Source organism: Pantoea sp. RSPAM1, from assembly GCF_038816185.1.
In the GTDB taxonomy this organism is placed as follows: Bacteria; Pseudomonadota; Gammaproteobacteria; order Enterobacterales; family Enterobacteriaceae; genus Pantoea; species Pantoea ananatis.
Genome location: NZ_CP046137.1, coordinates 4253841 through 4311511, shown reverse-complemented (window position 1 = coordinate 4311511; position 57671 = coordinate 4253841). Strand labels below are relative to the sequence as shown.

Sequence of the window (57671 nt, the reverse complement as noted above, 5' to 3'; positions counted from 1 at the left end):
GCAACTGGTGGAAAAAGGCCTGGTTACTGACCTGGGTGAAGCCGGTGCGCCCTGGCTGCCCACCACCTCATCGCGTTCGCTGTACTGCGCCACCAGCCGCGACATGATCAAGTTTTCCCTGAGCGTGCGGCTGACAAACTCCGTCCGCACCCTGTCGGTCAAAGAGGTCAAACGCGGCATGCGACTGGCGCGTCTGGCGCAGACCGAACGCTGGCAGGACATGCAGGCACGCTTCCCGGCATTTCGCGTGATGCAGGAAGATGGCTGGGCCGGACTGCGCGATGCGCAGGGCACGATTATGGAAGAGAGCCTGTTCGCACTGCGTGAAAACCTGATTGTCGACAGGCCGCAGAGCCAGACCAACGTGCTGGTCTCTCTGACGCAGTCCGCGCCGGACGGCGGCGACTCACTGCTGTCTGCCGCAGTAAAACGCCTGAGCCAGCGTCTGCACATCAGCGAAAAACAGGCCGCACATGCCTGGGTCGACGCCTATTGTCAGCAGGTGCTGAAACCCCTGTTCACCGCCGAAGCGGATTACGGCCTGGTGCTGTTAGCTCATCAGCAAAATATCCTGGTGGAAATGGAGCAGGATTTGCCGGTTGGTCTGATTTATCGCGACTGTCAGGGCAGCGCCTTTATGCCCCACGCCGCAGGTTGGCTGGACATGATTGGCGAAGCGCAGGCGGAAAACGTCTTTAGTCGCGAGCAGCTGCTGCGCTACTTCCCCTATTACCTGTTAGTGAATTCGACCTTTGCCGTCACGGCGGCACTGGGGGCGGCGGGCATGGACAGTGAAACCCATTTGATGGCGCGGGTACGCGATGCGTTAAGTGCGCTACGCAACGAGGTTACGCACAAGGGCTGCCTGGATTACGTGCTGGAAAGCCCGCACTGGAACGTCAAGGGTAACTTCTTCTGTTACCTGCACGATCACAATGAAAACACCATCGTCGATCCGTCGGTGATCTACTTCAACTTCATCAATCCACTGCTGTCTCAGGAGCGCTAAATGTCTCAGGCAACGATTGTTCACAGCGGCCACGGCCTGCGTTGCGAAAAGTCAGGAAAAACCCTGAATCTGGGTTGGGGACAGGACAACAGTGCGGTGCTGCATTTTACCGGTCCACTGCCCGAAGGCTGGCTGCGTGATGCGCTGGATCAGATGTTTATCGCTGCCCCGCAGCTTTCTGCCGTGGTGCTGCCCTTCGCAGAGTGGCGTGAAGAGCCACAGGCGCTGGCGCTGTTTGCGGCACTGAAAAGCGATATCGTCCACCGCGAGACGTTCTGGCAACTGCCGCTGTGGTTGTCAGCTCCCCATCAGCAGGCCTCCGGCGAGATGGTATTTGATGACGAACGTGAGATCTATTTTCCCCAGCGCCCAGCGCGACCTGATGGCGAAGTGTATCGCCGTTACGATCCGCGCGTACGGCGAACGCTGAGCTTCCGCGTGGCCGATCCTGCCCGGGATGCCGAAGCGTTTACCCGCTGGATGAACGATCCGCGCGTGGATTACTTCTGGGAGCAGAGCGGATCGCTGGCCACTCAGACCGCCTATCTTGAACGCCAGCTCACCAGCAGCTATGCCTTTCCGCTGATTGGCTGTTTTGATGACGAGCCCTTCAGCTACTTTGAAATTTACTGGGCGGCGGAAGATCGTATCGGACGTCACTACAGCTGGCAGCCGTACGATCGCGGTTTGCATCTGCTGGTGGGTGAGCCACAGTGGCGCGGGCCGCACTTTGTGCAGAGCTGGCTGCGCGGCATCAGCCACTGTCTCTTACTGGATAATCCGCAAACCCAGCGCCTGGTGCTGGAACCGCGGGCGGATAATCAGCGCCTGTTTCGTCACCTTGAACCTGCGGGCTATACCACCGTGAAAGAATTCGATTTTCCGCACAAGCGCTCTCGCCTGGTGATGACCCAGCGCGCCCGTTTCTTCAGCGAGGTGGGACTGTGATGAATTCGCACGCCTGGGAAACGGTTAACCGTCAGCTGGTGGCAAAAATGCTGGCCGAGCTGGAGTACGAGCAGGTCTTTCAGGCCCAGCCGCAGGACGACAACCGTTACTGCATCAGCCTGCCGGGTGCCGAATGGCAGTTCACCGCCGAGCGGGGCATCTGGGGCTGGTTATGGATTGATGCACAAAGCCTGCGCTGTGCGGATGAGCCGGTACTGGCGCAGACGCTGCTGTGCCAGTTACAGCCGGTGCTGTCGATGAGCGATGCCACGGTGGCGGAACATATGCAGGATCTTTACGCCACGCTGCGCGGCGATCTTCAGCTTATGCAGGCACGTCAGGGCATGAGTGCCGATGCGCTGATTAATATGGATGCCGACCGCCTGCAGTGCCTGCTCAGCGGGCACCCCAAGTTTGCCTTTAATAAAGGCCGTCGCGGATGGGGACAAGAGGCGCTGGTGCGCTATGCACCGGAATACATGAATACCTTCCGCCTGCACTGGCTGGCGGTAAAGCGCGATCATATGGTCTGGCGCTGCGACAGCGAGCTGGACATCCAGCAGTTGTTGCAGGCTGCGATGGACAGCGCCGAATATACGCGGTTCACCGAGGTCTGGCAGGCGCAGGGGCTGGACGACAGCTGGCTGCCTTTGCCGGTACATCCCTGGCAGTGGCAGCAAAAAATCGCGCTCGATTTTGTTGCGGATCTGGCCACGGGCAATATGCTGTCGCTGGGTGAATTCGGCGATAGCTGGCTGGCGCAACAGTCACTGCGCACGCTCACCAACGCCAGCCGTCAGGGCGGGCTGGATATCAAACTGCCGCTTACCATTTACAACACCTCCTGCTATCGCGGTATTCCGGGCAAATATATCGCGGCGGGCCCGCTGGCCTCCCGCTGGCTACAAAACGTCTTTGCCACGGACAGTACGCTGCAGCAGAGCGGGGCGGTGATCCTGGGCGAACCGGCCGCCGGTTATGTTTCCCATCGCGGCTACGCCGCGTTGCCCGAAGCCCCCTATCGCTACCAGGAAATGCTGGGCGTGATCTGGCGTGAAAATCCTTCGCGCTGGCTGCACGCGGACGAAACGCCAATTCTGATGGCCACGCTGATGGAGTGCGATGAAAACAACCAGCCGCTTATCGGCGCCTACATTGCCCGCTCGGGCCTGAGCGCCGAGGCCTGGCTAAGTCAGATGTTCCGCGTGGCGGTGGTGCCGCTGTATCACCTGTTATGCCGTTACGGCGTGGCGCTGATCGCACACGGGCAAAATATTACGCTGGCGATGAAAGACGGCGTACCCCAGCGCGTATTGCTGAAAGATTTTCAGGGCGATATGCGTCTGGTAAAGGACGATTTTCCGGAGATGGACTCTCTGCCTCAGGACGTCCGCGATGTGACGGCACGCCTGAGTGCTGACTATTTGATTCATGATTTGCAGACTGGCCACTTTGTCACGGTCCTGCGTTTTATTTCGCCGTTAATGGCGCGCCTTGGCGTTCCGGAACGACGCTTTTACCAACTGCTTGCCGCAGTGTTGAGCGACTATATGCAGGACCATCCGCAACTGTCGGCGCGTTTTGCGCTTTTCTCACTCTTCAAGCCACAAATCATTCGTGTCGTGCTGAACCCGGTAAAACTCACCTGGCCCGATCAGGACGGCGGAAGCCGTATGTTGCCCAATTACCTGGAAAATCTGCAAAACCCGCTGTGGCTGGTTACCAAGGACTGAATCATGACAAACACTGTTGATTTTATTGGCGTTGGCATTGGCCCGTTTAACCTGAGTATCGCGGCGCTGGCACACGAAGCGGAAGGCTTTACCAGCCAGTTTTTAGACAGCCGGCCGGATTTTGCCTGGCATCCCGGTATGCTGGTGCCTGACTGCCATATGCAGACCTCGTTTTTAAAAGATCTGGTCTCCGCGGTCGCGCCCACCAGCCCGTTCAGCTTTGTGAACTATCTGGTGAAGCGTAAAAAGTTTTACCGCTTCATGACCACCGAGTTACGTACCGTCTCGCGCGATGAGTTTTCCGACTATCTGCGTTGGGCCGCCGAGGGCATGCAGAACCTGCGCTTTAATCACAGGGTGGAACGCATTGATTTTGATGAGGCCAATAAACGCTTTGTGATTCACAGCAACGGTGAGGAAAGCTATGCCCGCAACATCTGTCTGGGCATTGGCAAGCAGCCCTACCTGCCGCCCTGCGTCAACCGCATCAGCGCCACCTGCTTCCACGCCAGCGAAATGAGCCTGCGTAAACCCGACCTGCGCGGCAAGCGCGTGGCGGTGATTGGCGGCGGTCAGAGTGGCGCCGATCTGTTCCTCAACGCCTTCCGGGGTGAATGGGGTGAACCGGCTGAGGTCAGCTGGGTATCGCGCCGTAATAATTTCAACGCCCTGGATGAGGCGGCTTTCGCCAACGAATACTTCACGCCAGAGTACGTTTCCAGCTTTGTCGGTCTGAACGAGGCTGCCCGACAGAAAATGCTGGCTGAACAGAAGATGACCTCGGACGGCATCACGGCAGATTCCCTGCTGACGATTTATCGCGAGCTGTATCATCGCTTTGAAGTGCAGCGTCAGCCGCGCAATGCGCACCTGCTGCCGAGCCGCTCGGTCATTGAACTCAACAGTCATCACCAGGGCTGGCAGCTTCAGTTGCAGCACCAGCTTGACCAGGGCTACGACCTTATCGAATGCGATGTGGTGATTTTCGCCACCGGCTACCGGCCTGCGCTGCCAGAACTGCTCTCACCCCTGATGAGCCGCCTGACCATGAAAGATGAGTGCACGTTCAGCGTGCGTGAGGACTTCACGCTTGAGTGGAGCGGGCCAAAAGAAAATAACATCTTTGCGGTGAACGCCAGTATGCAAACCCACGGTATCGCAGAGCCTCAGCTCAGCCTGATGGCGTGGCGATCCGCCCGTATTCTGAATCGCGCACTGGGGCGTGATTTGTTCGATCTCAGCACGCCGCCCGCCCTGATCCAGTGGCGCAGCGTCAGCCGGGAAAAACCGCAGCACGGCGCTGCGTCCATTAAAAACTATACCGAGTCCTTGGGGTAAGCCTTAACCTCGCACGCAGGAACGAAAATGAAAACTAAAAACAAGAATATCTGGCTGCTTAATCCGCTGCTGTTAGCCATGATGGCACCCGCGGTCGCACAGCAAACCAGTGAAAATGACATGGTGGTTTCGGCCAGCCGTACGCACCGTACGGTGGCAGAAATGGCCCAAACCACCTGGGTGATTGAGGGGGCCGAACTGGAGCAACAAGTCCAGGGCGGCAAAGAGTTTAAAGATGCGCTGGCGCAGCTGGTGCCGGGCCTGGACGTCAGTAGCCAGGGCCGAACCAACTACGGCATGAACATGCGCGGCCGCGCGATAGTGGTGCTGGTGGACGGCGTTCGCCTGAATTCTTCGCGCACAGACAGCCGCCAACTGGATTCGATCGATCCCTTTAACATCGATCACATTGAGGTGATCTCGGGTTCGACCTCACTGTACGGCGGGGGCAGCACCGGTGGCCTGATCAATATCGTCACCAAAAAAGGCCAGCCGGGCACCCAGTTTGAGTTTGAAACCGGCACCAAAACCGGGTTTAACAACAGTAAAGATCACGATGAGCGCGTCGCGGGCGCGATCTCGGGCGGCAATGACCGCGCCTCGGGAAGGTTGTCGGTGGCCTACCAGAAGTTTGGTGGCTGGTATGACGGCAACGGCGATTCTGTTCTGCTCGATAACACCCAGACGGGCCTGCAATACTCCGATCGTCTGGATGTGATGGGCACCGGCACGCTTGAGATTGACGATCACCAGCAGTTGCAGCTGGTGACGCAATACTACAAGAGCCAGGGCGATGACGATTATGGCCTCTTTCTTGGCCGAAACTTTTCGGCGGTGACCGGAAACGGTAACGCCTACACCAGTAAAGGACTGAACTCAGACCGTATTCCCGGCACCGAGCGCCACCTGGTCAGTCTGCAGTACTCAAATACCGATTTCCTGGGGCAGGAGTTGGTGGGCCAGGTCTACTATCGTGATGAGTCTCTGGCGTTTTATCCCTTCCCAACGGTGTCCGGCGGGCGGGTGACCAGCCTCTCTTCCTCTAAACAGGACACTGACCAGTACGGCGGCAAGCTGGCAATCACCAGTAAACCGCTCGACAACCTGCAGTTGACCTACGGTGTTGATGCCGATCATGAACGCTTTAGTTCCAATCAGATGTTCTTTGATCTGGCACAGTCGGCCGCCTCGGGTGGCCTGAACAACCAGAGCATTTACACCACCGGACGCTATCCGGGTTATGACATTACTAACCTGGCGGCTTTCCTGCAGTCCAGCTACGACATCAACGATACCTTCACCTTGAGTGGCGGCGTACGTTATCAGTACACCGAAAACAAGGTGGACGACTTTGTCGGCTATGCCCAGCAGCAGGCGATTGCTAATGGCACGGCGCGTTCGGCCGATGCGATTCCAGGCGGCTCAACGGATTACGACAACGCCCTGTACAACGCCGGTATCCTGATGCATATCACCGAGCGCCAGCAGGCATGGTTCAACTTCTCGCAAGGCGTTGAACTGCCAGATCCGGGCAAGTATTACGGCAACGGCACCTATCGTCTGCAAAACGGCAACTACCAGTTGTTGAACAGCGTTAATGTCGATCAGTCGAAGCTTCAGGGCATCAAAGTCGATTCTTACGAGCTGGGCTGGCGTTACACCGGTAATGACCTGCGCACGCAGTTAGCCGCCTACTATTCGCTGTCAGACAAATCGATTTCGGTCAACCGCAGCGATATGACCATTAACGTGGACGATGACAAGCGCCGTATTTATGGCGTGGAAGGTGCGGTGGATTACTTCATCCCCGATACCAACTGGAGCACCGGCGTCAACTTCAACCTGGTGAAGTCTGAAACCAAAAAAGAGGGCGGCTGGAAGAAGTGGGATGTCATTTATGCCAGTCCATCGAAAGCCACTGCCTATGTTGGCTGGTCACCGGATCCCTGGAGCCTGCGCCTGCAAAGCACGCAGTCGTTTGACCTGACCGATAACGGCGGCAACAAAATTGACGGTTATACCACCGTTGATTTTATCGGCAGCTACCAGTTGCCGGTGGGCAAGCTGAGCTTTAGCGTCGAGAACCTGCTGGATCGCGACTACACCACGGTGTGGGGACAACGTGCGCCGCTGTTTTACAGCCCGACCTATGGCTCGCCGTCGTTGTATCAGTACAAAGGCCGGGGACGCACCTTTGGGCTGAACTATTCGGTACTGTTTTAAGTCTTCATTCTTGCCCGGTTGACGCCGGGCAAGCCTCTCTCAATCTCACTTTTTCCTCCTGTCGCCGCTAAACAGGCTGTGCCGTTACATAATGTAAACAATACCTAAACGAATACGCTCAGTTTTGTCAGGTACATGCCGATAGTCTTTATGTGCGTACATTTAATGCACAAAGCATTTTCGTTTTAACGACCAGGCGGAACAAACAATGACCATTACACAGCGACTTTTCCTGACCTTCTCCCTCCTTGCCGCATCACTGGCTGTTCTGGCTGTGGTGGCGATCACGGTGGTAACAGGATTTCAATCACGCTTCGATTACGTGCAGAGAAATACGATTCCTTCCATTACCGATCTTAATAAGCTTGTCGATAGCAGCAATGCCCTGACGCTGCTGCTTTATCGCCATCAAAGTGCGACCGATCAACGTAAGCAGGCGCAGTTTGAGAAAGATATCGCTGGCGTAATTGCGGATCTGAAAAAGCAAAACCAGTATTACTTTGATCACGACATTTCCAGTGCTGAAGACAAGGCCCTGAGCGAAAAAGCCTTTGGGGAGATAAAAGAAGCGGAAGCCAGGCTGCCGACCTTTTTTGCCGGGTCACGGGCACAAAATGATGCCATCGCGTTGGGCGAGATCCAGGGAGACAGTGGTGTGGGTCAGTCTGTTCGCGATTTGATAGCGGGGTTAAAGCGACAGTTGCAGCTGAATGTGGACATTGGTGACACGTACAGCCAGCAAAACAATCAGGTTTATCAACAAACCTTGTGGGGCATGTCCGGCGGTTCGCTGCTGATTATCCTGCTGCTTGGCGCGTTTTCGGTGAAAACCATTTTCAGCATCCGTCGTCAGCTTAATGCTATCCGCAGCACCATGGAAAACGCCAGTGAACGCCTCGATCTGACGCTGCGGGCGGATGAAACCCGTCGGGATGAAATTGGCTTAACGGCCAGCGCTTATAATCATCTGGTCAGCAATGTGGCGCAGTCGTTGTCATCCGTTGAGCAGGCTTCGCATTCGGTCAGTTCGGCCTCGTCGCAGATTGCCGCGGGTAATGAGGATCTCTCGGCGCGGACCGAAGAGCAGGCAGCGTCGCTGGAGCAAACGGCGGCCAGTATGTCTGAACTGAGCGAAACCGTGCGCCAGACGGCTGAAAATACCCGCCTTGCCAGTCAGCTGTCCAAAAATGCGCGTGAAATCTCGGAAGACAGCGCCGGCAAAGTCAAAACCATGCTGAGCACCATGTCCGATATCAAAAGCAGTTCAGCGAAAATCAACGATATCATTGCGTTGATTGAAGGCGTTGCCTTCCAGACCAACATTCTGGCGCTGAATGCGGCCGTTGAAGCAGCCCGTGCCGGAGAGCAGGGACGGGGCTTTGCCGTGGTCGCCGGTGAGGTGCGTAATCTGGCGCAGCGCTCTTCTTCTTCTGCCCGTGAGATCAAAGAACTGATCGAGTCCTCCATGCGCTACGTTGCAACCGGCGCTGCTCAGGCTGAAGACGTCGGACAGAATATGAACCGGATGAACGATGCCGTGCGTCAGGTAAACGATCTGGTCGATGAGATTGCGGTGGCGGCGAGCGAACAGTCGCAGGGCATTGGTCAGGTCCATGAAGCGGTCAATCAGATGGACAGCGTAACCCAACAAAACGCCGCACTGGTGGAGCAGGCTTCTGCCGCTGCGCGTTCGTTAACGGAGCAGTCCAGTACGCTGCAACAGCTGGTGGCCGCCTTTACCATCCGGTCAGCTCAGGTTGTCGCCGCTCAGCCGCCTTTAGCCGCCGTGACGGCCGCGCCCGTGCTGAAGCGTCCCCAGCTTGCGGCGGCAGGTGCAGGTGCGCAGGAAGATAACTGGCAGAGCTTCTGATCGTGGCGAAGCAGTGGCCCAGGCGGCCGCTGCTTTTAAAGGGTTACGAACGCCTGTGCAGCGTCAACGGCGTTGATAACCAGTGAGCAACGCGTTTGCCCGCCTTAATGGCGGGTTTTTCAATCCAGAAAAACATCACGGAGGCCAGCGCCACGCTGATGCTAATGGAGAGGATGAAAATCATCAGATTGTCTGTCCAGGCTTTATCCGCCAGGCTGTTCATCAGCAGTATCATCAGCGGATAGTGGATGAGATAGAGCGAATACGAGATATCGCCAAAGAAAATTAGCGTGCGGTTATGACCACTTTCCTTGCGGTAACCCAGCATCACCGTGATGCTCATAATGGCCGCCGCCAGCCAGAAACCGCCATACAGGCCAAACGGCTGCGGCCCAATCATCAGCGCTGTCGCAAACGCCAGTACCAGCCCCACCTGCAGTATTCTGCGCATCTGAGGATTCAGCTCAGGAAGCTTCTGCCTGACGATTAATTCAGCCAGCATCATCCCTAAGATAAACTCCATGCAGATGGTATTGCTGATAAGTTTGATCCACGCCTGCCACCAGTGCGTCACTGCCATATCAGGCGAAACCTGAGAGGAAAAGGTAAAACTGCCGTTGTAATACAGCTGAAAGCCCACGCTGGAGGCGAGGAAAATCAGTGCACACAGGAAGCTACGGTAGCGATAGTTTATGCACATCGCCACGGTGAACACGGCGTAGAACAGGATCTCATAGGAAAGCGTCCACGGCGGACCTAATGCGCTGAATCCAAAGGTCGGCCCGGGGCTGCTGTAATCCTGCAGGCAGAAGTAGAGCGCACAGGACATCTCCTGAAGCGAACGATCGTGATAAACCACCACGAACGAAAGCAGCCACACCACAAAGAAGACCGGCCAGATGCGGAAAAAGCGTTTCACCATGAACGACGTCGGCGCTTCGTTAAACTGATGCGTAATAAACGTCATGATGAAGCCGCTGATAATAAAGAATACGTCCACGCCCAGCGCGCCGGGAATGTGCCGGGTCCAGTGACTTTCTAACAGCGATGAGTTGTGCGCCAGCACCACAAGTAGCGCAGCCAGGCCGCGCAGATACTGGATTGAGACGATTTTCATGAGCGTTACAGGCCTGTCAGTTTACTCAATCACGGCGTTCGCCTTAACGAGCCGGTCAGGGTTAAGCGTAGGCCGTATTGTAAAAATGCCTTAACGATTATCAACCGCCATTTAGTAGCCAGGAAAAAAGAGTTTTGCCTGATAGCCGGATTTTGCAGAAAAAATGGCGATGATCGACGAAGTTGGGCGCACAGGTTCAGAAGTGCGCCGTTGGGATTTCAGAGGGTTCTTAAACAAATATGATGACTTGAGGGGATACAGGCACTACGCGGGCGCGCGCGAACTGACGCTCCCGCCCATGGCGCGCCGGAAGATCTCGATCGTCCACATCCACAGAATATGCCCCAACGTCTCCGAGGCGATTTCCGCTAACGGCAGGTGCCACAAGGGCGGTGCCCAGCCGTTCATCGGCAAAATCACGCCGTGAAAGCCCAGGGTAATGAGCAGGGCGAACGCTACGCCCTGGCCCAGCGTCACGACCGGGAGGATCTCGGCCAGGGCGCAGTAGAGCAGGGCGAAGACGATTGAGAACAGGTGGTGAACCCCGGCAACGCCCCAGTTCACCACGTGACCAGAATAATGATAGACCAGGTTGCTGACGTTGATCCCCATATCCTGCAGCATCTCCGCAGGGGGAATCGCCCTGTCAGGCGTTCTGGGCGGAAATGGATTCTCCGTTCCCCATTTTACAAAGCTGGCAACGTTGCCGCCCCAAAACCCTGCCCAAAGCGCCGGACCATAATGCCGGTCGGCAGGGGATGTCAGACGAAACGACCTGTTCATAGTTAACCGCTCCTGCTGAGTAAGATAACCACCGTGGATTACTGCCCGTAATAGGCATTTGCTCCGTGCTTTCTGAGAAAGTGCTTGTCCAGTAAGGGCTGTTGCATGTGGGTAATACCGGGCGTTAGCTGGCGGGAGAAAATCCCTATATAGGCGATCTCTTCCAGCACCACCGCATTGTGGACCGCGTTATCGGCGTCTTTTCCCCAGGCAAAGGGCCCGTGCGCGTTAACCAGCACGGCAGGAATCGCGGTCGGGCTGATGCCGCGCGTACGGAAGGTTTCAATAATCACTTCACCGGTATTGTGTTCATAGTCGTGGGCTATTTCGGCCTCCGTCATCAGCCGGGTGCAGGGAATGGCCCCATAAAAGTAGTCGGCATGGGTTGTGCCCCAGGCGGGCAGATCCTGGCCAGCCTGCGCCCAGATGGTGGCATGGCGTGAATGGGTATGCACAATGCCGCCGATATCCGCAAAGGCGCGATAGAGCGCCAGGTGCGTCGCGGTGTCCGACGAGGGTTTTTTACTGCCTTCCACCACCCGGCCGCTTTCCAGTTCCACGACCACGATGTCGTCCACCGTCATGCCGTCGTACGCCACGCCGGAGGGTTTGATGGCCATCAGCCCCTGCGCGCGATCGACGGCGCTGACGTTGCCCCAGGTAAAGGTCACCAGCTGATGGCGCGGCAGCGCCAGGTTGGCGGCCAGCACCTGCTCTTTCATGGCGGCTATGCTCATACTAAACCTCCTTCCTGCATTTTCTGTTCAATCCAGCGCCGGGCCTGAACGATCTCGGCAACCGGCTCCTCGGCTTTCTCTGTCCACATTTCAATCAGGAACGACCCGCGATAGTTCAGCGCCTTAAGCGTGCGGAATACGCCGACAAAGTCCACGCAGCCCTGACCAAAGGGGACATCCCGAAACTGGCCCGGCGAGCTTGCGGTCACGGGTTGGGTATCCTTCAAATGAATCGCGGCGATGCGATCAATACCCAGGGTCAGTTCGGCGGTGACATCATTGCCCCAGGCGCTGAGATTGCCCACGTCCGGATAAACGGAAAACCAGGGAGAAGCCTGCTGCTGCTCCCAGACTTTCCACTTGCTGATGGCGTTCATAAACTCGGTATCCATGATCTCAACCGCCAGCATCACCTGCGCCGCGGCGGCGCGTTGCACCGCGCGTGACAAACCTTCGGCAAAGCGCGCGACGGTGCCATCATCGTGGGGTTCGTAATAGACGTCGTAACCGGCAAGCTGAATCGTGCGGATCCCCACGTCCTTTGCCAGTTGGATGGCGCGATCAATCAGATCGTCTGCCCGCTGGCGGATCGCCGGATCGTGACTGCCAAACGGAAAGCGGCGATGCGCCGACAGGCACATGGAGGGAATGGTCACGCCGGTTTCAATCATGGCGTTGACCAGCGACAGGCGCTGCTCTTTGCTCCAGTTCAGGCGCGCCAGCCGCACGTCGGTTTCGTCTACCGACATTTCCACAAAATCAAAGCCACAGGCTTTTGCCAGCGCCAGTCGTTCAGGCCAGGTGAGGTTAGCGGGCAGGGCTTTCTCGTAAATACCTAACGGATGCTGGCGTTTCATACTGTTCCCCAAATGCTGGCAATGGCCTGATGGAATTCCGCTGCGCGTTGAATGCCGCTGGCGGGATCGCTGAGGGCGCGTCCGGCGATAAACGCTTTCACGTCAATGTCTTTAAATTGCGCAAGATCCTGAGGCGTAATGCCGCCCGTGATGGAGAGCGCAAAACCTAAGTCCGACAGGGCTTTCATGGTATCCAGGTCATGCTGATTCCATTGCTGCCCGCTGGCCTGGGCATCCCGCCCCCGATGGTAAATGGCCTGTTTCAGCCCCAGTTGCCGCCAGCGGCGGGCATCGTCCAGCGTCCAGTGACCAAACAGTTCGATTTGAATATCGCCCTGGTGCTGCTGCGCTACGTCCAGCGCGCTGGCAAACGTTGCCAACGGTGCGGCACAGATGACCGTCATCCAGCTTGCGCCCGCCGAGAAGGCCATGTCTGCCAACGTGCCGCCGGCATCCGCCACTTTATAGTCAGCCACCAGGGTTTTTTGCGGATGCTGCTGGCGTAGACGGCGCACGGCTTCGACTCCGCAGCTCAGGCACAGCAACGTACCGGCTTCGATGATATCGACATGCTGATGCAGCTGCTGTGCGGTATCCAGCGCCGCATCCAGCGCGGTATGATCCAGCGCCAGCTGGAGTAAAGGCAGGCTCATAAGGGGGCTCCTTGTGCGTCACTGAGGACGCGGATCAGATGCTGATAACGCTGATACTTCTGCTGATAACGGGCATGCCGTGTGCTGTCTGGTAGCCAGGTGACGATATCTGGCGCCAGGGCCTGCTGGGCCTGCTGCAGCGAGGCGTAAGCACCGGTGCCGGTCAACGCCACCAGTGCCGCGCCCAGACAGCCGCTTTCGCTGATCTGCGGCACTTCAACGCGCAGACCGCTGGCATCGGCAAACATCTGCATCCAGGGCGCGGAGCGCGTAGGGCCGCCGCTCAGACGCAGGGCAGTGACCTGAGGAAAGCGTTGCAGAATGCGGTTAAGATGCGTCAGGTGGGAAAACACCACGCCTTCGTAGATGGCCTGAACCAGATGCGCGCGCGTGTGACCCGCCTGCAGACCAAAGAAACTGCCGTGCAGGTCGGCCCCGGCGTTGGTACCGTAGAGAAAAGGCAGAAACAGCAGCGCGCTGCTGGCAGGTTCCAGCTCCCCGACCCACTGATTTAATTGTTGGTAGTCGCGGATGCCCCACTGTTCACAGAACCACTCCAGGTTTGCCGCCGATGTCGGGCTGGCTTCGTGGATAAGATACTGGCCTTCAATGGCATAGCGACCGTAAACGTAGGGATAGTCTGCTTCATCGCTAATGCAGTCGGTAATGCCGCTGGTCACCGACCAGGTGCCCATTACCGCGTTCAGGCGCGTTGCGTCATTCAGTCCCGCACACAGCGCGGTGGACATGACGTCAAACAGGCCCCCGACAACAGGCGTGCCGGGCAGCAACCCGCATGCGGCAGCAGCCTGCGCGGTGACATAGCCGGCAATCTGCGTTGATGCCACAATCGGGGGCAACGCCGGCACGATCTCGCTGATATCCAGCATCTCAGCCAGCGCGGGCGACCAGTCTGCCGCCTGCATATCGTACAGATTGGATTCAGAGATGTTCGTTTCTTCACAGGCCAGCTCGCCGGTCAGACAGAAACGCAGGTAGTCGTGGGCCATCAGTACGCTGCCGATTGCGGCGTAGCGCTGGGGCTGATGCTGCTTTAGCCAGCGCAGGAGCGACACCGGATGGCCGGTCCAGAGCGTCTGTCGGGTGAGAGGATAGAGTTTTTGCGGCATGCCTTCCCGCTGCCACTGCTGCACCAGGCTCAGAGCGCGACGATCGGAGGATAAGATGCCATTTCCCAGCGGATTGCGATCTTTATCCAGCAGAAACAGCCCTTTACCCTGAGCTGAGATGCCTAATCCAGCGACGTCGGCGGCATTCTGACCGCTGCGGGTCAGTACTTCGCGAATGACCGCTGCCGCCTGCTGCCAGAGCAGCGTCATATCGCGTTCGGCATAACCCGGCTCTGGTACCTGTACCGGCAGGTTTTGCCGCGCAACGGCCAGCTCGCGGCCCTGCCCGTCGTAGAGTCCGGCTTTAATAAAGGTGCCGCCGCAGTCCAGTCCCAGCCAGCGTTTCATAATGCCTCCCGTTTGGCAGAGTCACAGCGGGCAGGCAGGGTCATTGCCAGCAGCGCAGCCAGCGCCAGCGAAATGGCAAGGCTGTAAACCCCGGCATCTTTGCTGTAAAACGCAATCAGCACGCCGACCATATAAGGTCCACAGAAGCCGCCAAGGTTGCCCAGTGCGTTGATCAGGCCACGTGCCCCGCCCGCGACCTCGGCATTGAACAGGCGCGGCGGAATACTCCAGAACACGCCCGCTGCAGACTGAATAAACACGCCACAGCCCACCAGCGCCGCGTAGGACCACCAGATATGCGCTTTTAGCAACACCGACAGCGCCATGCACAGCGCAAAACCTGCCAGTGGCAGCGCCACAAACAGCTTGCGCCGCCCGGTTGCATCCGAAAGGACAGAAAACAGAAACATGCCGAAGATCGCCCCGACGTAGGGCAATATGGCCAGCATACCAACCTGCTCGACATTGCCGTGGGTCAGCTCTTTCAGAATGGTGGGCAACCACAGGGTGTAGCCGTAAATGCCGGTCTGATAAAAGAAATTGACCAGAATCAGCCGCCACATTACAGGCTCGCGCATGACCTTAAGCAGAGAAGCGTTGCGTACGTTCTGTCCTTTGATCATCAGTTGCTCGTTGTGCAGGGTCGTAATCAGATACTGCTTTTCAGCCGGAGAAATCCACTTCGCCTCCTGCGGCCGGTTGCTGATGGTGAAATGCCACAGCACCATGACGACCAGCGATAACGCGCCTTCCACGTAAAACAGCATGCGCCAGTCCCAGCCGGTGATGATCCAGCCGGAGAGCGGCGCGGTAATGATCCCGGCGATCGGTACAAACATGATCACAATGGCATTGGCGCGGCCACGCTCGGCATCCGGGAACCAGTTGCCGATCATCGTCAGCACCACCGGCAGCATGCCACCTTCGGCGATCCCTAACGCAAAGCGCAGTGCCAGCAGCTGGTACTGACTGGTTGCCATGCCGGTCAGTATCGAAATGACTGCCCAGGCCAGCAGCGACCAGCCAATAAAGCGTTTGCCGTTACCGTAGACGGCCAGCTTGCCGCCCGGCACCTGCAAAAACAGGTAACCAATGAAGAAAATGCCGCCCGCCAGACCAGCCATTGAGGCGCTGATGCCCAGTTCGGCGTCCATTCCGCCCGGCATAGCAAAGGCAATATTGACCCGATCCATATAGGAAATGATGCAGGTGATCAGGACAGGCGGAATGATCCGTAACCAGCGCAGGGCAGGGATCTTTTCACGGTTAACGGCAGTTGATGTCAGACTCATGACCTTTCTCCTTGCTTACGCCAGATCGCGGGTGGGGATCTTGATCACCACTTTGCGAATCGGTCCTGGCGTGCCCACCGCGCAATTTGGGCGGTGGATATCCTGCGGAAAAAACACGGCAAAGGTGCCCGGCAGCATGCGCACCTGGGTCTCATGCGGCACGTGCTGGTAAAAAATAATGTCGCGCTCGTGGTCGTAAGGCTGATGCACCGCGAAATCCACAGGCTGCGTTGCGACGCCGATGACTTCTTCGCCCGTAACCAGGTACTGCACATCAATGTGCAGGCGGTGCGCTTCCGGGTAGTTCTCCTCGGCCGGAACGGTGTGCAGATCCAGTACCTGCATAATCCAGCCGGTTTCACTGTCCTGATACCGTCCCGCCGCCAGGGTGTGCAGGTCGTAGCGGGTCAGGCAGGCGATCGCGTTGGCGATCGCCGGAGGATAGTGACGCGGGTCGGTATTCGCGATGTGTCCGGTGATCATGATTTCCTCCCTACAGCGCCTGGATACGCGCCCAGACGCGCTCATCTACCGGAATGCCAAGTCGCTGATTTTCAGCCCGCAGCGGCGGAAACTTATCGCCGGGCAGGCGGATCGCCTGCGCGCTGTCGGCCCGTTCAGCATGGATAACCGAGTTACGGATGCGGTCGAGTTTGTGCTGGCGGGTTTCACCGTCGATAAGGCGGTCGACATCAATGGCGATAAAGACCTGTGAAATACCAAACTCATCGCCGTTATCGTGTGTGACCTCGGTGACGGAGGCGCCGTTGGAGAGCAGGGTGGCCAGCATGTCCAGTACCACCGACAGCGCGGAGCCTTTCCAGTAACCCATGGGTAAGATGCGACGGTTTTGCTCAAGGGTGGCCGGATCGCGCGTGTAATTGCCTTCATCATCAAATCCGCCATCGACCGGCAGGCGCTTACCGGCCAGACGATTCACTTCCAGCATGCCGTAGGAGAACATCGACATCGACATATCCACCATGGTGATTGGCTCGCCTGGCACGGCGATGATCAGTGGGTTGGTGCCGATAGCGCCGCTTTTCGCGCCCCAGGGCGGCATCACGGCAATGGAGTTCGTCCAGCAAATGCCCACATAGCCTTTTTCCGCTGCCTGCCAGCCATAACTGCCGCCGCGCATCCAGTGATTGGCATTACGCAGTGCCACCAGCCCAATACCGTGATCCGATGCCAGGGCCATGGCACGATCCATCATCCCGTGCGCGGTGATATTGCCGATGGCGCGTTGCGCGTCCCACTGCTCGATCGCGCCCAGCGACAGGACTTTTTGTGGCTCCGCCTCGGGCACGATATGGCCAGCATCCAGCTGCTGAATAAACCGCGGGAAGCGGTTTACGCCGTGGGAATACACGCCGTTGAGACTGGTTTCGGTAAACATGCGCGCGCAGGCTTCGGCTTTATCCTGAGGCACGTTGCGACCTGTAAGTACGCGGAGAAACTCCTCATACAACTGCTGATAGCTGATTCTCATACGACTGATACTCCCAGCGTTGCCGCTTTATTTCATAATGTGGAATGTCATTTCAATTAAATGCTATGAGGAAAATACGGGCCAGTCAAAGAAATGACCGAAAAATTAATCAATAAAAATCAAAGGATTATTTTTATTGTCAACTTTTGTGATCTCTGGCTTATTCGCCAGGTTTTGCCCAGAGACGGGCCGGTCAGCCCAACAGAGGCTGACCTGATTGACGCGTGCGGCATCCCTGCCTGAGCAGAAGGCTTAGCGCAGCCTTACCCGGTAGAGCGACGTGTTTGCGGTGATATAGAGTTCATTATTATCCGGTCCACCCAATGTGCAGTTGGATACCGTTTCAGGGATCGGGATTTTGCCTTTGCGCTCTCCGTCAGGGTTAAAAATAATCACGCCGTCCGCGCAGCTACAGTAAATGTCGCCGTGAGAATCGACACAGAATCCGTCCGGAAAGCCCGGCGTGACATCGGCAAAAAACTGGCCGGGCGACAGCTCGCGTCCGTTAACCTGATAGACCCGGAGCTGGTGGCGTCCCAGGGTTGGAAAGTCCACCACCGACATATCAGCAACATACAGCAGGCTTTCATCGGGCGAGAACGCCAGCCCGTTAGGCCGTTGCAGATCGCTGGCCGCTATGCTGAGCTGCCCGGTGGCGGGATCGAAGCAGTAGAGATAGCAGCCAATCACCTGACTCGGGGCCAGATAGCCTTCGTGATCGTTAACGATCCCGTAAGGCGGATCGGTAAACCAGATGGTGCCATCGGCGCGGATCGCCAGATCGTTGGGCGAGTTAAAGCGCTTGCCCTCAACTTTGTCGATCAACACGTTGACCGTGCCATCCAGTTCGGTCCGGCTGATAGCCCGGCGGCCGTGTTCGCAGCTGACTACGCGTCCCTGCCCATCCCGGGCATTGCCGTTGGCATAGTTAGCGTGATGACGCCAGATGCTGAGCTCACCGTTGCGCTGCCAGCAGTACATGCGGTTGCCTTTGACATCGCTGAATACCACCGCATCGTGCTGCGGCAGCCATACCGGGCCTTCGGCCCAGATGGCAGGGGAACACAGTTTTTCTACCTGCATGCTGCTGGCCTCCGTTACTTCACGCCCCAAATGGTTTTATAGTGCTGCTGATAACCGTTTTCGGGGTCATAGTTATTTTGCGGTCCGCCATCCCGGCTAATATTTTCCTGAGTAATTAAGTGCGCAGGCGTGACATAGCCAGAAGGCGGCTGGCCAGCGAAGGCGCGGTTGAACTCATCCAGCAACTGCCAGCCGTGCAGTTTTAAGGGTTCCGCCACGGTTGCCGACTGGCTTTCGCCATTGCGAATACGCTGGAAGGCCGAGACAGAGCCATCGCCCGCAGAGATATTGTATGGTGCGTTTTTGCCCCCCTTGCCTGCGGTTTTCAGCGCCGGTGCCATGAAGTCAAAATAGAGATCGTTAATCGCCAGCGAGTACTGCCAGCGGTCGCCGTATTTCTGTAACAAGCTGAAGGTGAGCGACGGCATACGGTTAGAGGTATCGGCCAGCGGCGTGTCAATAAAGTCGATCACCTTACACTCACTGCACTTTTCAATTTCCTGCTTCATCGCATTGGCTTTATCCAGCGCGATTTTGTACAGCGAGTCGGTAAAGATGATGACCTGAGCTTTACCGCCTGATTTCACCACCGCGTACTGTGCCGCCAGGCGGGCAACCTCATTTGAGTCAGAGGTAATGTTATCCGTAATGCCGTACTGCTTAATCGGGCCAGGCTGTGGCTCTGCATGCCAGGCCATCAGCACTATCTTTTGCTGGACCGCTTTTTTGAGCGGCATTTTGGCGACGTTGGGGTTCCAGCCGCCAATAATGATGCCGTCAGGGCGCTGGGCAATAGCCTGATTTAGCGCGGCCAGTTGATCTTTCACCGACCCCGCACCGTCCAGCGTATCCAGCTTCCAGCCCGCCACTTTCGCCGCTTCGCTCAGCCCCTGCTGAACCCCCTGCACGCCGCCATTTTTCATATCTGAGGCGATAAAAATCAGTTTCTTGTTCGCCTGGAGTTTCGGCCCTGTGGTAGGGCCGTCCCAGGTGGTAGCGCTGGACGTGGCTTTGGCGACGGCCGCGGTGGCCTGTTCCAGGTAGCTGTCTGCATGAGCGGGCAGAGAGGCGACCAGCATGGCAACGAGAGAAAGACCAAATACCGGATTTTTCATAATGAGTTCCCTGGTGTGATGGTTTTTTGCTGTGGGTCAGGTGTTGTTGCTGGCGTGCTCTGACTGCGCACGACAGCTTTTTGGTTCAACATACGGCGACGCTGGGCGTAGCCGGCAAGCGTAATCGACAACAACAGCGTGGCACCGTTAAATAAGGGTTCAACCCAGAAGGCGCCGCCAAACTGCTGAATACCGGCGATACCAATAGCCAGAATCGCGATGCCCACTACGGTGCCCCAAACGTTAACCCGTCCCGGACGAATGGTGGTGCTGCCCAGAAAGGCGCCGACTAAGGCAGGCAGCAGGTAATCCATCCCGACGCTGGCCTGGCCAACGCCCTGTTCAGCAGCAATCAGTACGCCGCTGAAGCCGGTGATGAAACTGGAGGCGATAAAGGATCCAATGACGTACTTATTAACGGCGATGCCGTTGAGGCGTGCCGCGACGGGGTTGCCCCCCACGGCATACATGCATCTTCCCAGCGGCGTATGCTCGGTGACCAGCCATAGCGCCAGCGCCAGGCCCAGCACATAGAATGCGCCAATCGGAATGCCAAGGATTTCCGTGCTGTGCAGGGCGCTGAACGCGTCCGGTAAATCGCCCACAATTTGTCGGCCGCCGGAGTGCCACAGCGCAATCGCATACAGCACCGTGCCGGAGCCCAGCGTGGCGACAAAGCTGTCAATGTCTGCCAGCGCGACCAGAATGCCGTTAAGCAGGCCATACAGGGCCGACAGCACCAGCACCGTCAGCACCGCCATCTGCCAGGAAAAGCCATATTCCACCTGCAACGTAATAGCCAGAATGTGCCACAGCACGATGCCAAAACCGACGTTGAGGTCGATTTTGCCAACGATCATTGGCAGTGTGGCCGCCAGCGCCAGCAGCGCAATTTTTGCCTTACTGGACAGAATCGCCTGTACGGTCAACATCGAAGCAAAGGTTGGGGACAGAACTGAAAACAGTAACGCTAACAGCACACATAACAGCAGTAGCCCATAGCGGGTGAGGATCTGCATCGACCACGGCGCAAAGCCATGCTGAGCAAGGCTGACCCGTTGTTCGAGCGCGGTAGACTTCACCGAGGTTTTAGACATTTCGTTTCTCCTGACTGCCTGTTCAGACGGTAGCTAATGGAGCAGCAGAACTGGCCGAGGCCAGCTCCAGTAAACCTGCAAACGTAACCTGTTCATTTCTCAGCTCACCCACCACCTGGCCCCGGTTAAACACCAGCGCGCGGTTGCAGATATGAGCAATTTCTTCAAGGTCATTGGAAATCACCAGCACCGCCACGCCTTCGGCGAGGGCTTTATTGAGCAGGTGATAAATCTCTTCGCGTGCGCCGACATCCACGCCAGCGGTAGGATCTTCAAGAATCAGTAGCGGCGCGTTGAGGTGCATCCAGCGGGCCATAACCACCTTCTGCTGATTGCCGCCGGACAGGGCGCTGATATCCAGGTTGACGTCTTTGGGCCGCACGTCGAACAGCTGGACTTTCCACCAGCTGGCACCTAGCTCGGCGCGGCGACCATAGTGCGATATCAGCCGATGACCGCTGGCGCAGGGGTTAATAAACAGGTTTTCACGCACGCTCATCGACATCACCAGACTTTCGCCCGTGCGGTCGCCTGCCACCAGTGAGATGCCCGCTGCCATTGCCTCACGCGGGGAGCGTGGGTGGCAGGGGTTGTCGCGAAAAATAACCTGTCCACTGGTGGCCTGCTTCAGGCCAAACAGCATTCGGCCTATTTCTTCCTGACCGGCTCCGCGCAGTCCTGCCAGTGCCAGCATCTCACCTGGCTGCAGACTAAAAGAAACCGGCCCGACTTCGTCAATGCACAGCTGGTTCAGCGACAGCACCGGCGGCCGCGCCTCGGGCAGCGCAAGGCGCTGGTTACTCTCCAGCGCCTCGCCCACAATCATTTCCACCAGATCGTGAAGCTTGTAATCTGCCGTGACGCCTTCCGCAACGCGTTTACCGTCACGCATCACGCAAATACGGTCGGCAATTTCGATCACCTCATCCAGGCGATGAGTCACGTATATCATGCCGACGTTGCGGTTTTTCAGGCGTTCAATCACGCCAAACAGGTGACGCACGTCGTTGGCGGGCAGCGAGGCGGTGGGCTCATCCAGCACCAGCACTTCGGCGTTGACCGCGACGGCACGGGCGATGGCCAGCAGCGATTTCTCTGTCCGCGACAGTTCAAACACGCGGGCATCGGGGTCCAGCTGAATACCGACTTCCTCCAGCGCCGAACGCGCCCGCTCACGCACCGCCCGCCAGTTGACCAGGCCAAAGCGGCGGTTGAATCCCATCACCAGTGCCATATTTTCCGCCACGGTCATCCACTCAATCAGCCCCAGGTCCTGGTGAATGAATGCGATGGGCTGGCTGGTTGCCGTTTTCAACGCGGCGGCGGATGCCGTGACGTTTCCCTGAAAGGTAATCTGGCCCTCATCGCTGGTATATACGCCAGCCAGCACTTTGATCAGGGTGGATTTACCTGCGCCGTTTTCCCCCAGCAGCGCCACCACCTCGCCGGGGAAGACGTCCAGACTCACATCATTAACCGCGGGATTGCCGCCGAAGCGTTTGGTGATATGGCTGAGTGTAAGAACCGGTTTATCCGAATGAGGTTGCATTATCTGCCTCCCGTGACGCCTGGTGAGTATCGGCAGCAAGAGCGGCGACCGCTCGTTGCTAATTTCAATATGTGAAATACTATTCCAAAAAATAGTATTCCTGACGCCGGGGAAAAGCAAAGAAGGAGAGCGGATATTTATCTATAAGAAACAGTAAGTTAAAATATTGTTTTGAATTTGTGATGAACAGCGCACTTCTGTCACGACGAGAAGCGTGCGCCCGACCACACTAAAAAGCTAAAGATTCCCTGTCGGTAAGCCTTGAGTTAACATCATGCGTTAGCGCGTTCGGGAAGTGAGAAATGGAGAGGGTTGGTGGATGGCGGTGAAAGTGGATAAAGCAAAGGAAACGAAGAGCGATAAACCCTTAGGGACACAAAGCCTGTTTCGTGGCCTGCAGTTAATAGAATTGTTAAGTAATTATCCTAACGGTTGCCCGCTAGCCCATCTTGCTGAACTGTCTGGCATGAACAAAAGCACCGTACATCGCCTGTTGCAGGGGCTGCACAGCAGCGGTTACGTGACCCAGGCGCCTTCGCCCGGGAGTTATCGCTTAACCACCAAGTTTATTTCAGTCGGTCAGAAGGCGCTGTCGTCGCTCAATATTATTCACGTGGCAGGGCCACATCTGGAAAAACTGAATCTGGACGTGGGTGAAACCGTCAACTTCTCCAGCCGCGAAGACGATCACGTTGTCTTGATCAACAAGTTAGAACCGACGACGGGCATGATGCGCACCCGCGCCTACATCGGGCAGCATATGCCGCTCTACTGTTCAGCCATGGGCAAAATTTTTCTGGCCTGGGGCAGCGAAGAGTACCTGCTGCAATACTGGCAAAACCATCAGGACAGCATTGAGCAACTGACGAAAAATACCATTACCACGCTGCCCGAGATGCAGCAGGAACTCAACGATATTCTACAGCAGCGCACCGCAATGGACCGCGAAGAAAATGAACTGGGCGTCACCTGCATTGCGGCACCGGTGTTCGATATTCAGCAGCGTGTCCCTTATGCGGTTTCGGTATCCCTGCCTACGGCCAAGCTGCAGCAGATTGGCGCGAAGAATCTGATGGCGAAGGTGGTTGCCACGGCGCAGGCCATTTCAGAAGAGCTGGGCTTCACCGCCTGAAAACGCCCTTTTCAGAACAGCAGGCCTGCCAGGCCAGGCTTAGTTTTCAGGTAGCGTGCTGTCTCCGTCACCGAGCGTGCGCTGCATCAGCACCGTATCCAGCCAGCGGCCATGCTTGAACCCCACCGACGTTAATGTGCCGGTGACGGTAAAACCGGCGGCACGGTGCAGGGCGATAGAGGCCGTATTGGCACTGTCACCTACGTTTCCCACCATCTGGCGAAAGCCGCGGGACTCTGCCCAGTGAATAGCGTGGGCCAGCAGGCGTTTGCCAATGCCCTTTCCCTGAAACGCCGGCGCGATATACACGGAATCCTCCAGGGTGAAACGATAGGCATAACGGGGCCGGTAAAAGCCCAGATAGCAGTAGCCACAAACCTGTCCTTCACTGAGTGCGATGAACCAGGGCAGTTCGTCGGCGCGAAGTTTCTCCAGCCGACTGGCTATCTCTGCCTCGTCGGGCGGGACGATTTCAAAACTGCCCGTGCCCTGTAATACGTGATGGGCGTAAATCTGTTGTATTGCCGGAACGTGGCTGTCATCTGCCAGTATTATTTCCATTTTCTGTCTCCCTGCAAGTTAGCGTCGCGAAAGGCATTGTTATCAGAATAAAAACGACCGAATATCGTGCTTCACCGGCAGAGGCCGGGCTGGCTGCACCGGAGGCGGTAAAGCGCAACGCCTCCCGCAAGACAACCAGGCCGGACACGACCGAGCCCGAACAAGAATACGCGGATTACCTGGCCAAATTCCAGCGCCTGTAAGCCTCATCAATCGCCTTTGTGCCCTGCAAAAAGCATTTGGGCAGATCGATATGCGAGTAGCGCGTTTTATAGCGCCTGCGGTTTCCCGGTGTTATCAACGCGATGTGCGTGATCATCGCCCAGTTCACCTTATCCACACCGCCCTTAAGCGCGCCTGGCCGGCTGGCAGTGGCGTAACAACGTTTGACGTAACGCAGCAAGCTGGCGGGCATTGGGACATCAAGCAGAATATAGCCGGTTGCTCGCGCCAGTCGTTCGTTAAGACAGGCTGTGTAGTTGCCGTCCATTACCCAACAATCCTGGTGAATAGCCTGATGATGTAAATGCAAAAATTCAGCTTTCTCTCTGGGCTGCCAGTGGGTATTGGGCAGGTGATAAAGTTGGTCAAGATGAATGGCAGGCAGGGCGGTGTGACGTGAGATCGCAGTCGCAAGCGTTGATTTTCCGCTGTTAGACGGCCCCATAATGCAGATGCGCGGCCCCAGATTCTCAAGACTGATTAACGCATTCATGGCGATGGTCCTTAGATGGTGGGGGGATTGCTCACGGCCCGGCGGGCAGAAGGGCAATCCAGCAGAATCAGACTGAACCTTCTTTTTCGATCACCAGCACTCGCGCTTCACCCTGGGGATGGGCGACATGCTCGGTACCGATACTGGCATAGAAAACATCCCCCGTTTCGAGACGGATTGTCTTCGTTTCTCCCGCTTCCTTGTAATGCATATCAACGCAACCATCCATCACGGCAAACACTTCCTGGCCATCATTGATATGCCATTTGTAAGGCCTGTCTGTCCAGTGAAGGCGCACGGTTGTGCCTTCAAAATTAGCAATGTCGAGAGCGCCCCAGGCCTTTTCGGCTGAGAAAGCTTTGCTGACGTAGGTTTTCATTTTTTTCCTGACAGTCTGAACGCGTAGGATACGGTTATATCGCATCACATGAGGCATGACTTGCAAAAATTTGCGCATATCGCTGGTAGCGGAAGGGAAGGTCACCCGCACGGGGGCAGGTGAGCCAGCGTGGCACGCCGGGGCGCTGCCACGTGCACAATGTAACCTGCCAGCCGTATGCGGTCACCTGCCCGGCTGGCATGAGGGCGGAATCAGAAGTTTACGTTAGCGCTGATACCACCCACAAAGGCATCTTTCACCTCACTGACCGCACCCGGTGCCACCACGTATTGCAGGTTAGGACGCAGCTGCAGCCACCTGGTCAGCTGGGCATTATAGTAAATTTCATAGTTGTATTCCGACCCGTCCTGAATGGGCAGGTAGGTTGGACTGTTGAAGTCGGTTTGGCCGCTGGCGTCGTTCTGTTGACGCAGCGAGCGCGTATAGGCGCTGTTAACATGAATACGCGCGGCCCCCACACCAATCTCATCCTGCGGACGGGCATCAAACGGCCCTTTCCAGGTAAAGCTGATGGACTGGTAGTTATCTGTTTTAGAGGTTTTATGATCGTTCATGACCGCCTGAAGGCTGACGCCCAGGCCACGGCTGACATCACCGCCTTGTGCCGTAAGCTGCTGCTGTAACAGCACATAGCCGCCGTAGGCATGGTCTTTGCTCTGGTAGGCGCCATCACGCCAGCTGCCGTAGTTATCGCCATTTGCCGACGAGTAGTAGTAGCCGATGCGATAATTACCCGGCAGCTTCTCCGGGCCGAAAGTCGGTTTCCAGCCCAGTTCGACCGGCACCAGGTTGCCTTCAGAATTGCTGGTATCAAGACGGAAGCCGTCGCCCCGGTCGTAGTTCGCGCGGTTTTGATTATAGAAACCAACCTGGAAAAAAACCTCAGGGATAAAGTTAACCTTCACCCGTCCGCCCCACTGGGATACCGGCCAGTTGAACCAGCGATCGCCCCGCCAGTTACCGGCCTGACCGCTGCCGAATGCCAGGTTCTGAAACTTGCTGTCGAAGTTATCGAAGTCTTCTCCGACGGTGACGCGGCCGGCTTTAACATTCACTGTGTTATCGAACAGACCTTTGCTTAACCAGAACTGCGTCAGTCGCCAGGTCTGGCCGCGGCCGTAGACTTCCTGTGTCGAAGAGAGCATCCCGGTGCGACGGTCGGCAACCTGATCGGAGATGTTGCGACCATTACGATCGGTGATGGTCACCTGGAACTGAGTATCCTGCCAGTCGAGGAGTTTTTGCAGATCAAAATTGGCCCCGAAAGCCCATTGATCGCTGTAACGCATCGAGGTATGAGTATCGGCACCGCCGCCCAGATTTGCGGCGCTTTCCATGGTGTAATTAACGTCTAATTTAATGCCGTCTTGTTCCAGCTGTGTTCGCGAACCGTTCCAGTCACCAAACAGATAAGGTGAATCGTAGCTGAAGGCATCAGCGGCCAGTGCGGAGGCGCTTAGCATCGTAAACATCAGGGTGCCCGCGGCCAGGCGAGGCATAAACTGCACTGCTTTTTGCATATTCATAGTCGTTATTCTTGTGTGAATGACAGTAATTGACAGGGCAGAGAATAATGCTGACTAAATGTCAATTTTTGCAAATCCGTGCGTATATAACGTCAAGATAATAAGTAATTAACGCAAGTGTGACAGCTCTCTCTGAACGAATATGTTTTTAACAGAAAAGGCATTTATTGTGAGGCAGCGTAAAAAAAGGGATGCCGGAGCACCCCTTTCGCTTCAGGCTTTGCTGGCGCGGGAGAGTTCTTCAATCTCCTGCTTACTCAAGGCCAGTTCCGTTGCCTTTACCAGTTCATCAAGCTGTTGCAGGGAGGTGGCGCTGACGATAGGTGCCGTAATACCCGGGCGAGCAATCAGCCAGGCCAGTGCAACCTGAGTAGCCGAAGCATCATGCGAGGCGGCGACATCTTCAAGCGCCTCAACAATCCGCAAGCCGCGTTCGTTCAGGTATTTATCCACAATGCCCTGGCCGCGCTGACTTTTCGCGGCATCCTGAGGTTTCTTGTATTTACCGCTCAGAAAGCCGCTGGCCAGCGCATAGTAATTGATCACGCCAAGGTGGTTGTCGCGTGCGACCTGCTCCAGTTCACTTTCATAACCTTCACGGTCGTAAAGGTTGTATTCCGGCTGCAGGGTTTCATAGCGCGCCAGCCCCTGCTGCTTGCTGATATCCAGCGCCGCCTGCAACCGCTGTGCGCTGTAATTGGAAGCACCCAGCGCCCGCACTTTTCCTTCTTTGACCAGTGCATCGAAAGTGCCCAGCGTATCGGCCAGCGGCGTGGATTCGTCGTCGCGATGTGCCTGATAGAGGTCTATAACATCCGTTTGCAGGCGGCGCAGGGAATCTTCCACGGCCTGGCGAATATAGGCGGGTTTCAGCCCTTTTTTCTCTGGCGACATCTCTATACCGACTTTTGTCGCCAGCACGATCTTGTCGCGTTTGCCGCTTTTCTTCAGCCATTTGCCGATGATGGTTTCTGACTCGCCACCCTGATTGCCTGGTGCCCAGCGGGAATAGACGTCTGCGGTATCAATAAAGAACAGACCTTTTTCAACCAGCGCATCAAGCAGGGAAAACGAGGTTTTCTCGTCTACCGTCCAGCCAAACACATTGCCGCCAAAAGTCAGAAGCGGCACGTTGATACCACTGTTGCCGAGCTGGCGGGTTTTAAGCTGCGTCATAGCATTCTCCTTGGTTAAACGAATAAGGGATATCTTTTAGCTTAGCAAAGGAAAATCTTCGTTATTTAATTCGGCTTATCAACCCGTGCGCCAGGCGAATGCAATGTGCCGAGACCGACAAGAAGGGTGAGATGAATGTAGCCCGTACAGGGCAGACGGAAGGGTACGTCTTTTCATCTGTTTTACCCGCCAGCAGGCGCCGCCGATGCCAGCTGATAAGGCCACATTTTCCCGGCACGAAATCTGACATTGCTTTATTTACAGTCTGAAACGCATCTTAACCAGAATGCAAAGAATCGCGGCAGACGGCGAGGCCGGTTGGCGCTATAAAAAAGCAGGGGCCGGGCCAACGTGGCCGGAATGTTGCCCACTAAAATCCGGAGGCATCGTGGCACTACGTCATACCGATACCGTCTTTACCTCAACCTCGCCATGCCGACGCCGGTTTCTGAAAAGCAGCGCGGCGCTGATGCTGGGTGCCGCACTGCCGTTGCCGGTTCTGGCATCCATCCCGCCTTTTCCCGCCCTTAAAACTGTTGCGGCGCAAAGTCATCTGCTGTTTGGTTTTGCCGTCAGGCCCGACAGTCTGCAATCCGATGCGCACTATCGGCAGTTTGTGGCGAGTCAGGCGAGCATTATCGTCCCGGAAAACGCACTGAAATGGATGGCCGTCCATCCCGCGCGCGATCGCTACGATTTCGCCGGGCCCGATGCGATCGCCGCCTTTGCCCGCGAGCAGGGGATAAGGCTTCGCGGGCATACGTTTTGCTGGCACCGCGCCCTGCCGGACTGGGTACAGGCTATTGCTGATGAGGCTGAGCTGGAGAAGGTTTTGAGGCAGCATATAGCGACCGTTGCGGGCCGCTACCGCGGGCAGATTCACAGTTGGGACGTGGCTAACGAAATCATCAATCCCGCCGACGGACAACCTGGTGGATGGCGCAACAGTTTCTGGTATCAGCGGCTTGGTACGCGTTATATGGATATTGCCTGCGAGGCGCTGCATCAGGCCGATCCCCATGCGGTAATTTGCTACAACGACTACGGGCTTGAAAGTGACGATGCTAACGGGCAGCGAAAACGGGCGGCGGTACTGGCGATGCTGCGCGACTTGCAGTCCAGACACATCCCGATTGGCGCGCTCGGCATCCAGTCTCATCTTAAGGTTGGTTCCCATGCCGCCTTTGGGCCAGGACTGGCGGCATTTATTCGCGACGTGAAATCGCTTGGCCTTAAGGTGTACATCACCGAACTGGACGTGGATGACAGCAGCGTGCCGATCGAGAGCCGGCCGATGGCGGTTGCCGGTCTGTACAAACGCTATCTTTCACTGGTTCTGGAGGCGGGCGTTGCCGCTATTTTAACGTGGGGCGTTTGGGATACGCCACACCGCACGGCTGCGACACCGAAGGCGGGGGACGCGTTGGCGACCGGGCCACTGCTGTTTGGTAAAGACGGCAGCATTAAAGAGGCCAGTTGGGCGGCGCTTCATGTGCTGCGCGAATCACTTCAACACGGGTGACGTGCGTGCGGCTATCCACTGACGATAACGCAGCGGCGTCATCTCCATCATCTGATGAGAGGCTTAACCGCAGAGCGGAACCTTGCTCTGCGGTTAAGCGATCAGAAGGACTGCCAGTTTTCCGCTGACAGGCCAGCGCTGGTGCTCTCCGCTAAAGACTTCTTCAGCGATGGTTTACGCAGCACATTCTGACCGCTGGCCGGGGTTCTGCCTGTGTTAAACACCGCTACCGACTGACGTAACTGCGTTGCCTGATCCTCCAGCGATGCAGCGGCACTGGCCGACTCTTCAACCAGCGCGGCGTTTTGCTGCGTAACGCCATCCATTTCAGAGACCGCTTTACTCACCTGCTCAATGCCGCGCGTCTGTTCAGCCGAGGCTGAGGCAATCTCCGCCATGAGCTGCGTCACGCTGTTAACGGATTTTACGATGCTTTCCATCACATCACCCGCTTCTGACGCGTGCGCCGAGCCACTGCTTACGCGCTGCGTTGACTGATCAATCAGCACACGGATTTCCTGGGCAGCGCTGGCGCTGCGACCAGCCAGGGAACGGACCTCACCGGCGACCACAGCAAACCCGCGGCCCTGTTCTCCGGCCCGTGCGGCTTCAACTGCGGCGTTAAGGGCCAGGATATTGGTCTGGAAGGCGATGCTGTCAATAATGCCGATAATGCTCGCGATCTGTTTAGCGCTTTCACTTATCTGCTCAATATTATTAATCACCTTCGCCACAATTTGCCCACCCTGCGAGGCCATCACGGAGGCGTCTTTCGCCATGGTGGTTGCCTGCTGAGCATTTTCCGCGTTCAGTTTTACCGTTGAGGTGAGCTGCTCCATGCTGGCTGCGGTTTCCTCAAGGGCTGCGGCCTGTTGTTCGGTGCGCGAGGAGAGATCGGTACTGCCGGCAGAAACTTCTGCCGCGCCGGTAAAAATTGACTGCGTGGCATCATCCACAGAGCGGATGGTGACAACCAGCGCACTGCGCATCTCTTCGAGCTGGCGAAGCAGTCTGCCGGTTTCATTTTGACTCTCACTGGCGATCTCCTGAGTCAGATCACCGGCAGAGATAGCACGCATGTAATCCGTCGCCATGCTCAGCGGTTCCAGCAGCAGGGTTCTCAGACCGGCCCAAACAGTGGCAACGGTGACAAGGGTAATGATCGCGATAATCAGCAACGTCCACAGCATATTGCTGTAGTTGCTATCGTTTTCAGCGGCGATCTGCTTCATTAACTGGTAGTTCGCACTGCGCCATGTCTGATAAGCCTTATCCAGATTATCCTGAGCCTCCTGCGCATCAAGATTCCCATAACCCTGATAATTATTATTTTTCAGGAAGTCTACTGAGGCGAGCATTGTTTCGTGCATCTTGTTGTAAGCTGCCTCGACATTTTTTGTCACCTCAGCATGCTGACCCGGTAATGCGGGTGCAATCTTATAAGCCTGGAAATACTCATCAGCTTTATCGGCGGATTGTTTTGCCACCTCCAGCAGTTTGGCAATAGACGCCAGTGACGCCGGATCTTTCTGGTTTTTAAGGAAGCGAATCGCCACGCGGCTGATCGTCACGCGGGTTTTAATCAGCGTTTGTACACTGTCGCTCAACTGCTGTTGCTGTAGCGTAAGTTGTTCAGTATGCGAGAAATTTCGCCCGGCCTGACTGACTGAGGAATAAAAAAGAAAGCCCGTAATGGTCAATAGCGCACTAAAAAGAAATAATACGGCAACAATACCCGTCGTAATTTTAAGGTTTTTAAGCATGGCGGTAATCCCGATTAAAGGTGATAAAGGTTTATCGGTATTAAAATGATTAGCTTAATAGTGACGCGCTAAATAATGTGATCTATGACAGTAACTAAGAAATAAAAGCGGCTTTTCTGAAGAGAGAAGATGTTAGCGAGCCGTTGGGGGACATCGCTTCAATGATAAAAGGCAGCGCGGCTAAAATGTACCATCAGATACATTATTGTGATCTGGCAATAATAAAAAGGTCCAGGGATTGCGGCCATGCGTCGTTATTTTGCACAACACAGGCCTGTATTTTCACGCGAATATAATAACGCTTTGAAATAATAAGAATGGAAACGTGCTGCCCGGCGCTTTTCTCCCACTGGCATTATTCGTGCAAGCGATGCAGAGGTGAGTGGATGTCAGGCGTGATGGCGTAATGAAGGGCGAAAAATATTCTGGAAGGCTGCCGCGAGGGCGAATGCAGTTTATGACAGGCATAAAAAAACCCGCACAAGGCGGGTTGTTTTCACAACGACTTAACTGCTCAGGCTGTTGCCATCATCGCTATCGTAAGCGGTCGTGAGGGCATCAGCTGTTACAGAGCAACAACATTGCCAGCTGAAGGGCCTTTAGGGCCGTTCTCGATTGAGAACTCCACTTTCTGGCCTTCATCTAATGTTTTGAAATCGCTGCTCTGAATAGCAGAGAAATGTACGAATACATCTTTGCTGCCGTCCTGAGGAGAAATAAAGCCGAAGCCTTTATCAGCGTTAAACCATTTTACTAAACCAGTCATTTTAGTTGACATTGAGGTGTCCTTTTCATTTTGAGCCACACAAGGTGACGAAGATGGCCTGTTTTGCAGATTTTACTTATTGGGCACTTAGGAGGAGGCTCATGAAGAAGGGCATCTGGGAATGACGCTTGAACTGAGGACTGCTTTACTAAAACTGCTTTCATAAGGTCTGTGTTCCAAACCGATGTCGCTACACTATAGAGGTTGAACGTATTAAGCAAGGTTTAATTTTATTTAAGTCAGACAGGCCGGCGGCCATGTTGCAAACCCTGCCAGCGCACGGCCTTGCGCTGGCCTGGGCCCGTTGTTGAACAGGCCTGCTTATCCCGATCGCCGCCGCCACATTCATTTCTGCTTTCCTGGGGTTCTGCCCATCCAGATCAATAAACAAGAATAGTTATCATTTGTATAATCCCTTTCTGCTGTTACCGGAACGGATAAGGCCATGCAAATTACACCAGGTACAACCTATCGCATCAGGGGATACCAACATTCTATTCATCCCGCCTGGCGGCAAAAATTATTAACCATGGGCATGTTACCCGGCACGCTGATTGAGGTCGTTCGGATTGCACCGCTGGGCGATCCCGTGCAGATCCGCACGCGTCGCGTCAGCCTTGCGGTCAGGCAGCAGGACCTGGCGTCCGTCATGCTGGAAGAAATACGCCGATGAAAACATTGAAGATTGGCCTGATTGGCAACCCAAATACCGGCAAAACCACGCTGTTTAACCAGCTTACTGGCGCACGTCAGCGCGTCGGCAACTGGGCTGGCGTCACTGTCGAACGTAAAGAAGGGCAGTTTTTTACCGCCACAACGGATGTACGACTGGTGGATTTGCCGGGCACCCGCTCACTCACCACCTGTTCGGCGGACGGCTCTGTTGATGAAAGCATCGCCTGCCGATACCTGTTTGACGATCGTGCCGACCTGATTGTGAACGTGGTCGACAGTTCAAACCTGGAGAGTCATCTTTTTCTGACGTTTCAGTTACTGGAACGGGGGGTTCCCTGCATTGTGGCGCTGACTATGCAGGATATTGCGGACAGCCATAACATTTGCATCGATCTCGCGGCACTCTCAACCCGTCTGGGCTGTCCGGTTGTCTCCCTGACATCTACCCGTGCTGACGGCATTGCTAAGCTGAAAGACGCGATTGACAGCTGGCAAAAAGAGATCGCGCCGCCGCCGGTGGTGTACCCGTCCGGGATCGAAGCAGCGATTTCCCGGCTCTGCGCTATGATGCCCGGCGATATCAGCGGGCAAAAACAGCGCTGGCTGGCGTTACAGCTACTGGAAGGCGATATTCACAGCCGTGAGGTTTGTCCTGCGGCTGTAGCGCATTTGCCCGAGATTATTCGGGCGGCTGGTGGCGATCCGGCGATGGCGATCGCCGACAGCCGTTATCAGGTCATTGCGACGCTCTGTGCCGCCGTCAGTAATATTCAGCAGTCAGCGCCGGGCGCGCTGACTGAAGGACTGGACAACATCGTGCTCAACCGGTGGGCAGGTATTCCCGTTTTTCTGGGTGTGATGTACCTGATGTTTGTTCTGTCGATCAATATTGGTGCCGCCCTCCAGCCACTATTCGATAGCGGTTCGGTGGCACTGTTTATTCATGGCACGCAATGGCTGGGTTTTCACTTTCACTTTCCTGACTGGGTGACGGTATTTCTGGCACAGGGAATCGGTGCCGGAATCAATACCGTGCTACCGATTCTGCCGCAAATTGGCCTGATGTATCTGTTTCTCTCTTTTCTGGAAGACTCCGGTTACATGGCGCGTGCGGCATTTGTTATCGATCGCCTGATGCAGTCACTGGGCCTGCCCGGTAAATCCTTTGTTCCCTTAATCGTCGGCTTTGGCTGCAATGTACCTTCCGTTATGGGCGCCCGCACACTCGACACACCCCGTGAGCGCTTACTTACGGTGCTGATTGCGCCCTTCATGTCCTGCGGCGCTCGTCTGGCCATTTTTGCTGTATTTGCCGCCACGTTTTTTGGGGCTTACAGCGCCAGCCTGGTCTTTTCCCTTTACGTGCTGGGCATTACGGTGGCGATTATCACCGGGTTGATCCTGAAACACACTCTACTGCGTGGAGAAGCGTCTCCGTTTGTGATGGAGCTGCCCGTCTATCACCGTCCCCATCTCAAGAGCCTGCTGATCCAGACCTGGCAGCGCCTGAAAATGTTTATCATCCGTGCCGGACGGGTCATCATTTTAGTGAGCATGGTTATCGGTCTGTTCAGCAGCTTTTCGTTTAACGGATCGACGGTGGACAATATCAACCAGTCCGCCCTGGCCTCAGCCAGCAAAGTCGTTACGCCGGCACTGTGGCCAATTGGGATCGCTCCGGATAACTGGCAGGCCACTGTGGGCCTGGTCACCGGCATTATGGCAAAGGAAGTGGTGGTGGGAACGCTGAACAGCCTCTATGTCGGAGAAGATGTGCAAAGCGGTGCCTTTGATCCGCAGCACTTTGATCTGTTCGGTGAGCTGGGCGATGCACTCACAGAAACCGGCAACAGTCTGCAAGCGGCGTTTCGCCTGAGCGCGCTGGCAAATCCTATTGAGGCCAGCAAAGGAGACAGTGAAATGAATGCCAGGCAGATGGGCGTGATGAGTGCGAAGTTTGGCAACGGCTTTGCCGCTTACAGCTACTTAATTTTTGTGCTGCTTTACGTGCCCTGCGTCTCGGTTATGGGGGCGATTGCCCGCGAGGCCGGAAGAAACTGGATGCTGTTTTCATTCTTTTGGGGTTTGAATGTCGCCTGTTCTGTCGCCACGCTGTTTTATCAGAGCGTCAGCTTCCGCAGCCACCCTGGCGTGAGTGCGCTTTGCCTGATCGGTGTCGTAATGGTCAACGCTGTCGTGTTTGTTCTGCTTCGGCGATTCAGCACGCGCGTGAAGGTGACGCCTTTTTCCAGCGTGGCAAGCTCAGTGGGTTGTGGGTGCTGCCAGGGATGCGCTAAACATGAGCATACCGGTTAACGCGTTTGCCGTGCGACGAATCAGCGCCCGGAACTCGCCTCTGTTGCTGTTGGCGTGTTGGGCGCAAGGGTACGACGGCAGGGCGTTGTCAGTTGCCCGGAACCTGAAAACCACTGTGCCCGCTGACAATAGCCTTAGTCACGCGGCAGTGGATTGGCCCCAGCCTGTTTCAATTCAGGTACAATACATAGTGCGTGCTCATCGGCCCATGTGAGCATGAAGGCTACCGGCCAAAATGTGATGTTTAAAAAAACAGGCCGTTTAAGCAAAAAAGGGTATTCGATATATCAGCCGCGTGAATATTTAGCGTGGCGATATATCTTCAATACATCGATGCATGAAGTTAAACGTTAATTAAACACGATGGCGTCTTCTGCTTTATATATTTATTTAGTTGTGGACTTTACTGTTTTTTTAGTTATGCAGCCTTTAGCATTTTGATGGCTATTATAAGGATATTCTTATTCCTGAGACAGAATCCCCACTTCCTCTCAGTAAGACTACGATTAAGAGAGTCCTGATTTCGCATTGTAGGGCGGTTTGCAGAGCCGGCTTATTGCGAAAACGATCCGCATTTATGTAAAGTGGAGATTATCCTTCTTTATGCATTACAGAGGGTATCTCAGGCCCTTTATAAATTACAGAATACTCCTAATTTATCTTTTAATGTTCTGTTTTATTAGGTTTTTTCTATACCTGAATCTCTTGAAAACATTTTGATACAAAAATTGACGATGTGCCTACATACGACTGATTTAGAGTAGCCAAAAATTGTTCAAATAAAAAATAGTTGGGACTATCTGGCCCTCTCTCTGCATTACATTTTAATAAATTTGTCACACCAGAGGTTATATGATTAATAATCAGCAGGGCCCTTTAGTGTCATTTATTGTGCCCGTTTATAATGGCGCCGAATTTATTGCCCGCTGCGTTGAGAGTATTCTTAAGCAGCCACAGGCTGAACGCTGTGAACTGATTCTGGTGAATGATGGATCCAGCGATAATTCACTTGAACTGTTGAATGAATACCAGAATTATCCTGGTGTGTTGATTATCGATAAGCCTAATGGCGGGGTATCTTCAGCGCGTAACCGTGGGCTGGACGCCGCAAAGGGTACCTTTATTTCTTTCGTTGATGTTGACGATTTCTTGCCCCCACGTGTACTTGATACCTGGCTGATGCTGATGAAGGACGATGTGATGTTAGCCGTAGGCGAATCGCGTACGTTTTCTCATGATGGGGAACCTCTGTCAGAGGTAACAGAAAACGACACACAACGCTGTATGAGCGCGGATAAGGCGATTAGTGAACTGCTGTATCACACACCCAGGCACGGTCTTTGCGATAAGTTTTTCCGCAGAGACATCGTGCAGCAGCAGCAGTTGCGCTTCCGTGAAGATATCTTTAACTTTGAAGATCTGTTGTTTGTCATCAGCTATTTGTCCGCTGCGCGCCACGGGCAGGTCGTGTTTAGCCGTCGTGTGGTTTATCACTATGTCGAATCAAGAAACTCTGCCACGCGTTCGGATCTAAAAGAAAAACACTTCACCTATGTCCGGGCGTTTGCCGGAATTAAAATGTTGCTGCTGCGCCCCCATGAACGCTTTTACTACTTTTTGTTCCTGAAAGTGACCGCTTCGCACATTTACAAAGCACTGCACAGTAGGGAGTTCAACGCTGAGTTTGTTAAGCAATACATCGATCTCTACCGTCAACATTACCGTGCTTATTGCGCCGCTGGTGTCATTCCGGATGCATGGAGCCTGTACTTCACCTTCTTCTTTCTGTCTCCGCGGCTGGTATCGGGGCTGCGTCACTTCGCACAGAATGTGCTGAGGGCACGGTCGTGAAACAGAAGCTACAAAACTCCCTGTGGATGATTATTGAGAAGCTGGTTGCCGTCTTTGGGCTGATGTTCGTCACCTCTTTTGTGGCGAAATACGTGGGGCCTGTGACGTTCGGCGTCATCGCGATTTCGATGCTGATATTCCAGTTTATTCAGTCGGTCGCCATGATGGGCTGCGACGTCATCCTGCTCAAACGCATTGCGCAGAATCACCGCTCCGGCATCCGGCTTATGGTGCCCGCCGTCATGCTGGTCTTTACCATCTACTGCGTATTGTCTGTGATTGGCATCATCGTGATGCGTGAGGAGATGAGTGCTCAGGCTTTTGTCTTTATCTGCGCCGCCGCGCTGGCCTGTCTCTTTTCGGCTATCGACCTGATTAACATCTATAACGAAGCGGTGCTGAATGCCAGGCTGAATGTCATCGCGAATCTGACCGGACTGCTCATCAGTCTGGGCATTCGCTATGGTATTTCGTACTACCAGCTCGCACCTGAGTTGCTGGCGATTCCTATTGTTCTGGCCACTTTTATTCCTTTCGTTATTAAAATTTGCGTATTTGGCTGGTATCACAGGCGTTCTCAGGTGCGACCATCGCTTCCCAGGCTGAGCCATATTCGCCGTTACAGCCGCTATATCCTTCAGGCCGGGCGTTCGCTGGTGATGTCGGTTATCGCAATTACTATTTACACCCGACTCAGTCAGCTCAGCGTCTCATGGTTTTTAGGTCTGAAAGAGGCGGGTATTTTTTCGGTCGCGATGACGTTGTCGGTGGCGTGGGTGTTCTTGCCTAATGCGCTGCTGGCTTCTTTCTATCCGGCTCTGTTTGCCGAACGCGATCCTGACGTGGCCGTGGTACGGGCCCAAAAACTGCAGTTGCTGGTCATTGCTGTCTCACTTGGTGTGATCCTTGGCATCATTCTTGTCGGCCCGTGGTTTATAGCGCATTTCTATGGCGCGGCCTACACCGAAGCGATTGCACCCATGGTGCTGTTAAGCGTTGGAGCCATGTTCGGTGTGCTGAGCAGCGTAATGGACAGATTCATCATCAAGTACAACGGTTATCGTTATCTGATCAAAAAAACGTTTTGTGTGTTGGTGGTGTGCCTGGCAACGACGGTAACGTTGGTGCCGCTGTTTGGCATCACCGGAGCGGCGATAAGCGTTGTCATGACCGAGTTTATGGCTTTCACCGTGCTTAATTATTTTTTCCGTGGCCAGCCGATGATGAATATTCATAAAATATTCATTCAGCCGGGTAAATTATGGTTGCTGATTAATCGAACGTTATTTTCTGGCCGATAAGTTAAAGTTTTATGAAAGGTATTATTATTTTTGAGGAATAATACCTTTCATCATATTGAAATACATTCATTGAGATTTAATTTCCTCGTCGATTGTCGATAGGCTTCAGGTAAATATTATTTTTAATAATCCTGCAAACCTGCGGGAGGCGTACATATGCCTTTATTCATTATTTTATCTACAGTATTTGATTAAGGTTAATTACCGATCTTCGTTGCCGGAATTATACCTGTTTACAGTCAGTTTAATTTAGCGCTTTTATACTGTGATTGTGGATTTATAAATAATTAAAAAGCTCATTTTCTCCAGGGAGATAAGGAATGAAGGCGGCTAAACAGCGCCAGTTTTCCTCTGCCCGATAGTGCCATGACGTATGCTGGTTACGAGGTTTTAAAATGAATGATAAATATTTATTCAGTATAATAATACCGGTTTATAATGCCGAGAAAACGGTGATGCGTACGCTGCAAAGCCTTCTTCTCCAGACATTTAAAAATTTTGAAATCATTCTGGTCAATGATGGCAGTAAAGATAACTGCGCTGCGATCCTTGAGGAGTTCAAACAGTACAATAATGTTAAAGTCATTACTCAGGATAATGCCGGGGTTAGCGTCGCCCGCAATACTGGATTGGAAGCGGCATCGGGTGACTATGTTATCTTTATCGATTCCGACGACTGGGTTGACAGTGATTTCCTTGCTGTATTTCATCAGCACCTTTACTCAGACATTCCACAACCTGTTGATCTGATGGTAGGGAACCTCAAGTGCGATCGCGTGGGCGACCTTACGACTTACGGTTATTTTACGCAACCCGAGATTCCGGCCGTCCTGGGCGAGATAGAGCTAAGCGATAATATTGGTTATCTTCATAACAAGTGTTACAGAAAAAAAATTATCGATGATTTTAGTATTCGCTTCACTAAAGGCATTTCAATGAGTGAAGATCTCCTGTTTAATCTTAACTATTTCTACTACATCGATAACCTGTTTGTTTTCGACAGTGCCTCCTATCACTATGATGATGTAGAGAACTCGCTTTCAAAGAAACGCGTACTGTATGAAGAGCTGCTCGATCGTAAACATTATCTCAACGACTTATATCAAAGGCTGCTGGTTAAGTATAAACATGGCGATATGACCCGCTTTTCTACTGGAATAACCAAACGTAAGCTGACGCTGGATATGCAGATCGTGACCGCGATGTACTACACCACGCTGAATATCAATGAGGTGCGTAATAGCATCAAGCGTATTAAAGAGAAGCGTTATCCTGAGAATGTCCTGGGGCTGTTAAACAGAAGCGAGAAAGTGAAGTATCATGTCATGAATGTCAATGCCAGAGCGGCCTATCTGGTGCTTTATATGCTCTACAGATTACGTTTTTTTTAAGATTAACACTGTCGCCTTTTTTATTATTCATTACCAGGCCTTCTGGTGCAGGGCGGGGCATGTTGTTGTGTTAACTTTACCTGGTTTTGAGATTTCCGGATCGCCAGCATCAGGCGCCGTTTTTCCAGCGCCAGTTTGTTAAGGCATGCATAAGAGCGCGGGCTGTTGAATGCCATCAGCCAACGCTCTGTGATTTTGCCAGATTCAGTCAGTATCCTTGAGCGATATAATAACCCGTCTGGCATGTCGTCACGTCCAGTTGAAACGCGAAAGAATAGCACGCTGGTTGGGTTTTATCGCGTTGATCAATGCCAGCATCGGTCAACGACCCATGAGATTGATGGATTATGATACGCAAGCGTAATTCATCCCTTCTTTGATTAGGGGAAAAAACGCCATCAAGGACATCATAATAAGTGGCTTCAGACTCGCGTTCTTTCCAGATGTCGTAAGCTGAACGACAGACGAATGCCAAAATAGCCGCGATAGCGTGTGGCCTGATGCCTTTTAAAGAAGTGCCCCCCATTTTGTGTGAATCGCCACGGGTTTAACCGCTACCTCAGCGTCAGTTGGAATGACTTAAGGAGAGGTGTCCATGAGCGGTAAGCGTTATCCCGAAGCGTTTAAAATCGAAGCAGTGAAACAGGTCGTTGATAACAGCCATTCTGTTTCCCGTCTCGCACTCCCCCTCGATACCCCAACCCACAGTTTCACGCTGGGATAAAGGCGTCCGGTCCGGATTCTTTCTGTGATAATGAACAGTCAGAATATAAATTAATAATTCTGAATCGAATGCATGAAACGCGAGTTTGCAGAACTGGAAAGAAATTCGAAGGAATTAAACGATTCAAAAAAAAGTATTTAATAAAAAAGATCAAAAAAACAAAGGGGTAACGTTATCGGCAATCCTTCAGATTTAAATTAATAGCAGCCTATGTAATTTTTTGTAAGTTTTGCGCTTGCATTAACCATAAAAAAAGCATAGAAAGGTTACAATTTAGCAACATTCAATAATGTTTTACATTGACACACTTGATAGCTTTCACTTCTGTCTGGAGAGAGAAATGAAAAGACTTTCTGCGTTGTTAACCTTAAAATCGCTAAATGGATGTGCAGCATCGCCCCTGAGTCATTTAATGATGAATCAACGATATCAGACAAGGTCGGATATTGCTGCATCATGGGTAGGAGCATCGGCAGATGACCTTATTATGTCATGGGGACCACCACAAAGCAGCCAAACCCCGAGTCATGGCAGCAGCATACACGCTTATCTCTACAGGTGGCTATTAAAGGGTAGCGACTCAACCCCATGGGATTATATCTCTGAGTATGCAACCTGCGTTCAACGTTTTCTCGTTAAGAATGGCTTAATAACCCGATGGTATTCTTCTGGCGATTGTCCGAAAAGGCCTGAAGACGCGAAGCTAATTCCAGACACAGCGATAGCCAAATCAACATTAAAGCTATCTGATGATCATATTGATACCAGATCAAACGATGATGCCAGATTGACCTGATATTCACTTTCCTTAAAGTTCCAGGGCAACAGAATACTTGAAGGTTAAAATGAAAAAAGGCAAACAAAACACGCAATTATGCTTTATAAATAACTCAAAAATAGCTTTTCCCAATCACAGCATAAAAGCATTTTTTTCAGCGCTTATAGCGTTTAATGTTTTGACTTTTTCTGGCGGAGGCGCTTATGCCCAATCCACTGGAATATTACCTGTCTCCGCTAATCAGGAAGATCTTAAAGAAAATGGTGACAAAGCCTCTCAATCAGATAGCAGTGCTAACGCGCTTCCTACAATGCACGTGGTACTGGAATGGGAGTGGTTGCCAAATGGAGAAAACCTTGCACGCAAGAATTATCAAGTGAAACTTGATGCCTGCAAAGGGGCCGGCATGCCTTTCAAAGCGCTTTCAGCGCAGGATGAGGCCAGGCTGGGTAAGGGAGAGGTAGAGATATCCATTGATGGACATCATCAGGTTGCTAGGGAAGTCAGCTGGACGATGAGCGCTGAGGGTGAGGATGCTCAACATGCCTGTTTGATTACACTCGAAGAACACACAGACCAAAACGAAGTTAAAGATGCTGCAGAGGAAGGAATGTATCAGGCTATCGACAGCGACAGTCGCATTCAAAATCATCAGAATGCCCAGTCTGTCGGCTGGAAAATAACGGGAGAAAAGCAATATAAAAATATTCCCTGTACTGCCTGGAGTAATGGTAAACAAGAGGTCTGTATGTGGTCAGGTGGATTAAAATGGGGATTTGATGATTCACCAATGGATACACAGGGATGTTCTGTCAGTACTGCCGGTGATTTTCTTACTTCTATACCTGTTGACGCGAAGCCTGTAAGCGGTGCTAGCGGATGTTTATTCAAGCTCAAGACATTCAATATTAACAAAAGCTAACTCACCTTTTTTATCGATTCCATAAAACGGTCAGTCGTTCACAACTCATGGAGAAAAAAATGAAAAGCATCATGTTTCTTTTCACAATAATGTTCGTATTGACAGGATGTAGCACATCGGGTGGGGAGGATAAATTTAGCCGCACTTACGTTTCGTCCCATATCATAGTCAACAAAACCACACAGGCTGAAGTTAAAGCGCTTTATGGTGTGCCTGACGATCAAAGTTCATCCTCAGATGGTTCGGTCACCTGGCGTTACTACAAGGGTGGAAACTTAAGCACTGCATCAAGTGTTCTGGGATATATCCCGGGTGCCAGTGCTCTCTCCAGCGCCGTTGGCATGGCTTCGGGTGCACAAAATGCCTCTGATTCAATGACAAAAGCATCCGGCAAACTGACTGGCAATACGGAGCAACATAGTGATTATTTATCCGTATGGTTTGATAAAAACAACGTTGTAAGTAATTGGTTTATGTAAAACTGGAAGTTAAAGAGGGTGATGTTATATGTCACCCTCTTTTTAAAGTTTTTATTGCCTATACTTTACGACTGACTTTCGTTTTTTATGAATAATTGATGTAGAACGGATTTCGCCGTTAGCGCTCTGGCACCGCGCCGCCTCAATCAGATTTAACCTTATCATTATATCCTAACGTCTGATCCTGACCCCGAGTTTAAGCCAGTCATAATCAGGGCTAGCCAGTTTCGGTCTGGCTGCATTAAATGTATTTGGCAGAGAATTAAATGCCCTGTACGCCCGTCCATTTTCAGTAATGCGTCGGTCACACATTGAAAAAAATGTCAGGCTCTGTTCTCAGGTGACTGACATCACACTTTAAGACGTGTCCGTTGTGCATAAATTTATCTAAACAGCGATGAATATTCTTTTCCGCCAGAAAAAATCAGAGCCTGAAATCAGCAACTCGCAGCACTCCGAGACGGATTCCTGTTAGCTAATCAATGGACAGGCCGCGATCACGTTATTCCCTCACAAGGTTTTGCAGGGCGGATCCGATATTAGCGTCACGCTTCGCTAAACCGCATAAAACTGTTTGCGGGCCTTTACCGAACGCCATTTCCCCCCACATCTGCAAAATCACCTGCCGGGAGGGTAATCCCGAAATACAACCCTACTGGCGACGCGTGTCGTGCTTGCATGGGTTGCCAGAGCATGAGGTTTTTCGTTGAATGATGTTGCTGCAGCTTGTCAGGTTTATCGGGCAGCATGTCAGTGCGGATGGCGTATTGATTGGGGTCCAGCGTTTATCGAACCCACGAGCTTGCAGCTATGCTCCAAAACCCAGATATAAAAAAACCCGCTGATATTCAGTGATATCATCGGGTTGATTTAACGTACTGATTTTTTATGTCTCCGGACTGACTAAGCTATCCCAAGACAACAATATGGTGCCCGAACCCGGAATCGAACCAGGGACACGGGGATTTTCAATCCCCGTGTCGTAGTGTTAAATTTCGCGGCCAAAAGTTATCAATATGTTAAGTCGAACCTGTTCAATAACAGGTAAGATTAAATGCATTCAAAATCAATAAATTGCGCAAATCCTTCAAGGGTTAAAGTTATCCCTGTCGTCTCGACAAAGGGCGGTGAAGGTAAGTCCACTCAAACCGCTAATCTTGGTGGATTTCTGGCCGATGCAGGTCTGAAAGTTCTCATCATCGATGGTGACCATGCCCAGCCTACCGCCAGCAGTATCTACCCTCTAACTTACGAAGCGCCCTGCGGTCTTTACGAATTGCTCATGCAGACCGTCGACCTTTCCATCAGCGATAGCATTATTTCCCGTACGTCTATCAACAATCTGGATGTCATCATTTCAAATGACCCCCGCAACCTTCTGCCAACCTACATGCTCAATGTTGCTGACGGACGCGTTCGTCTACGCAATGCACTGTCAAATTCAGTATTCAGCCAGTATGACGTCATCCTGATTGATTCTCAGGGATCGCGTTCAGTGATGTCCGAGCTGATAATTCTGGCTGCCACCGGTGAAATGATAGGAATGGTCAAACCTGCACTGCCAGATGTGCGTGAGTTTCTTCGTGGTACGGTTGCACTGATGGAGGAGCTTATACCTTACCGGGCCTTTGGTATTAACCTTCCCGCTATACGTATGCTCGTGAACTGCATGGATTATACGCTTCTGGCTAAAACCACGGTCGAACAGGCTGAGAGCATCATTCTTAGCGGGGGTTACAGTCAGCATTCAGACAAAATCCGCATAGAGATGCTACAGACGCGCATCTATGACCTAGATGTTTACAAGCAGGGTCATGCATCCGGATTACCGGTTCACCGGCTTGAAAAGAAAACATCCCGCAAGAGTGATTCCGCTTTAGATTCCATGCATAAACTTGCCTGCGAACTGTTTCCCGAGTTTAAAGATCGCTTTGACGCCTTTACTGTTAGCGGAGGGGTTCATGTCTGATAACCGCCGGAACATTCCCGGACTGTACTCACGGGATGCGGAACAGAGCGTCATTGGCGGCCTGATGCTGGACAATGACTGCTGGGATGAAGTTGTATTGCGCATCAGCGCCGATGATTTCTTCAATAAGGTTCATCGCGAAATCTTCAGGTCAATGTCGCACCTCGTGGCGGTAGGCCGGCCTATTGACCTGCTTACGCTGTCTGAAAGTATTGAAAGCCGGGGCAAAGACTCACTTGAACTGCTGGGCGGTTTTGCCTATCTGGCCGAGCTAGTCAAGAACACCCCGAGCGTGGCCAACATTACGCACTACTGCGACATCGTGGCTCGTTACAGTCGCGGTCGCCAGCTGGCAGCCATCGGTAGTGAGATACATGAATCAGCCACCGCGCCAGGCGCTGACATCGCTGTCGCGATGGAAACGGCCGAGCAGAAAATCATGCAGCTGGCAGAGCGGGCCGAGCCGCAACAGGGCGTGACCATCATAGACGGACTGGAAAAACTGGCAGCCGAGCTGGAACGACGCTGTCAGACGTCCGATGGTATTACCGGCACGCCGACGGGGTTTGACGAGCTGGACGCTTTCACCAGCGGTCTTCAGCCAGGTGACCTCGTTCTCGTCGCGGCACGCCCCTCCATGGGAAAGACTGCGTTCCTCATCAATATCATCATGAATTCTCTGATGAAAAAAACAGAATCCAACGGCCAGTTTTACAGTCTGGAACAGCCAGAAGAACAGATTCTGATGCGCGTGGTGTCGTCGCTCGGTAACGTTGACCTGACCCGCATGAAAAGCGGAATGATGGACCAGGAAGACTGGGCCCGCGTCTCAGGTGTTTTCAAATTGCTGACAGAGGATATTAAAGATCGCCTGCTCATCGATGATACCAGCGGGCTGACGCCGGCGATGCTTCGCGTCCGTGCGCGACGTACTGCCCGACGTTACGGCAACCCTTCCATCATTGGCCTCGACTACCTGCAGCTCATGCGCTGTCCGGATCAGGAAAACCGCACCCAGGAAATTGCCGAGATATCACGCTCCCTCAAAGCACTTGCGAAAGAGATGGCCTGCCCGATTGTTGCACTTTCCCAGTTGAACCGTGCACTGGAGAGCCGGGCAGATAAGCGGCCCAACAACGGCGATCTGCGTGACTCGGGGGCGCTTGAGCAGGATGCTGACGTCATTATCTTTGTTTACCGTGACGAGGTTTACAACGAAAACTCCCCGGATAAAGGCCTGGCTGAACTCATCATCGGCAAGCAGCGCCAGGGCCCTACCGGCACTCTGCGCCTGCGCTTTGAGGGCCGGTACACCCGCTTTGAAAATCTCCAGGTCGATGCCGGGAGGTCTGCATGAGTAACGTGCGCAACCTGAACCTGGGCACAGCGATGCTGCAGCGGGGGAAATCGCCTGTACAGCAGAGTGACGGTGCAGCCTCGCCGCTCGTACCGGCTAGCGAAATGGCCATGGTGTTGACACTTGATCAGCTCCGGCCCAATCCGGACAACCCCCGCAATGCAAAAAATCCCCGTTACGAAGATATAAAGGCTTCTGTAAGGGCGCGAGGTCTGGACTCTGTACCTAAAGTCACCCTAGATCCGGACGGTGATGGCGTCTATATATTCAGCGATGGCGGGAATACCCGCTATCAAATACTGTGTGAACTCTGGCAGGAGACGGGTGATGACCGTTTTTTTCGTGTTCACACTATCTTCAAACCATGGCCGGGGCGCCTTAAATGTCTCATTGGTCATCTGGCTGAAAATGAGGTCAGGGGAGATCTCATCTTCATCGATAAAGCTTTTGGTGTTCATAAGGCCCGGGTTATCTATGAAGAGCAGTTAGGACGTAGTGTTACCTTAAGGGAACTTTCGGAACTGTTGGGTAAAGAAGGTTATCCAATTGATAATTCAAGTGTCAGTAGAATGGAAGACACGCTGAATTATATTTACCCGTATATGCCCCGCATGTTGGAAAGCGGAATGAGTCGCGGGCAGGTTATGCCATTGCTCAGCCTGCGTTCCTCAGCACTGAAGGTCTGGAAATCTTTCAGTGGCGACGTCAAACCCAGGGTCACTCTCGATGACGTTTTTGGAGAAACCTGCCGTGTGTTTGATGAGCCGGACAGCTATTCCCTGGAAGTTTTCAGAGATGAGTTCATCGGCCAGTTGTTAAAAGCTCTGCCACACCCCAGCCTCAACTATGACCGCTGGCTGATTGAGCTCGACCCTAAGGAGCAGAAGCGCCGCGAGCAGTTTGGTGAGCCTCCCGCCATGCCGTCGCTGACGCCCACTCGCCTGTCAGAAGGTTCTGGCGGGAAGGCTCCACCTGTCACCGTACTTCCGGATGACCCGACCGCCGTCACGCCCGTCACCGGCCTGCGCTCAGGCACCCTCACTGGTTCAACCCGCCCCGACCCCGCTCCTGAGCTAGTTGGCCTTACAGTGCTGCCAGACAGCACTGGCATCAGCGCCGGTAGCCTTCCCAGAAGTGAAATCCAGAATGACCTGTTCGGTGGCCGCCCTGTTTTTACCGGTGATGCAGTAAACACAAACATTGAGCACGGCGCTGAAATAGTTTCTTCGGACAGCCTTTCCCTTATTTCTGCGTTCGATGATAAGGAGAATACGGTGCCTGTATGTACCGGCTCCGTGACCTTTGCCGAAACCGGTCTTGAGCCCGTCAGCGACATCTGGCTGATCCCGGCTATGCAGGATGATGTTGAGCATCTCCAAGACATGGCCTATCGGCTGGTCTACGAAATTGCCGAGGGTATGGGCTGTGTAAGCGACATCAGTGAGGACAAAAGCCCTAAGTCTGCCGGTTTTTCCGTATCCGGCAGCAGCAGAGAATTCAGCCTGTTCCTTTCAGGCCTGTCCGGCTGCCTGCCCAATCAGCAGTGCAACATGTTCATGTTCTGTCTCAATTTTTTTGGTTCACATAAACCGGCTGACACGCCGGTATTTGACGACGTCATGGTGGTCAAAATGATGCGCCTTATCCGCATCGTTCGCCGCCTGCGAGAGCTGCAGCGCCTTGCCGCAAAAGGGGGAGAAAATGTCTGATGACCTGAATGACGAAATGGCACAGGCCAGTACGGCTTTATTCATTCAGCGCGGTATTGATGCCGTCCGCTCGCAGCTCCGCTCTGACAGGCCGTCAAACGAGTTCTGTGAGTGCTGCGGTGCTGACATTCCTCTTGCCCGTCAGCGTGCTGTGCCGGGTGCGGAACTCTGCGCCGACTGCCAGTATCTCGAGGAGAAAAAGAGCCGCCACATGGCGGGCGGTAACGGTAGGGGTCGTCATGGCAGATAAGTCAAAACTCACCCGGCGCATCCGTCGCCTTATGGCCCTTGGGGCGAAGAACAGCAACGACCATGAAGCCGCCCGGGCGGTTGCGCTGGCCCAGCGGCTTATGCGCCGTCACGGCCTGAATGACGAACAGATTACGCTGAGTGAGATAGGTGAATCGGTCTGCGAACAGCTGACCAGCAACGCCGAGAAAGTGCCCGCCTGGATGCACTCGCTGGCCACGGTGGTGTGCATGGCCACGGGCTGCCGGTGCTGGTTTGGCTGGTACGGCTATGTGAGCCCGGGCGGACTGCGCATGATACGCCGGTCACTTCATTTTTACGGCTTCGGCGAGCGCCCCGAGCTGGCCCTCTATATTTATACCGTCCTGCAGCGCAAGCTGCGGGCGGCAACCGACATCCATATGTCTACTTACCGCAAGCGCCGCATTCTCAGGAGCACGCTGCGCGGCCGCGCCGACCAATTCCGTGAAGGCTGGGTCTCCGGCGTGTGGCAGGTTCTGCAGTCCTTCAGCACGCCTGACGGTGAGAATCAGGTGCTGCAGCGCTGGCTGGCGCAGCGGCATTCGGGACAGGCTTTCTCCGCGCTTGTCACGCGCGAGGCGAAAAACTGCCGCGGCAACATGTCGGCACGCACGGCGGGATGGTTTGCAGGCCGTCAGGCCGAACTCAGTCACGGCCTGACAGGGGCGCAGGCTAATAAGCAGCTTACGGCGGGAGACACGCGTAATGATTAACACACTCTTACTGGGGGCCTGCCTGTCGGGCTGGCTCTTTGATGCAATCGAACTGACCAGCCAGGTCAGTACGGGAGGTGGTCTGTGAACCAGCAAAACCTTCCCGGCGCTACAGCCAGCATTCTGAGCTCGCTGCTGATGGACCTCAAGAGCGGCAATATCCGCCGCTGCGAATCGCTGGGCCTGTCGGTTGAGGAAATCCGGGCGCTCAGCGGCCTCAGCCTCGATGAGCTGCACTATATCGGTCAGTCGAAGGTGTCCGTTCTGGACGTCAAATTCAACCACGAGAACTTCTGGCTGATACTCAACCAGGCCCGCAACGAGCAGGCCCGTATGCTGATGATCGACCGCGCCCTTGAGCTGGGTGGTTCTATGGAGCTGATGGACAAATACTTTGGCATGTCACCTTCGGACGTGAGCAGCCGTCGCCGGCTGATGGGCATCGAGAGCCGCCAGGGCCGGACGCAGTCTCTGACCGAGGAGCAGGATGCGCTTCTGTGGGACGAGTGGAAAAACACCGGGCTTGAGTCGCCGGAATCACACAAGGCGCTGGAGGCGATGATGCTCGCGGCTGAGCTTCACGGCCTGTCGCTGACCGCCGTGTGGACGAAGGTCTGCCAGTGGTGCCGGGAGGTATCAAAACGGGTTCCCTCAGTATCTGCGCTGCGTAAGGAGGCCTGATGAGATTAAACGACTTTACACGGCGTCAGCAGGTTTCCCCGTCGGTTCGCCGCCGGTCTCAGCAACTGTTTCTTGCGGTCTGCAGCGGCAAAAAGGTGTTCCGGCGGCTTGCCCTCAACGGCTACCTCAAGATTGATGTCGGTCCCTGCTGGCGTATTCTCAGCAAGGACGGAGGCCGGCAGTGGTGGCTGATGGATCATGAGACGTACAACCGTGAAATACGCCGGTAACGGACGACCAGCGATGACCAGACAGTGCCGGGTTAATCCCGGCACTGTGCTGTCTCAGGCAAAAAAGGGGAGCAAAAAATGAACATACCCGCCGACAGCATCGTGGCGCACACGCTGTCACGCATGGAAAAAAGCCTTGAGCGCAGGGCTGTTAACGGCGACGCCGGTCAGGAACGTAGCGGCCTATTGTTTATGGGCAACGTCCACGACGCGTTTCCCCGCCGGCTCTTTCTTGACACGCGCCTGTCGCCGCTTGATAAAACGGCCTGGGTGATGATACGGCTTTACGCGCAGCAGAATGAGGGAGCGGTGTTTCCGACCTATGACGAACTGCAGGCGCAGCTCGCCTCGGCGCACTCTGAGAAAGCCTCGCGTGAAACCGTGAGCCGCACGCTGCTGATGCTACGGCTCACGGGCTGGATAAGCCTGTGCAAAAAGGTGCGCGACGAGGGCGGCCGGGTTCGCGGCAACATCTATGCCCAACACGATGAGCCGCTGGGCTACCGTGATGCGGAGACCTTTGATCCGGGCTGGCTGACGCTGGTTGAGCAGAGCTGCCTGAGCCGGAACAAGTCCGTGCGCATGACGGCGCTGGCCATCATCAACGACATTCTTCTGGACAAGAGTATGCGCCATCGCCACAGCCGTCTGGCGTTGATTGAAAGTCGCATAAATGCCCCTTCAACGCCGCTGGCCATGATGCGTAAAAACGGCGCGGCACGACCGGGTTCGAAAAACGAACTCAGTCAGAAAGCAGCTGAAAAATCACCTTTAACACTGAGTTCGGAATCCGAACTCAGTCATGCGCAGGGTCGAAAATCACTGAGTACGGAATCCGAACTCAGCCTGAAATCAGTTAGTTACAACCCAGTTCGAAATTCGAACCGTAACGTACGTTCTTTCACACACAGTGTGATTAAAGAAACGTACGTCCCTGACCAGCCGGTTTTGCCAGAGAGCTTTCTGGCCAGCCTAAACAGCGAAGACCGCCAGATGGTGAGTCAGCAGTTCGGTTCGCTGCCGGTGCAGGTGGCTGAAGGGCTGAGCGGCCTGTTGCAGGCGCAGCTGCGCATTGGACGCCTGGCAAACCCAGCGGGCTGGATGTTTACCATGCTGAAACGTGCCAGACAGGGCGAATTCCGGCTGTCTAAAGTTCCTGTTACGCCTTCTACGCAGCGGACTGCAAAGCCCGTCAGCAGCCCAGCAGACAGTTCTGCATCCTTCTCTGAGTCAAAAAATACTACTCCCGTCCTGCCAGAGAATCGTGCGTCTGCCGAGCAGGTAAGTGCGGCTATTGCCGCCATCAGGCAGCAGTTCGTAAAAAAACCGCAATCAACGGGTTAAAAAATAATCTTGCTGCGGGGCGCAGCAAGCTCAAAAAATAAGCAGCAGATTAAGGCTCAGTATCAGCTTGCCAGTTGAAACTGCATACCCGTGATTATCGTTATGCCGGTGGAGAATGCCACCGAAGAAAACACCACGGTGCTGCCGGGCGTGGTCAGTGAAGCGTTGATGCAGCAGGCCATAAAAAAGCCGCAGGCAATTAAATACTGATAACAGGGGCCGTCTGCTATTCGCCTATCAAATATCCCGTTGAACTCACAGCCAGAAGCGTAAGTTTAAGCAAAATGCCATCACCTACATACTGGATATGTTTTGACATCAGAACTTTTGCTAGCAATACGCATTAATTCCTCTGGTGTCATCATCTAACAGGAGGGGGAAATGCCCGATAATCTGGTGATTCTTCAATGGAACGATAAATTAGAAGAGAGATAAGTCCTGTTATGAAGAGAAAAATAAACATCTCAGACACAAGCCCTGCATTAATGAGAAAGCCGCAGAATAGTGGGCACAATGAGGTCCCCAGAGATGTAAGGTTTATCAGAGAAAAGGAGGTTCCCCGCAGATGGTCTGGTGCCAGCCTATCAACTTCGACACTTAATGCGGGCATTGTGATGAGTTCACCCACACTGAGTACAAATGTGGCAATAACAATCAGTGTAAGTAATTCAAAACGGACCATTATAAATAATATCTGAGCTAACGAGATTAAAAATATCCCGAAAATAACTTTTCTCCGCGTACTCCATCTTCGTAAAAGAAACAAAACAGGATACTGGAAAATAATAACGGTAAATGCATTCGTCATAAAAATCGCGCTGATAGTATGCGTCAGATCTGGGAAATGCTGACGAGTGAGAAGCTGGACTAAAGGAGAATCAAATGAAACATAGGTAAACATGACAAGAAAAAAGCACAAAAGAAGTCTGGAAAATGACTGCTGTGAGAAGAGAATTCGGAGTGAAACGCCAATGCCATGGTTTATCTGTTCTCCAGTCCTTTTAACCACTGGATAGCGAACGATTATGCCCGTAAGCATTAAAGCATACAGGAGATAAATGAGACCAGAAATGATAAATAGGTTAACTGTCTGTGAGACAAGAGCATAGGTTCCGATCAGAGGGCCCAAAGCTGTGCCAATATTGACGATATAATAACGGATATACTGGAATTTTTCTCTTTTACTAACCTCACGAATATGATCTCCAATCATAGACTTACTTAATGATTCCGTAGATGCTCGTCCTGTTGCAATACATGCCATAGCAGTGGCAAATTCAGCTGGGTGATTTGAGTACGCCATCAAGAAAAATCCAGCCACACTCACTAACAAACTGGTTATAAGCGTACGCTCACGGCCCAGTTTATCTGACCAATAGCCGGTAAACACACCAATCAATACGCCAATAAACGAAGTAATAAAAAAAATGGTACCGATGATTATGGCACTGAGTTTGAATTGTTGGTAAAGCACTACAGATAAATAGGGCCAGGTCATGAAATAACCCATCCTGGACAGAAAGGTACCAGCGAGCATGGTACCAATTACAGGTACCAGATTATTCGGAGAGTTGGCTATTTCGTTATTATTGGTCATTTTCACACCTGATATGACTGGACTGGTAATGCACCATCAGCCCCCCATTCAGCCCAGGAACCATCATAGACTTTTAGATGATTAAATCCTGCAATGTACGCGGCTATGAGAACAATACATGCGGTTACTCCGGATCCACAACTAAACACCAAAGATTTTTTAGGAGACAACCCCTGGCGGTCAAACAGAGCGCTAAGAAAGTCTCGTGATTTATATTTTCCTTCCGCTAAAACCTCTGTAAAGGGAATATTCACTGAGCCGGGGATATGCCCGCACCGCAAACCTGCCCGAGGTTCAGCTTGAACTCCGTTAAAGCGAGCGGCTGGTCTCGCGTCGACAATGACAAATTGGTGTGTATTGATATTGCTTAATACAGCTCTTTTGTCCACCATGTATTCGGATTGGGCTGGAAAATGCTTAGCCTCGCTAGCGACCGGGAGCGTGTGATTTTCACATACTGCGAACCCAGCCTCCTTCCATGCTGGCACCCCCCCATCTAGTATATACACCTCCTCAACTCCCATAACTTTTAACATCCACCACACTCTTGGAGCGGAATATATTCCCTGTTGATCATAAACAACAACTTTTGTGTGCGGTGTAAGACCTATAGCACCCAGCTTAGCGGACATGTATGAAAACGAAGGAAAAGTGTGAGGTAGTTCAGAGTATTGATCAGAAAAAACATTATCCAGATCAAAATACACAGCACCAGGGATGACCTCTTTTTTATTTTCACCAGTCATATTCATTGTTTTTTTTAACGTGGCATCAAGAATAAGTATTTCTTTGGATGGCTGCATGTCCACAACCCATTGAGGAGAAACAAGAATTTTCATTAAAACTCCTTTTGACAAGAGGCCTTTTCAGGCCTCGTAACAATTATTTTAACTATACTTCGATAATGTCGATACGATTTTTATCCACGAGAGGGATATCATAATTTTGCATCTGGAGTATTTCCCCTGCAAAACAACCGTTTTTATAAATACCCGAGAGTCTGTCCTGTGTGAAGGCTTCAATGGCACTAGAATCGAAATGAACCTGATAATCAGTGTCACCAGTCAATGGGTCAGTAAAACGAGTCAGGTATCCAAATGTTGGTTCAAAGATGTTCACACAGCCTACAATCTGTCCAATTCTTTCATGAACAATATCATCAATAACTAAACTTTCCTCCGTTGCCGGAATGATAGCAAATAGCTGGCGTCCAGCCCGACACCATCCAACATGTGACGGAAGTTCCAATATCTCAATACCTGAAGTACCAAAATCCTCACTTACTCCTAGCTGGAAATTCAAAGCTACATTGTCATGTATCCATCTGATATCACGATAAAAATCAGCAACTTGATCTTGTGTCAATTGAAGATGGGGATGGCGTCGGCCATGATCGGTGAAACAATTGAATCGTACAGTTTGTACACCCAGCTTATTAAACAGCTGGCAATACTTAATGAGGTCGCTTCTAGTATGGTTATGTGTTCCTACCGTGATCCCAATGTTCACTCTCAGGCTGGCTTTATGATCATTACCGCTACTATAATTTTGAATTCGGGATATAACTTCAATACATTTATTTCCCGGAAACACTCCTTTGATTGGGTAGTCAGCATGAGGACTTAATAGTAACGCTTCAGGATCGTCGACCAGGCCATGGAATGTAATTGAGATCGTTCCGTAACCATTATTTACTGCTTTATCGAGTAGTTCTTTGTAGTTCTTCTGTAATAAAGGTTTACCACTAGTCCACGCATCCCCAGCTGCCATTGTATCTGTTTCATTTTTGTTTTCACCAGCACGAAACTCTCGATTATGTGCTGGACCATATATATCCATAAATTCGCCATTGTGTGCAAAACTGTCAACATAGCGGGGGTAAACGTTAAAACTCTGCTCAGTCAGTTTCCTGTAGATATCATGTCCCTGCTGGATACCAAAAGACTTTGAAAATACTTTTTCATAATTAACAAACCAGCAATGGTTACAATTCTGTCCGCAAGTATCCTTTCCGACAAAAGTATCGACATCGAGATAGAAATGGATGTCTTCATTTTTAATTGATTTAAAAGGAACTCGAAAATCAATGTCCCCATGATAATCGTAAGATATATCCTTATTTTCCTGCATTCGACATTGCCTCATTGTTGTTTTTTGATTCAGTATTTATATATCAGCAATAACATCTGTCAATCCTTGAGCTTCGTGTAACACTTAATTGAAACATTAAATCCAATAACGATTTCGCATCAGAGTATTAAACTAAAAAAATGATTTATTTTTATATTTTATCATTAAAAATGATAGTGACCTTACGTTACTATTTTGTTGCTCTGCTATTTATATACCTCTTAAATTAGAGAAAAAAGAACATATGTACATGATATTAATGATTATTTACATTTATTGACAATTTAATTTTAAATTCTAATCTTTACTACAGACTGGTTATTGATAAGGTTAAAGAAAAAGGAAGATTTTTATAAATGAAGAAAAAAAGTGTTCTAATACTGGCTAAAACAGAGTACGCGCGTACTCCTTATGATGAATGGTTACAGGATTCAGGTGTAATACCCATAGTGGTCACATCACCAAAGTTTTATGAGGAATATGCCTGCCACATTACGCACTGTTACAGTCTTTCAAACTATGATGAGGATGATGATAGCCTATTTGAATTGGTAGAAAAGATTTATAAAACAACTCCTTTTGACCATGTATTCTGCCGGGCAGAGGTTGATATTATTCGGGCAGCATATATTCGATTTCGTTATGGAGTATTGGGGCAATCAACCGAAAGTGCTCTCTGCTACAGGGATAAATACCTGATGAAAGAGCGACTTTCAGGACAGAATATTAAAGTTCCGTCATATCGTAAAGTTGATTCGGCTCAAGATATCCGTGCATTCTGTAGGCAAAGTGGATTCCCATGTGTTATAAAGCCCCGGCTCGCATCAGGTTCCTCCGGAGTGGTGATTATTAAGTCATTTGAGGATTTAGAGCTTTGTCTGAAATACGGCGAAAATCAATTTTCAGGGATGCTCGCTGAGACTTATGTTGACGGAGAGATGTTTCATGTTGATGGTCTTATCGTTGATGGCGAGCTGAAATTTATTCAACCGTTTAAATATATCAATGACTGCCTCTCGTATCGCAGCAATATGTACATTGGTAATATTCCTCTAGGAAATCATGATAGATTGTATTCCCTATTGGTTGATACGACAAAAAAAATCATCAGCTTTATGCCTGAAACAAAAAACTTCGCGTTTCATTGTGAGCTGTGGGTTACTAAGCAACAGGACATTATCTTCTGTGAGATCGCTAGTAGAACCGGCGGAGGAATGATTAGTTTTTTGATAGAAGATATGTCTGGATTGAATATTGACCGCGCATGGTTATTAGCCGAGTGTGAGGTAAACGCTGTAGTCTATCCTGACTACCATAAAGATTTTCAGCGATTTGGTTGTGTCTGTATCCCACCGGCAAATGGCAAGCTTCTCTCATTGCCAAGTGTCTATCCCTCTGCCGTTCGCCGGACACATCTGACAGGAAAATCAGGTGTGACTTATAGTGGAGGGGAAAAATCGGGTCTTTATCTCATTGGACATGTGGTGGAAGCTGATGATCCTGCTTCCGTCCTGACGATTTTCAGTGAATGTTATGAAAACATCCATGATGGACGTCACTGGGAAATTGTAAGCAATGACTGATAAGAGTGGTGGTGATGAAAACCGCTATTTCCCTCATCCAGCGATCCGGAGGTTTACCTCTGGTGTTTATCGTAATTTCGAAGAGCTTGAGCAGGCTTCTCAGGATTTGTTGAAAAAGCAGTATCCCCGCTACTCCCGCTTTGGAACGCCAATGACTGATGCTGTCGAGCAGGAAATCACTCGCCTTGAGGGCGGCCATTGTTCGATAAGTACATGTTCGGGCCTCGCTGCGATTACCTCTGTTTTAATGACCTTTTTACGTCCGGATGACCATATTTTAATCACTCGCTCAGTTTATGAACCTGTCCGCCGCTTCATTATGACTTATTTAACATCACTTGGTATCAATGCGACATTTATCAGTGCGAATGAATTTAGTCACTGTGAGGATTATCTCACAGATAAAACAAAGCTAATTTATATTGAATCACCCTCTTCAAATATTTATGAAGTTACTGATATCGATACTGTTACTGTCATTGCAAGACAGAAAGGCATACTGACTGTGATGGACAACACTTGGTCCACTCCACTCCTATTGAACCCCATCAGTCACGGTATCGATATTGTTGTTCACTCTGCTTCTAAATATCTGACAGGACATTCCGATGCTGTGATCGGAACAATAACCACAACAGAACGTTACTACCACCCTGTCCGCCAGTATCTCATGAATTCAGGAATGAATGCTGGCAGCGAAGAGTCTAGTAGTCTTTATAAAGGTCTTAAAACATTACCCTCTAGACTGAAAACACAAAGTGAGACAGCACATCAACTTATTGATTTTTTGAGTAAACATCCTGCCATTGAAACAGTAATTTCTCCTAATCTTTCGTCGCATCCTGACCATAAAACATTCATTAAGTATTATCAGCAAAGCAACGGAATTTTCAGTTTCGCCATAAGAAAACCGACTGACGCCAGACGTGATGCTTTTTTAAATGAGTTTAAAAAAGTTAAGTTAGCTTATGGCTGGGGAGCTGTAGACAGTTGTCTGATTCCGTTTACACCCATACACTGGCCAACTGGTAGCTCAGAGATGATTTTTTTCCGAGTCAGTATCGGTCTTGAAGACAGTCACGTCCTAATAACTGAGTTTTCATTAGCTCTCTCAAGACTTCAATTAAACGATTCAACTGTTTTATAACTTAATTTTTCGATTTTCTCGCATATTAATAATTGTGAGTACCGAACTGTACCAATGTTCTTACCAGAACGTAGGGAACCATGTTAAACAAGCAGATCCTAATGCGCAGTGAAATTTTGCGGATGTTCTAAGTACGGGTAGCGTTCTGAACGTCGAGTGTGTGCCAGAAGCGGACGTTTACTATGGAGATGAATTGATTCATTCTTGATAGCTCATCCTCTTATACGTAACGCATCAAGTAGCGCCTGCGTTGCATCAGAGGACGTTCCAGAGGACGAACAAACCAGCCCAGAGTCACGGCGTACAGCAGGTGCCACAGGTATTAGGCACAAGTTGCGCAAAGTGGCCGATCCAGTCATTAATTATCTAATTTTGACAAGATTGACCTGAAAAATTCAATGGCCTTCCAGATGTCATCCTGCGTATCTCCATCCCAATCAGGCACTATGGCCAACTCAGCCTTAAGTTGCTTAATGAGGATATGTGCATCTGCAACTTCATCCTTTCGACATTTTGATGCGATACGAGTTATCGCTGTTGTAGGAAGATTGGACTGAGGTGGGTGGTTG

49 protein-coding genes and 3 pseudogenes (2 of these 52 cut by a window edge) are annotated in these 57671 nt (G+C 52.5%); 27 read left to right on the top strand and 25 right to left on the bottom strand.

Features of this window, described 5'->3' with window-relative positions:
* The 6 genes from iucA to GKC68_RS20700 all read left to right on the top strand — a co-directional run.
* A protein-coding gene (iucA, locus tag GKC68_RS20725) for an aerobactin synthase IucA (RefSeq protein ID WP_342656464.1) crosses the window boundary here: on the top strand, window positions 1-1009 show its 3' portion. It extends 716 nt beyond the left edge of the window; the window shows 1009 of its 1725 coding nt (coding positions 717-1725); its start codon lies beyond the left edge, outside the window; its stop codon occupies window positions 1007-1009.
* Complete coding sequence (gene iucB, locus GKC68_RS20720) at window positions 1010-1957, top strand: N(6)-hydroxylysine O-acetyltransferase (RefSeq protein WP_342656463.1); 948 nt, start codon at window positions 1010-1012, stop codon at window positions 1955-1957.
* Entirely contained in the window at window positions 1957-3690 is a 1734-nt protein-coding gene (gene iucC, locus GKC68_RS20715; RefSeq protein ID WP_252293906.1) for an aerobactin synthase IucC, read from the top strand. The genes iucB and iucC overlap by 1 nt, the downstream gene beginning before the upstream one ends.
* Before the next feature lie 3 nt (window positions 3691-3693).
* Window positions 3694-5028 (top strand): NADPH-dependent L-lysine N(6)-monooxygenase, encoded by a 1335-nt coding sequence (gene iucD, locus GKC68_RS20710; protein WP_342656462.1) that lies wholly within the window; start codon window positions 3694-3696, stop codon window positions 5026-5028.
* 27 nt (window positions 5029-5055) lie between these two features.
* The gene (locus GKC68_RS20705) at window positions 5056-7251 is read left to right on the top strand and encodes a TonB-dependent siderophore receptor (RefSeq protein WP_028723106.1); all 2196 of its coding nucleotides are present in this window, start codon (window positions 5056-5058) and stop codon (window positions 7249-7251) included.
* 208 nt (window positions 7252-7459) lie between these two features.
* The gene (locus tag GKC68_RS20700; RefSeq protein WP_028723107.1) at window positions 7460-9121 is read left to right on the top strand and encodes a methyl-accepting chemotaxis protein; all 1662 of its coding nucleotides are present in this window, start codon (window positions 7460-7462) and stop codon (window positions 9119-9121) included.
* Between the two features lie 43 nt (window positions 9122-9164).
* On the opposite strand, the gene GKC68_RS20695 is transcribed toward GKC68_RS20700, so the two are convergent.
* The 13 genes from GKC68_RS20695 to GKC68_RS20635 all read right to left on the bottom strand — a co-directional run bounded on the left by GKC68_RS20695 (window position 9165) and on the right by GKC68_RS20635 (window position 22374).
* Entirely contained in the window at window positions 9165-10238 is a 1074-nt protein-coding gene (locus GKC68_RS20695; protein ID WP_028723108.1) for an acyltransferase, read from the bottom strand.
* A 264-nt stretch (window positions 10239-10502) separates the two neighbouring features.
* Entirely contained in the window at window positions 10503-11021 is a 519-nt protein-coding gene (locus GKC68_RS20690; RefSeq protein ID WP_047715312.1) for a DUF1440 domain-containing protein, read from the bottom strand.
* A 38-nt stretch (window positions 11022-11059) separates the two neighbouring features.
* Window positions 11060-11758, bottom strand: a complete 699-nt coding sequence (gene araD, locus GKC68_RS20685) for an L-ribulose-5-phosphate 4-epimerase (RefSeq protein WP_047715313.1) — start codon at window positions 11756-11758, stop codon at window positions 11060-11062.
* Window positions 11755-12615, bottom strand: coding sequence for an L-ribulose-5-phosphate 3-epimerase (locus tag GKC68_RS20680; RefSeq protein WP_028723111.1), 861 nt, complete (start codon window positions 12613-12615; stop codon window positions 11755-11757). Before GKC68_RS20680 ends, araD begins: the two co-directional genes overlap by 4 nt.
* Complete coding sequence (gene ulaD, locus GKC68_RS20675; RefSeq protein ID WP_047715314.1) at window positions 12612-13268, bottom strand: 3-keto-L-gulonate-6-phosphate decarboxylase UlaD; 657 nt, start codon at window positions 13266-13268, stop codon at window positions 12612-12614. The genes GKC68_RS20680 and ulaD overlap by 4 nt, the downstream gene beginning before the upstream one ends.
* Window positions 13265-14746, bottom strand: coding sequence for an FGGY-family carbohydrate kinase (locus GKC68_RS20670; RefSeq protein ID WP_047715315.1), 1482 nt, complete (start codon window positions 14744-14746; stop codon window positions 13265-13267). The genes ulaD and GKC68_RS20670 overlap by 4 nt, the downstream gene beginning before the upstream one ends.
* The gene (locus GKC68_RS20665) at window positions 14743-16038 is read right to left on the bottom strand and encodes an MFS transporter (RefSeq protein ID WP_047715316.1); all 1296 of its coding nucleotides are present in this window, start codon (window positions 16036-16038) and stop codon (window positions 14743-14745) included. The genes GKC68_RS20670 and GKC68_RS20665 overlap by 4 nt, the downstream gene beginning before the upstream one ends.
* Window positions 16039-16053: 15 nt before the next feature.
* A complete protein-coding gene (locus GKC68_RS20660) occupies window positions 16054-16521 on the bottom strand; it encodes a YhcH/YjgK/YiaL family protein (RefSeq protein ID WP_247101215.1) in 468 nt (155 codons plus the stop codon).
* A gap of 10 nt (window positions 16522-16531) precedes the next feature.
* The gene (gene yiaK, locus GKC68_RS20655; protein ID WP_028723116.1) at window positions 16532-17530 is read right to left on the bottom strand and encodes a 3-dehydro-L-gulonate 2-dehydrogenase; all 999 of its coding nucleotides are present in this window, start codon (window positions 17528-17530) and stop codon (window positions 16532-16534) included.
* Between the two features lie 252 nt (window positions 17531-17782).
* A complete protein-coding gene (locus GKC68_RS20650) occupies window positions 17783-18613 on the bottom strand; it encodes an SMP-30/gluconolactonase/LRE family protein (RefSeq protein ID WP_028723117.1) in 831 nt (276 codons plus the stop codon).
* Window positions 18614-18627: 14 nt separating this feature from the next.
* Window positions 18628-19728, bottom strand: a complete 1101-nt coding sequence (locus tag GKC68_RS20645; RefSeq protein ID WP_013024267.1) for a substrate-binding domain-containing protein — start codon at window positions 19726-19728, stop codon at window positions 18628-18630.
* On the bottom strand, window positions 19725-20825 hold the full coding sequence (locus tag GKC68_RS20640; protein WP_028723118.1) for an ABC transporter permease: 1101 nt from the start codon (window positions 20823-20825) through the stop codon (window positions 19725-19727). The genes GKC68_RS20645 and GKC68_RS20640 overlap by 4 nt, the downstream gene beginning before the upstream one ends.
* Window positions 20826-20847: 22 nt before the next feature.
* Window positions 20848-22374 (bottom strand): sugar ABC transporter ATP-binding protein, encoded by a 1527-nt coding sequence (locus tag GKC68_RS20635; RefSeq protein ID WP_110956932.1) that lies wholly within the window; start codon window positions 22372-22374, stop codon window positions 20848-20850.
* Window positions 22375-22693: 319 nt separating this feature from the next.
* Between GKC68_RS20635 and GKC68_RS20630 the strand changes: the two genes are divergently transcribed.
* The gene (locus GKC68_RS20630; RefSeq protein WP_028723120.1) at window positions 22694-23506 is read left to right on the top strand and encodes an IclR family transcriptional regulator; all 813 of its coding nucleotides are present in this window, start codon (window positions 22694-22696) and stop codon (window positions 23504-23506) included.
* Between the two features lie 39 nt (window positions 23507-23545).
* On the opposite strand, the gene GKC68_RS20625 is transcribed toward GKC68_RS20630, so the two are convergent.
* From GKC68_RS20625 to GKC68_RS20605, 5 genes are all read right to left on the bottom strand, one after another.
* Window positions 23546-24067, bottom strand: a complete 522-nt coding sequence (locus tag GKC68_RS20625; RefSeq protein WP_047715317.1) for a GNAT family N-acetyltransferase — start codon at window positions 24065-24067, stop codon at window positions 23546-23548.
* Window positions 24068-24242: 175 nt separating this feature from the next.
* Complete coding sequence (locus tag GKC68_RS20620) at window positions 24243-24782, bottom strand: hypothetical protein (protein WP_064366276.1); 540 nt, start codon at window positions 24780-24782, stop codon at window positions 24243-24245.
* Between the two features lie 67 nt (window positions 24783-24849).
* Window positions 24850-25161 carry a cupin gene (locus GKC68_RS20615; RefSeq protein ID WP_110983222.1) on the bottom strand — a complete coding sequence of 104 codons (312 nt, stop codon included), beginning with the start codon at window positions 25159-25161 and terminating at the stop codon, window positions 24850-24852.
* Between the two features lie 212 nt (window positions 25162-25373).
* A complete protein-coding gene (locus GKC68_RS20610) occupies window positions 25374-26708 on the bottom strand; it encodes a carbohydrate porin (protein ID WP_342656461.1) in 1335 nt (444 codons plus the stop codon).
* Between the two features lie 213 nt (window positions 26709-26921).
* Window positions 26922-27884 carry an aldo/keto reductase gene (locus tag GKC68_RS20605; protein ID WP_013024275.1) on the bottom strand — a complete coding sequence of 321 codons (963 nt, stop codon included), beginning with the start codon at window positions 27882-27884 and terminating at the stop codon, window positions 26922-26924.
* 388 nt (window positions 27885-28272) lie between these two features.
* Here GKC68_RS20605 and GKC68_RS20600 point away from each other — a divergent pair, with 388 nt between their 5' ends.
* Window positions 28273-29406: an endo-1,4-beta-xylanase gene (locus GKC68_RS20600; protein ID WP_342656460.1), complete on the top strand. Its 1134-nt coding sequence runs from the start codon at window positions 28273-28275 to the stop codon at window positions 29404-29406.
* A 101-nt stretch (window positions 29407-29507) separates the two neighbouring features.
* Here GKC68_RS20600 and GKC68_RS20595 read toward each other — a convergent pair whose 3' ends face one another.
* Entirely contained in the window at window positions 29508-31169 is a 1662-nt protein-coding gene (locus GKC68_RS20595; protein WP_288429079.1) for a methyl-accepting chemotaxis protein, read from the bottom strand.
* Between the two features lie 565 nt (window positions 31170-31734).
* Window positions 31735-31947: a cold-shock protein gene (locus GKC68_RS20590; RefSeq protein ID WP_014606872.1), complete on the bottom strand. Its 213-nt coding sequence runs from the start codon at window positions 31945-31947 to the stop codon at window positions 31735-31737.
* Window positions 31948-32380: 433 nt separating this feature from the next.
* On the opposite strand from GKC68_RS20590, the gene feoA reads away from it, so the two are divergent.
* The 17 genes and pseudogenes from feoA to GKC68_RS20505 all read left to right on the top strand — a co-directional run.
* On the top strand, window positions 32381-32608 hold the full coding sequence (gene feoA, locus GKC68_RS20585) for a ferrous iron transporter A (RefSeq protein ID WP_028723127.1): 228 nt from the start codon (window positions 32381-32383) through the stop codon (window positions 32606-32608).
* Window positions 32605-34926 (top strand): Fe(2+) transporter permease subunit FeoB, encoded by a 2322-nt coding sequence (feoB, locus tag GKC68_RS20580; protein WP_342656459.1) that lies wholly within the window; start codon window positions 32605-32607, stop codon window positions 34924-34926. The genes feoA and feoB overlap by 4 nt, the downstream gene beginning before the upstream one ends.
* Before the next feature lie 852 nt (window positions 34927-35778).
* Window positions 35779-36777, top strand: a complete 999-nt coding sequence (locus GKC68_RS20575) for a glycosyltransferase (RefSeq protein WP_047714766.1) — start codon at window positions 35779-35781, stop codon at window positions 36775-36777.
* A complete protein-coding gene (locus tag GKC68_RS20570) occupies window positions 36774-38078 on the top strand; it encodes an oligosaccharide flippase family protein (RefSeq protein WP_342656458.1) in 1305 nt (434 codons plus the stop codon). Before GKC68_RS20575 ends, GKC68_RS20570 begins: the two co-directional genes overlap by 4 nt.
* Before the next feature lie 395 nt (window positions 38079-38473).
* Window positions 38474-39469, top strand: coding sequence for a glycosyltransferase (locus GKC68_RS20565; protein ID WP_342656457.1), 996 nt, complete (start codon window positions 38474-38476; stop codon window positions 39467-39469).
* Window positions 39470-40064: 595 nt separating this feature from the next.
* Window positions 40065-40213 (top strand): annotated as a pseudogene (locus GKC68_RS20560) (transposase); the annotation flags it as partial.
* Between the two features lie 825 nt (window positions 40214-41038).
* Entirely contained in the window at window positions 41039-41893 is an 855-nt protein-coding gene (locus tag GKC68_RS20555) for a hypothetical protein (protein WP_064366281.1), read from the top strand.
* Between the two features lie 59 nt (window positions 41894-41952).
* Window positions 41953-42372: a hypothetical protein gene (locus GKC68_RS20550; protein ID WP_028723134.1), complete on the top strand. Its 420-nt coding sequence runs from the start codon at window positions 41953-41955 to the stop codon at window positions 42370-42372.
* Window positions 42373-43426: 1054 nt separating this feature from the next.
* Window positions 43427-44341 (top strand): ParA family protein, encoded by a 915-nt coding sequence (locus GKC68_RS20545; RefSeq protein ID WP_342656456.1) that lies wholly within the window; start codon window positions 43427-43429, stop codon window positions 44339-44341.
* A complete protein-coding gene (gene dnaB-PI, locus GKC68_RS20540; RefSeq protein ID WP_128391822.1) occupies window positions 44334-45698 on the top strand; it encodes an SPI-7-type island replicative DNA helicase in 1365 nt (454 codons plus the stop codon). The genes GKC68_RS20545 and dnaB-PI overlap by 8 nt, the downstream gene beginning before the upstream one ends.
* Window positions 45695-47407, top strand: coding sequence for a ParB family protein (locus GKC68_RS20535; protein ID WP_342656455.1), 1713 nt, complete (start codon window positions 45695-45697; stop codon window positions 47405-47407). Before dnaB-PI ends, GKC68_RS20535 begins: the two co-directional genes overlap by 4 nt.
* On the top strand, window positions 47400-47657 hold the full coding sequence (locus tag GKC68_RS20530; RefSeq protein WP_104933041.1) for a TraR/DksA C4-type zinc finger protein: 258 nt from the start codon (window positions 47400-47402) through the stop codon (window positions 47655-47657). The genes GKC68_RS20535 and GKC68_RS20530 overlap by 8 nt, the downstream gene beginning before the upstream one ends.
* Complete coding sequence (locus GKC68_RS20525) at window positions 47647-48390, top strand: DUF2786 domain-containing protein (protein WP_028722022.1); 744 nt, start codon at window positions 47647-47649, stop codon at window positions 48388-48390. The genes GKC68_RS20530 and GKC68_RS20525 overlap by 11 nt, the downstream gene beginning before the upstream one ends.
* An 84-nt stretch (window positions 48391-48474) precedes the next feature.
* Window positions 48475-49071, top strand: coding sequence for a DUF2857 domain-containing protein (locus GKC68_RS20520; protein ID WP_028722021.1), 597 nt, complete (start codon window positions 48475-48477; stop codon window positions 49069-49071).
* On the top strand, window positions 49071-49301 hold the full coding sequence (locus tag GKC68_RS20515; RefSeq protein ID WP_028722020.1) for a hypothetical protein: 231 nt from the start codon (window positions 49071-49073) through the stop codon (window positions 49299-49301). The genes GKC68_RS20520 and GKC68_RS20515 overlap by 1 nt, the downstream gene beginning before the upstream one ends.
* 78 nt (window positions 49302-49379) lie before the next feature.
* The gene (locus GKC68_RS20510) at window positions 49380-50645 is read left to right on the top strand and encodes an STY4528 family pathogenicity island replication protein (RefSeq protein WP_028722019.1); all 1266 of its coding nucleotides are present in this window, start codon (window positions 49380-49382) and stop codon (window positions 50643-50645) included.
* An 87-nt stretch (window positions 50646-50732) separates the two neighbouring features.
* A pseudogene (locus GKC68_RS20505) lies at window positions 50733-50855 on the top strand (DsbA family protein); the annotation flags it as partial.
* 151 nt (window positions 50856-51006) lie between these two features.
* Here GKC68_RS20505 and GKC68_RS20500 read toward each other — a convergent pair.
* From GKC68_RS20500 to GKC68_RS20490, 3 genes are read right to left on the bottom strand one after another with little or no spacing between them, the layout of a single operon-like run.
* On the bottom strand, window positions 51007-52242 hold the full coding sequence (locus GKC68_RS20500; protein ID WP_239642641.1) for an MFS transporter: 1236 nt from the start codon (window positions 52240-52242) through the stop codon (window positions 51007-51009).
* A 2-nt stretch (window positions 52243-52244) separates the two neighbouring features.
* Window positions 52245-53081: a sulfurtransferase gene (locus GKC68_RS20495; protein ID WP_028722018.1), complete on the bottom strand. Its 837-nt coding sequence runs from the start codon at window positions 53079-53081 to the stop codon at window positions 52245-52247.
* A gap of 52 nt (window positions 53082-53133) precedes the next feature.
* Window positions 53134-54372 (bottom strand): hypothetical protein, encoded by a 1239-nt coding sequence (locus GKC68_RS20490; protein WP_028722017.1) that lies wholly within the window; start codon window positions 54370-54372, stop codon window positions 53134-53136.
* A gap of 356 nt (window positions 54373-54728) precedes the next feature.
* On the opposite strand from GKC68_RS20490, the gene GKC68_RS20485 reads away from it, so the two are divergent.
* Entirely contained in the window at window positions 54729-55955 is a 1227-nt protein-coding gene (locus tag GKC68_RS20485) for an ATP-grasp domain-containing protein (protein WP_104933043.1), read from the top strand.
* Window positions 55948-57102, top strand: a complete 1155-nt coding sequence (locus GKC68_RS20480) for a PLP-dependent aspartate aminotransferase family protein (RefSeq protein ID WP_028722015.1) — start codon at window positions 55948-55950, stop codon at window positions 57100-57102. Before GKC68_RS20485 ends, GKC68_RS20480 begins: the two co-directional genes overlap by 8 nt.
* A 212-nt stretch (window positions 57103-57314) precedes the next feature.
* Here the strand turns inward: GKC68_RS20480 and GKC68_RS20475 are convergent.
* Both GKC68_RS20475 and GKC68_RS20470 read right to left on the bottom strand, forming a co-directional pair.
* Window positions 57315-57446: pseudogene (locus GKC68_RS20475) on the bottom strand (LysR family transcriptional regulator); the annotation flags it as partial.
* Window positions 57447-57460: 14 nt separating this feature from the next.
* Window positions 57461-57671: the 3' portion of a hypothetical protein gene (locus tag GKC68_RS20470; protein ID WP_033777875.1), read on the bottom strand. The gene runs 38 nt beyond the window's last position; 211 of the gene's 249 nt are visible here — the last part of the coding sequence; the start codon falls outside the window, past its right edge — the gene reads right to left on this strand; it ends in the stop codon at window positions 57461-57463.

What these genes read in the sequence shown, in the direction of transcription:
- iucB (WP_342656463.1), top strand. Translation starts at nt 1,010, where the DNA reads ATGTCTCAGGCAACGATTGTTCACAGCGGCCACGGCCTGCGTTGCGAA.
- iucC (WP_252293906.1), top strand. Translation starts at nt 1,957, where the DNA reads ATGAATTCGCACGCCTGGGAAACGGTTAACCGTCAGCTGGTGGCAAAA.
- iucD (WP_342656462.1), top strand. Translation starts at nt 3,694, where the DNA reads ATGACAAACACTGTTGATTTTATTGGCGTTGGCATTGGCCCGTTTAAC.
- GKC68_RS20705 (WP_028723106.1), top strand. Translation starts at nt 5,056, where the DNA reads ATGAAAACTAAAAACAAGAATATCTGGCTGCTTAATCCGCTGCTGTTA.
- GKC68_RS20700 (WP_028723107.1), top strand. Translation starts at nt 7,460, where the DNA reads ATGACCATTACACAGCGACTTTTCCTGACCTTCTCCCTCCTTGCCGCA.
- GKC68_RS20695 (WP_028723108.1), bottom strand. Translation starts at nt 10,238, where the DNA reads ATGAAAATCGTCTCAATCCAGTATCTGCGCGGCCTGGCTGCGCTACTT.
- GKC68_RS20690 (WP_047715312.1), bottom strand. Translation starts at nt 11,021, where the DNA reads ATGAACAGGTCGTTTCGTCTGACATCCCCTGCCGACCGGCATTATGGT.
- araD (WP_047715313.1), bottom strand. Translation starts at nt 11,758, where the DNA reads ATGAGCATAGCCGCCATGAAAGAGCAGGTGCTGGCCGCCAACCTGGCG.
- GKC68_RS20680 (WP_028723111.1), bottom strand. Translation starts at nt 12,615, where the DNA reads ATGAAACGCCAGCATCCGTTAGGTATTTACGAGAAAGCCCTGCCCGCT.
- ulaD (WP_047715314.1), bottom strand. Translation starts at nt 13,268, where the DNA reads ATGAGCCTGCCTTTACTCCAGCTGGCGCTGGATCATACCGCGCTGGAT.
- GKC68_RS20670 (WP_047715315.1), bottom strand. Translation starts at nt 14,746, where the DNA reads ATGAAACGCTGGCTGGGACTGGACTGCGGCGGCACCTTTATTAAAGCC.
- GKC68_RS20665 (WP_047715316.1), bottom strand. Translation starts at nt 16,038, where the DNA reads ATGAGTCTGACATCAACTGCCGTTAACCGTGAAAAGATCCCTGCCCTG.
- GKC68_RS20660 (WP_247101215.1), bottom strand. Translation starts at nt 16,521, where the DNA reads ATGATCACCGGACACATCGCGAATACCGACCCGCGTCACTATCCTCCG.
- yiaK (WP_028723116.1), bottom strand. Translation starts at nt 17,530, where the DNA reads ATGAGAATCAGCTATCAGCAGTTGTATGAGGAGTTTCTCCGCGTACTT.
- GKC68_RS20650 (WP_028723117.1), bottom strand. Translation starts at nt 18,613, where the DNA reads ATGCAGGTAGAAAAACTGTGTTCCCCTGCCATCTGGGCCGAAGGCCCG.
- GKC68_RS20645 (WP_013024267.1), bottom strand. Translation starts at nt 19,728, where the DNA reads ATGAAAAATCCGGTATTTGGTCTTTCTCTCGTTGCCATGCTGGTCGCC.
- GKC68_RS20640 (WP_028723118.1), bottom strand. Translation starts at nt 20,825, where the DNA reads ATGTCTAAAACCTCGGTGAAGTCTACCGCGCTCGAACAACGGGTCAGC.
- GKC68_RS20635 (WP_110956932.1), bottom strand. Translation starts at nt 22,374, where the DNA reads ATGCAACCTCATTCGGATAAACCGGTTCTTACACTCAGCCATATCACC.
- GKC68_RS20630 (WP_028723120.1), top strand. Translation starts at nt 22,694, where the DNA reads ATGGCGGTGAAAGTGGATAAAGCAAAGGAAACGAAGAGCGATAAACCC.
- GKC68_RS20625 (WP_047715317.1), bottom strand. Translation starts at nt 24,067, where the DNA reads ATGGAAATAATACTGGCAGATGACAGCCACGTTCCGGCAATACAACAG.
- GKC68_RS20620 (WP_064366276.1), bottom strand. Translation starts at nt 24,782, where the DNA reads ATGAATGCGTTAATCAGTCTTGAGAATCTGGGGCCGCGCATCTGCATT.
- GKC68_RS20615 (WP_110983222.1), bottom strand. Translation starts at nt 25,161, where the DNA reads ATGAAAACCTACGTCAGCAAAGCTTTCTCAGCCGAAAAGGCCTGGGGC.
- GKC68_RS20610 (WP_342656461.1), bottom strand. Translation starts at nt 26,708, where the DNA reads ATGAATATGCAAAAAGCAGTGCAGTTTATGCCTCGCCTGGCCGCGGGC.
- GKC68_RS20605 (WP_013024275.1), bottom strand. Translation starts at nt 27,884, where the DNA reads ATGACGCAGCTTAAAACCCGCCAGCTCGGCAACAGTGGTATCAACGTG.
- GKC68_RS20595 (WP_288429079.1), bottom strand. Translation starts at nt 31,169, where the DNA reads ATGCTTAAAAACCTTAAAATTACGACGGGTATTGTTGCCGTATTATTT.
- GKC68_RS20590 (WP_014606872.1), bottom strand. Translation starts at nt 31,947, where the DNA reads ATGTCAACTAAAATGACTGGTTTAGTAAAATGGTTTAACGCTGATAAA.
- feoA (WP_028723127.1), top strand. Translation starts at nt 32,381, where the DNA reads ATGCAAATTACACCAGGTACAACCTATCGCATCAGGGGATACCAACAT.
- feoB (WP_342656459.1), top strand. Translation starts at nt 32,605, where the DNA reads ATGAAAACATTGAAGATTGGCCTGATTGGCAACCCAAATACCGGCAAA.
- GKC68_RS20575 (WP_047714766.1), top strand. Translation starts at nt 35,779, where the DNA reads ATGATTAATAATCAGCAGGGCCCTTTAGTGTCATTTATTGTGCCCGTT.
- GKC68_RS20565 (WP_342656457.1), top strand. Translation starts at nt 38,474, where the DNA reads ATGAATGATAAATATTTATTCAGTATAATAATACCGGTTTATAATGCC.
- GKC68_RS20555 (WP_064366281.1), top strand. Translation starts at nt 41,039, where the DNA reads ATGAAAAAAGGCAAACAAAACACGCAATTATGCTTTATAAATAACTCA.
- GKC68_RS20550 (WP_028723134.1), top strand. Translation starts at nt 41,953, where the DNA reads ATGAAAAGCATCATGTTTCTTTTCACAATAATGTTCGTATTGACAGGA.
- GKC68_RS20545 (WP_342656456.1), top strand. Translation starts at nt 43,427, where the DNA reads ATGCATTCAAAATCAATAAATTGCGCAAATCCTTCAAGGGTTAAAGTT.
- dnaB-PI (WP_128391822.1), top strand. Translation starts at nt 44,334, where the DNA reads ATGTCTGATAACCGCCGGAACATTCCCGGACTGTACTCACGGGATGCG.
- GKC68_RS20535 (WP_342656455.1), top strand. Translation starts at nt 45,695, where the DNA reads ATGAGTAACGTGCGCAACCTGAACCTGGGCACAGCGATGCTGCAGCGG.
- GKC68_RS20530 (WP_104933041.1), top strand. Translation starts at nt 47,400, where the DNA reads ATGTCTGATGACCTGAATGACGAAATGGCACAGGCCAGTACGGCTTTA.
- GKC68_RS20525 (WP_028722022.1), top strand. Translation starts at nt 47,647, where the DNA reads ATGGCAGATAAGTCAAAACTCACCCGGCGCATCCGTCGCCTTATGGCC.
- GKC68_RS20515 (WP_028722020.1), top strand. Translation starts at nt 49,071, where the DNA reads ATGAGATTAAACGACTTTACACGGCGTCAGCAGGTTTCCCCGTCGGTT.
- GKC68_RS20510 (WP_028722019.1), top strand. Translation starts at nt 49,380, where the DNA reads ATGAACATACCCGCCGACAGCATCGTGGCGCACACGCTGTCACGCATG.
- GKC68_RS20500 (WP_239642641.1), bottom strand. Translation starts at nt 52,242, where the DNA reads ATGACCAATAATAACGAAATAGCCAACTCTCCGAATAATCTGGTACCT.
- GKC68_RS20495 (WP_028722018.1), bottom strand. Translation starts at nt 53,081, where the DNA reads ATGAAAATTCTTGTTTCTCCTCAATGGGTTGTGGACATGCAGCCATCC.
- GKC68_RS20490 (WP_028722017.1), bottom strand. Translation starts at nt 54,372, where the DNA reads ATGCAGGAAAATAAGGATATATCTTACGATTATCATGGGGACATTGAT.
- GKC68_RS20485 (WP_104933043.1), top strand. Translation starts at nt 54,729, where the DNA reads ATGAAGAAAAAAAGTGTTCTAATACTGGCTAAAACAGAGTACGCGCGT.
- GKC68_RS20480 (WP_028722015.1), top strand. Translation starts at nt 55,948, where the DNA reads ATGACTGATAAGAGTGGTGGTGATGAAAACCGCTATTTCCCTCATCCA.